Below are 56988 nucleotides of genomic sequence, written 5' to 3' on the forward strand. Positions count from 1 at the left end.
GGGTCCCGCCGGAGAAGCGGGTCCAATTGGAGCCACGGGTCCAACCGGAGAAGCAGGTCCCGCCGGAGAAGTAGGTCCAACGGGAGCCACAGGCCCAGCTGGAGAAGCAGGTCCGATTGGAGCCACGGGTCCCGCTGGAGAAGCGGGCCCAATTGGAGCCACGGGTCCCGCCGGAGAAGCGGGCCCAATTGGAGCCACGGGTCCCGCCGGAGAAGCAGGCCCAATCGGAGCCACGGGTCCCGCGGGAGAAGCAGGCCCAATTGGAGCCACCGGTCCAACCGGAGAAGTGGGTCCAACGGGAGCAACCGGTCCCGCCGGAGAAGTAGGTCCAACGGGAGCCACGGGTCCCACTGGGGCTCCAGGGGCTGGATCCATATTAAACTTCACCCAATCATCAACACCCGTACCAATTACTCTTACACAGGGTGCGGAAACAGCTATATTGACTCTTCCTGTTACTGTGACAGCTCCTACTGCTAGACTGAAAATAGATACTTCGGCCCAAATTAATGCAGTTACAATGTCGGGAACCAAAGCACTTAGATTTTTTATTCGGCTCTACAGAAATACCACACTACTTGCAGCTTTCGAAGTGTCAAGGACATTCCAAGGTGGCGCAGGAACAGATATATATTTGCCGAATACAACATTTATAGATCAGCCTGGCGCAGCAGGAACATTTACGTATCAACTAAGAATTGCCCCTCAGACATTTACAAATATAACTTCATTAACAGCTGGAACCAGAGCAATGAATATAATATCCTTCTCATAAAATTTGATCTGCAGAGACCTTTAAACTTGTTTCAAGTTTAAAGGTTTTTTTCTATAGATTTACTTAGATTTTTTAAATGTTATCAAAATTAAAATCCCTTTAGGATCAAGAATATTTCAATTATAGGAGTTTTTCTTTTTAAAATAGCAAAAGTTAAGAAACGGATATCTTTTATTATTTTGCTTTAAAAGAGTAGTCGGTTTTTTGTATTCGCTTTCATTCAAAGAAAATTTGGAATAGCTGTTATTACGCTCTTTTTTATTTGCACATTACATGTCTTATTGCTAAAGTAAAGTGGGATTCATTCATTATGTATCATGTTAGAAGGGAAGATATAAAATATGGCAAAATCACAATTTGGTGTCATAGGTTTAGCTGTAATGGGAAAAAATCTCGCAATGAATATTGAAAGCAGAGGCTATACGGTTTCTGTTTATAATCGTTCATCAGAAAAAACAGATGAAATGCTGCGTGAAGTAGAGGGCAGACAGTTCACTGGTACATATTCAATGGAAGAATTTGTTGATTCTCTTGAAAAGCCTCGTAAAATTATGCTAATGGTTAAAGCTGGCGGACCAACAGATGCAACAATTGAACAATTAAAACCTCTTTTAGATAAAGGAGATATCCTAATCGATGGCGGAAACACATTTTTCGCAGATACACAGCGCCGTAATCAAGAGCTGAGCGAGCTCGGCATTCATTTTATCGGCACAGGTGTATCCGGCGGAGAAGAAGGAGCATTAAAAGGCCCTTCTATCATGCCAGGCGGTCAAAAGGAAGCGTATGAACTTGTGGCTCCTATTTTCAAGGATATCTCTGCTAAAGTGAACGGAGAGCCTTGTACAACTTATATTGGTCCAGACGGTGCCGGACACTATGTGAAAATGGTCCATAATGGGATTGAATATGGAGATATGCAGTTAATTTCTGAAGCATATTTCCTTTTGAAAAATGTCCTCGGTTTAAATGCAGATGAACTGCATGAAGTATTTGCTGATTGGAATAAAGGCGAGCTAGATAGCTATTTAATCGAAATTACAGCTGACATTTTTACGAAAAAAGATGAAGATACTGGCAAGCCGCTAGTTGATGTTATTTTAGATACAGCTGGTCAAAAGGGAACAGGAAAATGGACAAGCCAAAGTGCTCTCGACCTTGGTGTGCCGCTTCCAATCATCACTGAGTCTGTATTTGCCCGTTTCATTTCTGCAATGAAAGAGGAACGTGTACATGCAAGCAAAATCCTTTCGGGCCCTGAACAACAGGAATTTAAAGGTGATAAAAAAGCGTTCATTGAAGCAGTCAGAAAAGCACTTTATATGAGCAAAATCTGTTCATATGCTCAAGGGTTTGCCCAAATGCGTGCAGCTTCTGAAGAATATAATTGGGATTTACAATATGGTGATATCGCGATGATCTTCCGCGGAGGCTGTATTATTCGAGCTCAATTCCTGCAAAAAATTAAGGATGCTTATGATCGTGATGCTGGCTTGAAAAATCTTCTTCTTGATCCTTATTTCAAGGAAATTGTGGAAGGCTATCAATCAGCAACTCGTGAAATTATTGGTGTTGCAATCCAAAATGGTATTCCAGTGCCAAGCTTCTCTGCAGCTCTAGCTTATTACGATAGCTACCGCACAGAGACATTGCCTGCCAACCTGCTTCAAGCGCAGCGTGACTACTTTGGTGCACACACGTATCAGCGTGTTGACAAAGAAGGAGTTTTCCATACAAATTGGATGGAATAATCATTCAGACTCCCGGTGGTGAACAATTATGTTCATCACCGGGAGTTTTTGTCTTTTAAGACAGAGTGTGTATTTCTTGGGTAACAAAAAAGATACGCAAACCAATCTGCGTATCTTTTTTAGGTGTCTATATTATGATAACTTCGCTAAAATCTCGCGAATGAAAGCGGGTTCATCTTTAGGTGTACGTGATGTTACGAAATTTTCGCTAACGACTACTTCTTCGTCTCTGTATTCTGCTCCGGCAAGTTTTACATCATCGCGAATTCCTATGTAACATGTTGCAGCTTTGCCTTTTAGAACATCCGCACTAATCATGACTTGTGGTCCATGACAAATGCCTGAAATTAACTTGCCTTGTCCATTCAGTTCTTTCACAAAACGAACAACATCCTCATCTACCCGCAATGCTTCTGGTGCTGACCCGCCTGGAATAACAACACCGTCAAAGTCACTTGCGTTCGCTTCTGAAGAAGATAATTCAGCAGTGTAGGAAACTGTGCCTTTTTTTCCATCACAAACAGCGCCTTTTTCCAGCCCGATAAACGTTGTTTCATGACCTGCTTCTTTGATTGCTTCATAAGGATTTTTCATTTCGGAATCTTCAAAACCGCCGGCTAAAAGAAATGCTACCTTTGCCATATGGATAATCCCTCCAAAAATGAATTTTTACAATGTAACTATAATAGACTCTTCTCTTTTATTTCAAATGGTTTGCTTGGGGAAAAGAAAACACAAAAAACAGCACGCTTCAGTAAATAAGCGTGCTGTCCCCATTATGCAGATAAAAATTTAACAATTCTCCACATCTAAATCCGTCACTGGCCACCAGAAGAACCCATCTTTTTCAAGAAGAAGATCTGCTCCGCGCGGGCCCATTGTTCCAGAATCATAATTCGGGAAGTTTTCTGCTTTCGTGTTTTCCCAAACATCTGAAATATTATCAACGAAGCTCCATGAAAGGGCAACCTCGTTCCAGTGAGTGAAGTTAGTTGCATCTCCGCGCATGCAATCATAAAGCAGGCGTTCATATGCTTCAGGTGTGTTCATGCCTGCAGGCCCTTTGTTCGCAAAGTTAAGCTTAACAGGTGTTGCTTCCATGTTCTGACCTGATTTTTGTGCATTTAGATATAAGGTAATGCCTTCTTCAGGTTGAATATGGATGACAAGTAAATTTGGATTTAATGTTTGTTCTGTACCATAGTACAAATTCATCGGTATATCCTTGAACTGGATGACAATTTTCGTTGATTTTGCAGCCATTCTTTTTCCTGTTCGGATATAAAATGGGACGCCAGCCCAGCGGAAGTTATCAATTAAGAGCTTGCCTGCTACAAATGTTTCTGTGTTAGACTCTGGGTTTACCATCGTCTCTTCGCGGTATGCTGGGACAGATTTCCCAGCCATTTCTCCAGCTCCGTATTGTCCGCGCACAAATGAATCCTTGACTTCGTCGCCCTTAATGGTGCGCATGGCTCTAAGAACCTTTACCTTTTCAGAACGGATTTCATCTGTATTAAGGCGAATGGGCGGCTCCATTGCCAGTAAGGCAACCATTTGCAGCATATGATTTTGCACCATATCGCGCAGCGCTCCGCTTGTTTCATAATATCTGCCGCGTTCTTCCACTCCAAGCACTTCACTTGATGTTACCTGGATATTGGAAATATAGCGGTTATTCCAGAGCGGTTCAAAGATGGCGTTAGCAAATCGGATAACTTCAATATTTTGAACCATTTCTTTGCCTAAATAATGGTCAATTCGATAGATCTCGTCCTCAGAGAATGCTTTTCGAATACGCTCATTAAGCTCTTTCGCTGATTCCAAATCATGACCAAATGGTTTTTCGATAACCAGTCTCTTAAATCCAGAAACGTCTGTTAAGCCATCTGTTTTTAAGTGCTCAGCAATTGTTCCGAAAAATTCAGGTGCCATTGCCAAGTAAAAAATCCGGTTCCCTTCTAACGAATAATGGCGATCTAAATCAGATGCGATCCCTTTTAATGTCTGGTAGGAACTTGAATCTGTTACATCATGGGAATGGTAATAAAAATGAGAGACAAAGTCCTGGAGGTCTTTGTGATCTTCAATGGCATTCTCAACGGATGTTTTTACGCTTGCTTGAAACTCCTCGTTCGTAAGCGGCCGGCGAGCAACACCAACGACCGCGAATTGATTGGAGAGTTTTCCTTTTTTATATAGCCTGTATAGTGAAGGAAACAGCTTTCGTTTGGCTAAGTCACCTGTTGCCCCAAAAATCATAATTAACCCGGCTGGTTTTTCCGTATGTTTCATTTAGGCCGTACCTCTTTTCATTAAAATTGGCTGTGGTATATGTATGACAATTTATTAGCCTAAAATAATGTACCCACTCAAGTATAAAATTTTAGCCTTTTCTTGCAAAAACAGCAACCATTATGATCTTAGTTTTTGCATAATCTAATGAACTATCCGTGACACTGCCGTGAAATGCCTTTGTAATTATAGTATGATGATTATAGAGAAAGGTACAAGGGAGGAGTTTTAGTTGGACATTTTTTTCTTAGGTACAGGAGCAGGAGTCCCGGCAAAGCCTCGAAATGTGACGGCAATTGCCTTAAAACTTCTCGAGGAAAGGGGAGCCATTTGGCTTTTTGACTGTGGAGAAGCGACACAGCATCAAATCTTACATACGAGCATAAAGCCTAGGAGAATTGAGAAAATTTTCATCACTCATCTGCATGGTGATCATATATATGGCCTTCCTGGTCTTCTCTCAAGCAGATCTTTTCAAGGCGGAGAATCGGAAGTCGTTGTATATGGTCCTAAGGGTTTGAAGGAATACATACAAATTTCGCTTGCAATCAGTCAAACCTATCTGAAATATCCGCTTTCCATCGTTGAAATCGAACAGGGAACAGTATTCGAAGACGATGAGTTTAAAGTGGAAGCAGAGTTATTGGAGCATGGAATCCCTTCCTACGGTTACCGGGTAACGGAAAAAGATCGCCCGGGCACTTTGCTGGCCGATAAACTGTTAGAGGACGGAATAAAGCCAGGTCCAATTTATAAAAAAATTAAAGAAAAAGAGCCAGTTGAACTTGAGGATGGCCGCATTATAGACCCGCATCATTATATTGGTCCTGATCAAAAGGGAAGGGTGCTGGCTATTCTTGGAGATACAAGAAAATGTGAAGCGGCAGTTCGGCTAGCAGATAATGCAGATCTATTAATTCATGAAGCAACGTTTTCTGCCGGAGAAGAGCAGCTGGCATATGACTATTTTCATTCAACCACCACACAGGCAGCCGAAATCGCCGCGCGGGCTAATGTCTCAATGTTATGCTTAACTCATATTAGTTCCCGTTATGATCGAAGCGACTGGAGAACACTTGAAAAAGAAGCGAAGGAACTCTTCCCAAACACGGTCATTTCTGAAGATTTTAAAGAAATCCATATCGAAGCGAAAAAGGAGCAGATCCATTGAAAACCATTTATGTTGTAAGACATGCAAAGGCAGATGGTCAAGATTTTGAAGCAAAGCTTACAGATAGCGGTAAGGAACAGGCTCATTTGCTTAAGACCTTTTTCAAAGATAAGCAGATTGAAGTCATTTACAGCAGTCCTTTTATTCGTGCAATCGAAACGATTAAACCTCTTGCACAAGAACGCGGATTGCAAATTGTAGAGGATGCGAGGCTGGGGGAGCGGGTCCTTAGTTCAGAAATGTTTCCGGATTGGCAGGACAAATTACAGAAGAGTTTTGATGATTTCGACCTTGTGTATGAAGGGGGAGAATCACAAGCCTCTGGCATGAATAGAGCTCAAGAGATGATTCAGCATATCTTACAACTGGAAGTAAACAATATTGTACTTGTCAGTCATGGCAATCTAACCACTTTGCTGCTTCGTTATTTTGATCAGAAGATTGGTTTTAAAGAGCATATGGAGATGAGCAATCCAGATGTATTTGAAATTACTGTAGAGAATGAGCAAGCGGCACTGCGCAGACTGTGGGAGAAATAGCTGTAGTCAATAGGTTGTGCTGCATAAATATGATAGTTACGGGAGGGATCTTGATTTATGGCAGAAATGAATACAATTATGGCTTGGACCTTTCATGAAGAAGTACCGGTGCCTGAAGACGTTCAGCAATTATTGGTTGATGGTGAATATGCGGAAACAGCATATAAAACAATTCGCGATGTTGCCGTCATTACAAACAAACGGCTGATGATTGCGGATCGCCAAGGAATCACAGGCAAGAAAACAGAGGTTTATACAATTCCTTTTAAATCAATTGTGATGTATTCCACCGAAAACGCTGGCAGGCTCGACTTTAATGCAGAGCTTGAGCTGTGGACTAGAGCGGGGCATTTTAAATTGAATCTAAACAAAAAAGTAGATATCCGCAGGCTGGATAAGCTGATTGCCAAATATATTTTGTAAAACATGATTCTGAAATAATTCTTTTATTGTATCTATTTATATAAATGGGCAACAAGTCTGGCATGTATTTTTATTAATAGAATCGAATATTTTCAAAATTTTATCATTGACTCTTACTGCACTCCATACTATAATCACACTTATACTTTAAAACCTCATATGATTTAAGCGATGATAAGAATCCTATTAAGTCTTATTTCCCTGTTATAGAGAGCCGGCGTTTGGTGAGAGTTCGGCACATAAATAAGATGAATTTCACTCTTTGAGCTTTCCTTGTCTATACGAGCGTGTTATTTTTAGACAAGGCGGTTTATGAACCGTTATATTTTTCGAGTGGAAAGTCACATGCTTTCAAAAAGGGTGGTACCGCGTGCAATTTATGCACGTCCCTTTCAGGAATCATGTGGCTTTTTTGTGTTTTCAAAAGTATAAATTAGAAATTAGCAGCACGAAATTAGGTTGCTAATTTAGAAGAATGATAAGTACAACTAGGCCTTTGGCTTCACCTTTGCAGGCTAGTCAATCGGCAAGCGTGAAAAAGTGTGTCTTTATTTTAAGAAGAGGCTTATGACTGATATAGGGAAAATTAAGGAGGAAAATACATGCAGCAGAATGAGCAATGGTCATCAAGAATTGGGTTTATTTTAGCTTCTGCAGGTTCAGCCATCGGGCTTGGAGCGATTTGGAAGCTTCCATATGTAACGGGAATGAGCGGTGGAGGCGCATTTATTCTTTTATTTATCTTGTTTTCTGTATTAATTGGTTTGCCGCTATTGCTTGCAGAATTTATCGTGGGACGAAGCACTGGCAAAGAAGCCATTTCAGCATATAAACAAATTGCACCCAATACGAAATGGCATTGGATTGGCTATTTAGGGGTATTTGCCTGTTTCCTTTTATTGTCTTTTTATAGTGTGATTGGCGGCTGGATTATTCAGTATTTGTATTATGCAGTGACCGGAGTGGGGAGCAGTTATGAGAATGGTTATGAGGAATTGTTTAATCAAGCTGTTTCAAATCCATACACAGCGATCGGAGCTCAAGCTCTTTTTCTAATATTAACCGTTCTTGTTATATCAAGAGGAGTGAAAAATGGAATCGAGAAAATGAATAAAGTTTTTATGCCTGCTTTATTTATTTTATTTGTAATTTTGATTGTACGCTCTTTAACATTGGAGAATGCAATGGAAGGTGTGTCTTTCTTTTTAAAGCCAGACTTTTCAAGTATTACTTCTGAAAGTGTTCTTTATGCAATGGGTCAATCGTTCTTCTCTTTAAGTGTTGGGGTATCGGTGATGGTCACCTACAGTTCGTATTTATCGAAAAAAGAGAGCCTTGTGCAGCCGGCTGTTTCTGTTGTAGGAATGAATTTATTTATTTCACTTCTATCTGGTTTAGCGATATTTCCAGCGGTCTTCTCGCTAGGATTTGAACCTGAACAAGGTCCAGGACTATTGTTCATTGTTTTGCCATCTGTCTTTAATGAACTTATGTTTGGGCAAGTATTTTTACTTTTATTCCTTCTATTGTTCTTGTTTGCTACGCTTACCTCTGCGTTTTCAATGCTGGAGATTGTAGTTGCGGCTATAACAAGCAAGAATGCTGGCAAGGCGAGAGGGAAAATGGCCTGGCTGATGGGAGCCGCGATATTTGTTGTCGGTATTCCGTCGGCACTATCGTATAGTGTTTTATCAGACTTTATGATTTTTGGAAAAACCATTTTTGACAGTGCTGATTTCCTTGTCAGCAATATACTCATGCCAATTGGTGCTTTCCTTATCTCTATTTTTGTATCCTTTAAAATGAAAAAGGATCTTTTGACAAGCGAAGTCGTTCAAGGTTCAAAATCATTACATGGCCTGTTTAAGGTTTGGTTTATCCTTATTCGTTATGTTGTTCCACTCGTTATTATTGTTGTATTTTTGGATGTGCTAGGAGTCATTTAAAATTTTAACCTGAAGGCGTACCGATTCTGTAGAATTGGTGCGTTTTTTGATTTATTTGGTTTCCTGGTACCGAATAATTGAAATTTAAAGCAACAAAGTTTACAAAAAAGAAATAATATTTTAAAGGATATTTGATTTGTTTGGAGAAACAAACTGCGATAGTCAAAATAAGGAGGCCTATTATGAGCAAATACAGTTTGTTTGGCAAGTTTACTGTAAAAGAAGGCGAACGTGACACAATGGTGGAAATATTGCTGGAAGCAGCAGAGTCCATGAGGGATTTGGATGATTGCGAAATCTACCTAGTGAACACGGCTGACAGCGAACCGGATTGTGTATACGTGTATGAAGTGTGGAGCAGCGAAAACGCTCATCAAGCGTCTCTAAAGCTTGAAGCAACTCAAACGTTAATAAGCAGAGCTAAACCAATTATTGCTGGAATGGAGAGAATCAGCACGCTAAAAACAATGGGCGGTAAAGGGATCTAAATTTAGATGGCTTTTACAGATTTTTTTCGGCTGAGCTGCTTCTCCAAATAACTTCTTTTATAAGAAGAACATTTAGCATTACACCTGTTGAGGGAATAAAGGAGATCATTGAATGTTAGACAAAATAATCAGCCAATTTGGTTTGCAGCTATTGTCTGTTAATGAGGTTGCTGATTCTTTTAGTTCGACCGTATATAAGTGTACACTTCTTAATGGAGAGAATATTTTTATAAAAATTCCCTATAGCCAATTGAAATTTCAGCGGGAATTGGAGGCCTATGAAATTCTGAAAGGTCAAGTTGCTATTCCAGAAATGCTTGATTATTGGCCTGGAGATGAGGAATGTCCTGGCGCTTTTTTATTATCACAACTAAAGGGAAGTGTATTAACTGCGGAAGCTTCACCTCAAGTTGCCTTTCAGGTGGGAGTCATTCATGCCAAAATGCATTCCGTGCAGCCTCCTCCTGGAAAAGTGCTGACTGGTTTGAAAAATGAATTTCCAGACTGGCCGCTTTTTATTGAAAAGCAATTTAATAGTTTTGCTGAGGATGTAAGAGAAGTGCTGGATAATGATTTATACAATAAAGCCAGCGCAAGGTTTCTGAAAATGAAGCAGGATCTTCCTTCACCAGATGGACCAAGCTTCATACATATGGACTTTCGCCCAGCTAATATTATCGTAAATGATGATAAGGTTTCAGGCATACTTGATTTTGAAAGTGTACGATTTGGTTCCACTGAAATTGATTTCACTAAACTATACCGTGATTTTTTAAGTTTGGACTCTGCGAAATACAAAGCATATAAAGACGGCTACAATAGTGTTAGAACATTGATTAATCTAAAGACGGTATTGCCTTTTTATCGATTTACAGATGCGTTTAATAGCATCGGCTGGTGTAAACGGCGCGGGATGAAGGAGAATGCTGCCTTTTATGAGGAAAATCTAGAAATCTTAAAGAAGCTACTGTAATACAATTTCTGTGAGATAAGATAAACGCACAGTTATATTCATACTGTGCGTTTATCTATGCAATCATCTAGTTAGTTGCTTATAAATTATTTTACAGCCAGCCTCGCTCATATTGCTTTGGCGATTCAATCTCTGCGCCGAGTTCTTTGGCTGCTGTACGCGGCCAATAGGGATCACGAAGTAATTCACGTGCGATAAAAATCATGTCTGCGCGGTCGTTTTGCAGGATTTCTTCTGCTTGGATGCCAGTTGTGATAAGGCCGACCGCTCCAGTTGCAATGTTTGCACCATTTTTCACTGTTTCAGAAAATTTTACCTGATAACCTGGATAGCTATGTATCCTTGCAGGAACCACTGCACCTGAGCTGACATCAATTAGATCAGCGCCTTGCTCCTTCAGCCATGTACTAAACGTGACATAGTCTTCAGGTGTCAGCCCTTCCTCATGATAATCAGAAGCGGAAATACGGACGAAGAGAGGTCCATCCCAGACTGTATTTACAGCCTCCATAATTTCTTTCAGGAATCGGTAGCGATTTTCAGCACTCCCGCCATATTCATCTGTTCTTTTGTTGGATAGAGGAGAAAGAAACTGGTTAATTAAATATCCATGTGCTGCATGAATTTCAATCACATCAAAGCCAGCTTGCTTGGCGCGCTCTGCACCCTTGCGGAACGCATCAACAGTCTCAACAATATCTGCTTTTGACATTTCAAGCGGCTGCTTCATTTGATCATTAAAGGCAAGCGGTGATGGAGCGATAATATCCCCCTCAATGACAGCTTTTCTGCCTGCATGTGCTAGCTGAATGCCTGAAACAGCACCGTTTTCCTTCATTAATGAAGTTAGCTCCCGCAATCCTTCGACCTGTTCATCATTCCAAATGCCTAAATCCTGCGGAGAAATTCTGCCTTGAGCTGTTACGGCTGTTGCTTCAATAATGATTAAGCCAACACCGCCGACTGCTCTGCTTGTATAGTGAGTACGGTGCCAGTTTTCTACCTTGCCGTCTTCATTATGGCTTGAATACATACACATTGGTGCCATGACAATGCGGTTTTTCATCGTGATATTTTTAATTGTAATTGGTGAAAAGAGCTTTGTACTCATTGCTTTGCCTCCTTTTTCATTCAATAATCCCAGTATAGCAGGAGGCTGTGCAATTGGAAAAAATTCAGCTCTGCCGTCTACACTTTTACTTTGCTGCTAAAGTTTTCACCAAGCTGCTTTGACCGCTCTGCTGCTGTTTTAATACAATCAATCACTGCTTGCTGCACTTCATTTGCTTCGAGCACCTGTATCCCAGCTTCTGTTGTGCCTCCTGGACTTGTAACGGCTTTGCGCAATTCTTCTGGTGTTTTGTGCGACTTTGCCAGCATTTCAGCTGCACCGATCAGCGTTTGGATAATGAGTCCTTTTGCCATTTCAGCATCAAGTCCGATTTCATTTGCGCTTTTTTCCATGGCCTCAGCCAGATAATAAACATACGCGGGACCACTTCCTGATAACCCCGTTACAGCATCAAGCTGTTTTTCTTCCACAATCGCAGTGAAGCCAATGGTTTCAAAGATTTTTTTGCACTTTTGCATTTGCTGTTCTGATACCCGTTCATTGATGGCCAATGCGCTTGCTGATTTTCCGATCGCAGCGGATGTGTTTGGCATGGTTCTTACAACCGCAAGTTCTTTCTCGGCCAGCTGCTCGATGCTGCTGATGGATACACCTGCTAGAACAGAGATAATAAGCGTATCAGAGGTTAAATGATCTTTAATCGCACGAATTGCCTCTGCCGCATCCTTTGGTTTCATCGCTAACATGATGGTGTCAGCATCTTTAAAGATCTGCTGCATGTCATACCCTGTCTTTACTTGATAGTTTGAACTCAATTCTTCTAACTTTTCCTGATTGCATTTATTCGTCACATAGATTTGCGAACTCTGTAAAAGGTTACTTTCCAAAATGCCTGCAATAATGGCTTCTGCCATTGATCCAGCACCTACAACCGCAAGTTTTTTCATGTTTTTTGCTCCTTTCGTTTCCTTGATAAAAATAAAAAGCCCCTTCATCCTGTAAAGGACGAAAGGACTGATCTTCCGTGGTACCACCTTCATTTGCTTTTTTACCCTGCAGCATGTAAAAAGCATCTCAATTTCGTTAACGCCGAATCACGGTAGCAGGTTTCCCTGACAGCTCATAAGCAGGTTCAATGGTCAAGGGGGCAATGAAGCCTTTCAGCCGATGGGCTTCACTCTCTTTTGCACTTTTCCATTTACTAGTCTTATTCATTGCTTTTTTTATTTAGTTTTAGGGTGTTAGTGTATTCTGCAAGTATTCCGTTTAGAAGTTCTTCAGAAATGTTTTATATGGATTCTAGTTTGGAGTGTTCAATTTTTATAATATTGTGGATTTTTACAGTGATTATCTAAGAAACCACTTAAGTTGTCAAGGGATAAATGGTTAATTAAATGTAAATGCTTACTTCTTACCTTTTATTATTATGTGAAAATAATGACAATTGTTCCGAAGAAAGGTAAACTTATTTCATAAATGTAATTTACAGGTGAAACACGGAAGAATAAATATTTTCAGTAGACTTCCCGAGGGATGCAAATTATATAACCATAATAAAGGGTGATGATCGTGATTGAATGGAAAGATGGAATAGCTAAACTTACAGTGCCAACGCCTTTTCCTGTTGGTGATGTTCATGTTTATGCTATTAGGGGAGAGAGGATGACTTTAGTTGATGCCGGCCCAAAGACAGAAGAGGCATGGCAGGTTTTGAAAAGCCAGCTTTGGGAGCTGGGTCTTACACCAGATGATATTGAACAAGTAATTTTGACACATCATCATCCAGACCATGCGGGGATGCTTGATTTTTTCCCTAAGGATCTCCCAGTGTATGGGCACTTCTTAAATGAAAGATGGCTTAATCGTACAGAAGAATTTCTGCAGGCACATGATGATTTTTATTTTAAATTATTTGCAGAGTTTGGGATTCCTGAGAACTATAAAATGATGATTCCTTTGTTAAAGAGATCATTGCGTTTTGCATGCAGCCGTTCTTTAACAGGCATGCTGAAAGAGGGAGACTCCGTCCCGGGACTTGAAGGCTGGACTGTCATTGAAACACCTGGCCATGCACAAAGCCATATTGGCTTTATCCGCGAAAAGGATGGAATCTTTATTGGCGGTGACCACTTGCTTGCACATATTTCAGCCAATCCATTATTAGAGCCTCCGCTCCCGGGCAGTGATGAACGTCCCAAGCCTCAGCTGCAGTTTAATACATCTCTTGAAAAAATAAAGAAGCTGCCGATTTCTTTGGTATATCCTGGTCACGGTGAAAATATTGAAAATGTAAATGAATTGGCTGATAAGCGTTTAAAGCGTCAGCATGAGCGTGCCATGACGGTAAAAGCATGGCTTGAAGAGGAAACGCTTACGGTTTTTCAAGTGTGCAAACGTCTTTTTCCCTCTGTTTATGAAAAAGAGCTTGCTCTAACCCTTTCCGAAACCATTGCCCAGCTTGACTATTTGCAGGCATTAGGGGAAATTAGTATTAATAAAGAGGAATCAGCATTTCTTTATACTTGTGTGAAAGGATAATTTAGCTGCACAAGGAGAAAAATCAGAGCGTTGGCTAACTAGGCCTGTGCTTGCTGGCTTGTTTCTTTACTATGCTAATTGAGGTGATTTATTTTTGAGCTTAAAACATAAACATATTGTCATAACTGGGGCTTCTGGCGGGATTGGCGCTAAAATGGCTGAGCTATGTGCAGAGCAGGGAGCCCGTCTGGTTTTACTTGCCCGAACTGTCAGCAAGCTTGAGCAAATGAAGGCAGATTGGGAAGCGGAATATGGTGCAGCTATATCTGTTTTTGCTTTAGATGTTTCCGATACAGATCAAGTTCAGGCTGTTTTTGAGCAAATACATAAGGAAATTGGTCATGTAGACATTCTTGTAAACAACGCTGGATTTGGCGTTTTTCGCCATGCGCATGAAGTGCCGATGGACGAAGTAAAGAGCATGTTTGCTGTAAATGTCTTTGGACTTATATCTTGCACAAACGCAGTGCTGCCTGGCATGCGGGCAAGGAGAAGCGGGCATATTGTCAATATTGCATCACAGGCCGGCAAAATTGCGACACCAAAATCCAGTGTTTATTCTGCAACGAAACACGCAGTCTTAGGATTTACAAACAGTCTGCGGATGGAATTAGCGGACGCTGGCATCCATGTCACCGCAGTTAATCCTGGACCCATCGCAACTGACTTTTTTACAACAGCCGATACAGAGGGCACGTATGTAAAAAATGTTCAGAGGTATATGCTGAAGCCTGATTATGTTGCACAAAGAATCGTGGCCGCAATGGATCGGCCTGTCCGTGAAATTAATTTGCCAGGCTGGATGAATCTTGGCAGTAAAATATTTGCGCTCTTTCCTGGACTGTTCGAAAAAGCTGGCAAACGTGCCTTTAATAAAAAGTAATGCATCTGTATGAACTTCTCCAATCAGGATACATTAAAAATGAATTCCAATAAGGGGGACTTTCACATGGATAACACACATGAATTCGTTGAAAAACTGCACGAAAGACAAGAGAAAGCTAAGAAAAACGAAGAACGTCAAGGAAAGAAGCACGCTAGCGAAAAGCTTCCAAACAAGCAGCACTAATCATGAAGTTAAACAAGATATCATAGACTTCACCTGAAAAGGCCGCATTTATATGTGGTCTTTTTACATTTAAAATTTATTTTTATATAGTGGGAAATTTGGTATTTATAGTAAACTTATTGTAAGGATTTTGATAATTTATATGGAACATATAAGAGGTGAACTTGTGAAGAAAAAGGTGTTTTTTAGGAAGTGTATTGCTTATTTTGCTTCTCGTTATTTTCTCAAATGTCTTTCAGATTATTTCACGCAATGCAAATTCAGAATTATTGTCTGATTTAGAAGGTACGCTCTACTTTACCGAAAGAGTAGATGGTGTATTAACATTATTTAAATCGGATGCCTCTTTACAAAATAAAACGTTAGTATATAGCCATAGAGGGAATGGAAATGATGGCTACGGAGATTTTAATCATAATATTATCGATTTTCATTATGATCGTGCAAGTGAAACTTTTACTTTTATTGCAATGAATAACGGCTCTTGGAGCTTGTTTTCCCTAAAAGAAGGAGAAAACAATCCGACTGTACTCCAAGCAGATGTAATGGAGATGGACACGGACTATCTGCAGAACGAGAATCAGGATCTTTCTGTTACTTCCAAAAAAGGCTCCCTTTACCTTTCTGAGAACGGAAACGAAAGCGTATTAAAGAAATTTAACGGAATTTATGATGAAAAATTTACAGGCTATGACTCTATTGGATTTTCACCAAATAGAAACTATTTAGTCTATCGTTCGATGGAACATTTTACGCCAATCGGGACCATTTTAGAAGGGATCGTTGCTGACTCTGTGGGAAATACTTATATACTGGATCTGTCGACAAAAGAGAGTACTAAATTTATAGATTCTCACAAAATTCAATGGGTTATGGATGAATGAAGAGTATAATTTGTAAAGAGGCTGGGACATAAGTATTTAGCACGATCATAGAACCGAGTGGTTAGGAGTTCATCTTTCCAATCATTCGGTTTTTTGTTTGTTATTTTAAAATATATCTTTTTAACATGAGTGAAATGGAGCGGGAGGCCACTCGACTTCTGTGGGCAATAGAGGAAAGAGTGAGATCCCGCAGGACTTTGCTGCGAGGAGGCTAAGCTTCTGATCCCACGAAAAAACGGGGTCAGAAGCGCAGGTGGAACGGGCTTGTTTAAACAATCAAACCACGGCATTGAATTTTCGTGTTGTAGAAATATTATTTTAGTATTGTCTCAGTCGCTATTTTGTTAAAAACCCACGTTAAAATGCAGCAGATTTTAAAAATACGGCGAACCCGTCACATATCCATACACAATATCGCTGACAATATCATACAAATCCGTTTCAGGCTCCTCTTGTTTTACTATCATTACCTTCTCATAAATTTCCGTAAATTCTGTGCTCTCGCAGGAAATTGAATCCTTCTCCCAGTTATATTGTCCAAGGCAGCTTTGCACCATTTTATATACATACCGTCTCTCCATTTTCATGTCACCTCTTGTCTATTATAACGGCTTTCTGTCTGGCAGCAGAGGGGGATATAAGAAATTCGTCGTAAAATTTCCATTGAAAACGAACGTATATTCGCTTATCATAATGGGTATATATAAACAGAACGAATGTTCGTTTCGGCGATATATTGTAAGTGTAAGCAAGGTGGAGGGACCTCTATGGTGGATTATCGTTCATTGCCGCAAGGGCAAATCTTATGCATTGATATGAAGAGCTTTTATGCAAGCTGTACGGCTGTCATGCTGGGGCTTGACCCGCTGAACTGCTATCTCGTCATTGCCGGCAACCATGAGCGCAAGGGAAGTGTTGTACTTGCAGCATCTCCAAAGGTCAAGAAGGAATTCGGCATCAAGACGGGTTCGAGACTTTTTGAAGTTCCGAACGATCCGCGCATCAGGATTGAAGAGCCGAAGATGGCAACGTACCTGCGGGTTTCGACTGAAATTACGCGTGTATTTAACCGTTATGTCCCAAAGGAGGACATTCATACGTACAGTGTGGATGAAAGCTTTTTAAAAGTTGACAGTGCATTGCATCTATGGGGAGATGCAATGACGATTGCCAAAAAGATCAAGGATGACATTGAACGGGAATTTCAGCTACCATCGGCGATAGGCATTGGTCCCAACATGCTGATGGCAAAGCTATGCCTTGATCTCGAAGCAAAAGGCAAAGGCATAGCAGAGTGGACATACGATGATGTGCAAACGAAGCTTTGGAATGTTTCTCCTTTAAGAGAGATGTGGGGAATTGGCCGTCAAGTAGAAAAAACACTGAACAGCATGGGGATTTTTTCGGTTGGACAGCTGGCTCGCTATGATCTGAAAAAGCTTGAGAAGAAATTTGGGATTATGGGCAATCAGCTTTATTTCCATGCATGGGGTGTGGATTTGTCTGAGATTGGGGCTCCGATTATGGAAGGGCAGATTAGCTTTGGCAAAGGTCAAATTTTATTAAGAGATTATAAAGAAGAGCATGAAATTAAAAATGTGATACTGGAAATGTGCGAAGAAGTAACAAGGCGGGCGCGCGCACACCATAAAACAGCCCGGACGATCAGCTTTGGGCTTAGCTATAGCAAGGATGAACTGGGAGGAGGCTTTTATCGTTCAAAAACGATTGAGCGGCCGACAAATATCACGATGGATGTTTATCATGTTTGTCTGGAGTTATTTCAGCAGTTTTATGAAGGGAAAACGGTGCGGAAGATTACGATGTCACTAAGCAATATTGAGGATGATCATGAGCTGCAGCTGAGCTTATTTGATTTGGATGAATGGCGCAGAAAAAAGCTTGGCTACACAATGGATGGGATCCGCAGGCGCTTTGGATCGGCTTCTCTTCTTCGGGCGGTTTCCTATACAGAGGCTGGCACAGCAAGGCATCGCGCCAAACTCGTAGGCGGGCATAAAATGTAACAAGGACAAGGGGTGTTTGACATGATTCGGGATCGGGGAAGAATTAAATGGACAGCCATGATGCTGCCAGAACATGTGAAGATGCTGCGTGACTGGGCAGAAGAGGATCAATACGAACAAAAGAAAGAGCTTGATGAACAGGAAGTGGAAAGGCTGAATGAAGTGCTGGCGGAAGCGATGGAATTTCACAGCTGCGTGGTCATCACGCATTATTGTCGCCAAAAGTATGAGCTGACGATGGGAACCATCCACTTTTGGGATGAAATGAACAAACGCCTTCACATTGCTGACCGGTTTCATGAAATTCACCGCATCGATTTAGGCAGTGTAGTAGATGTGCGACTAGCTTAAGACAATATATTAGCTGCCTGTCGTATGAAAAAATGAAAAATGCATATGCCATCAGGAAGAATACTGAAAACATATGCATGTGGAATCTTATTCTTCGGAACTCTCTGGCTTTGGCGCCCGAACGACAGATTCAAATTTACCTTTATGGCTTCCGTCACAAAACGGAGCTTTTGCGCTTAACCCGCAGCGGCAAAGCGAAAATGCTGGCTTTGTTTCAAACGGATTTCCTTCTGCATCAATTAGCTCGACATCACCAGAAATGCGAAGTGATCCATTATCATTTACTTTAATTTGTACTTTTGACATGCTCTCAATCCCCCTCGTGACTATGGTATAAGGAAGAGAGCTAGAAAGCAACAGGCAAAAGCAAAATAGCAGAAGAAGCGGCAAGAAATATGTTAAAATAACATACTAAGCCATGAAAGGAGAGAAGTATTCATGGAAATAAAGATTACAGAAGCAGCAGCTGTTAAATTAAACGAACGGCTACAGGGAAAAGAAGGATATTTGAAACTGAAATATGATACAGAGGGATGCGGCTGTGTTGTCAGCGGTGTGGCAGCATTATGGCTTGTAGACGAACTCGATAGTGATGATCTTGAGGTTGTAACTTCTTCAGGCAGTATATATATAGAAAAGTCTAAAATCGTCTTTCTTGATGAAAAGCTCATTATTGACTTTTCTGAAGCAGCGAACTGTTTTCAGCTAAAAAGTCCTAATCAGTATTTAAACCCGCGCATGAGTCTGATTGATCAAACGAAAAAAGCAAGTGTATAAAGAAACGGCATGAAGAGCTTGTATGATAAGTGTCTTCATGCCGTTTTTTTCAACTTAGAGCAGTACCTAGATCCAGGGCTTTTTATATATTGAGCTAAGAGCTGCTGGGCACTGGTTCCACATGCTCATTTTTTGCATCAACATACTCATCCAAAAATTCATCAATGACACGCTCATAGTCTTCCTTATTCTCATTGTACGATTGAGCATGAATGCCGTTTGTCGCCAAATAGAGCTTTTTTGGACCTTGTTTGCGCTGAAAAAGTTCTTCGGTCATTGTTGGCAGGATAAAATCATCCAATTGGCTGTGTATAAAAAGAATGGGCTTTTGAATATTTTCAATTACCGATATTGGAGATACAGCTTTTATTGAATAACGCTGGCGCACTCGAATGAATAGGTCAGCGAGCGGGATGAGCAATTTCGGCGGCAGCAGCTTCATTTCCGTTTTCAGTCTATGAGAAAGCTGTTCCTCAAAGTCAGAAAAAGGGCAATCAGCGATATAAAAGTCCGCCCCATCCTCAAGCATCCCCGCATATAGCAGCATGGTCGCAGCTCCCATCGATTCACCATGAATGCCAATTTGAACCTCTGCACCTTTTTCCGCTTTCAGCCACTGCACAACAGCCTGAAGATCGAACTTTTCATAATGCCCATAGCTCGTTGTTTTTCCTCCTGATTCACCGTGGCGGCGATGATCATAAATGACCGCATTATAGCCGCGCTTCAGAAAGATATTCATATACTTAACCGAGTTCATTTTGTTTTCGGTTACTCCGTGCGCAATAATAATGTATTTATTCTGGTCATGAGGTTCCGCAATAATCGTTTTTAGAGGATATCCAAAAGGAGAGGGAATGGAAACTTCTCTTTTAGGAAGATTTTCGAAAGCAAGGGGATCGAATCGGCCAGCCTCTTTTTCGCGATTTAAAATAAAGGCGTCATCCTTCTTCTTCATATACATCAGGCGATTAGAAAAATAAACCCCTAGAGTAGTCAAAAAGAGAATGAAAGAAAGTAAAAAACGGAGAAGTCTTCTCATGTTCATTTCTCCTTTAATGTTTTTTCTTTTATTTTACCATTAACGGAAAAAAATAAACTATCAGTTAGCCTAAAAATGTAAAATTACACAATTTATCTAATTGAAAAACGTATGTGATCTCTTCACATATAGTCTTATGCAGAGGGAAAACAGATATGTAGAAGAGGAAAAAACTTAACATAAATTTATGCTTGATCGGAAGAAAGGAACGTTTGATAGGAAAGCGGTTTTATTTGATAGGAAAATGAAAATTTTTGATAGGAAAGCGGTTTTATTTGATAGGAAAATGAAAATTTTTGATAGGAAAGCGGTTTTATTTGATAGAAAAACGAAAAATTTTGATAGGAACCAGGCTGAATAACTGGGGAGGAACTGGAGAAGTACATAGTAGTACCATTTTAAGTGAGGTGTAGAAGCAAGGGTAGCATCATAAATGATAAAAAAGCCGTCTGCTAAAGCAGCGGCCCTAACTTGTTAAAGAACAAATCACTGTTGTGAATTTTGTCTTTTGGTGGGATGAATTGCCTTTTCTAATTCTTCAGCGGCTATTGTGTTATTGACTGTATCGCTGTTTGGTTTTCCTTTTTGGCTGTTTCCTTTATCGCGCTTTTGGCTCATTTCACAAGCTCCTTCCTAAAAATAAGATCACTTTTAAGATGGATCAAATAGGAATGAGCTATTCACAAAAGAAAAAGTTAATACGACTGCAATTGATAATACATGCTTTCAATCGGCCGTGACAGATAGGGCTTGACGGCATCAACAGCATGAAGCAGCTTATTCAAATCAATATGGGTTTGAATGCCCATTCGCTCGAGCATGTAGACAACATCTTCAGTGGCTGCATTTCCAGAAGCACCAGGTGCAAACGGGCAGCCGCCAAGACCGCCGGCAGATGTATCGAAGCGGCTGATGCCTGCCTGCAGGGCAGCGTAAATATTAGCGAGAGCCATTTTGCGGGTATCATGGAAATGAGCGGTCAATAATGTATTCGGAAACTCCTTGATCAGCATAGAAAAAAGCTGATAGGATTCTGAAGGAACGGCCATGCCAATTGTATCTGCCACACTAAGTTCATCAGCGCCAGCTTCAGCAAATTGGCGGCAAAGTTTTAGCGTGTCCTCTGGGGCAATTTTCCCCTCATATGGACAATAAAAGGCAGTAGAAATACAGGCGCGCACAAAATAGCCCTTTTCCTTTAATTCAGCGATCAGCGGAACAAGTTCGGACATGCTTTGTTCTGTTGTTTTGTTTATGTTTTTTTGATTAAACGAATTGCTGACCCCGACAAATACAGCAGCAGCCTTGCAGGATGTTTGATAGAGCCTGAGGATTCCCTTTGTATTTGGGACAAGGATGATCTCCCGCGTATGGTCTGTCAGACAGGAGAAGGCAATGTCATCAGCATCCTGCATTTGCGGCACCCACTTTGGAGAGACAAATGAAGTGATCTCCATTTCTGTAATGCCAGCCTCTTTTAATCTAGCAATAAATTCTTTTTTGACGTCTGTTGGAACAAACTCCTTTTCATTTTGTAAACCGTCCCGCGGGCCAACTTCAATAATTGTTACTTCGGCAGGAAGACTGTCCGTCATGTTTTCATCTCCTTTTTCATAAAGTAAAAAAGTAGTAAGTTTTTAGCATTGTTTATAGCGCATTTCTGCACTTATTAAGAAAGCGTTTTCTTTATTGTATGGCAGGCTTTTAATGAAATGCAAGAATAATAGGAATTTTGACAAAATAAGAGGATTATTGCAGTTTTTAACGAATTAATTAATGGATAAGGCTCTGCGCTAATTAAGAGAAGAAACAAAATGTAAGCGTTTACCCAATTGGAGAGAAAGGAGCAGAACTATGAAAAATATCTATAGCTCATTTAGTGATGCAGTAAAAGACATATATGACGGCGCCACCATTATGGTTGGAGGCTTCGGCTTATGCGGAATACCAGAAAATCTAATTCTTGCATTAATGGAGAAGGGTGTAAAAGATTTAACAGTAATCTCTAACAATTGCGGAGTTGATGATTGGGGACTTGGGCTGCTGTTAAAAAACAATCAAATCAAAAAGATGATCGGTTCCTATGTGGGAGAAAACAAAGAGTTTGAAAGACAGGTGCTGTCTGGGGAATTGCAGGTAGAATTGCTGCCGCAAGGGACGCTTGCTGAAAAAATCAGAGCAGGAGGAGCAGGCATTCCTGCTTTTTACACACCGGCAGGCGTTGGCACACCGATAGCAGAAGGAAAAGAAACAAAGGTCTTTAATGGCAAAGAATATTTACTTGAAGAGGCATTGAAAGCAGATTTCAGTTTAGTGCGGGCGTGGCACGGAGATAAAATGGGCAACTTGATCTATCGGAAAACGGCGCGCAACTTTAACCCTATGATTGCTGCCGCAGGGACAGTAACCATTGCGGAAGTGGAAGAGTTAAAGGAAATCGGTGAGCTGGATCCGAATAGCATTCACACACCAAGTATTTATGTACAGGGAATGATCCAAGGTACCCAAGAAAAACGGATTGAGCGTTTGACGGTAAGCAAATAAAGTGAAAGGAGTTGTACATATGAAGAACGATAAAGCAGCCATCCGTGAAAAAATTGCAAGAAGGGCAGAAAAGGAAATTAAAGACGGCTATTATGTAAACTTAGGGATTGGAATGCCGACATTAGTGGCAAATTATATCGGAGAAAATAAACAAGTGGTTCTTCAATCCGAGAACGGTTTACTTGGAATCGGGCCATATCCGCAAGCAGGCGGAGAGGATGCGGATTTAATCAATGCAGGGAAAGAAACCGTCACTGCAATCCCTGGTTCTTCTTATTTTGACAGTGCCGAATCATTTGCGATGATCCGCGGCGGACATGTCGATATTGCCATACTCGGCGGAATGGAGGTATCACAGGAAGGCGATCTTGCCAATTGGATGATCCCCGGAAAAATGATTAAAGGCATGGGTGGTGCAATGGATTTAGTGCATGGAGCCAATAACATCATTGTCATAATGGATCATGTGAATAAAAACGGAGAATCGAAAATCCTGAAAAAATGCACGCTGCCGCTGACGGGAAAGCAGGTCGTCAACCGAATTATCACCGAAATGGCTGTTATTGATGTGACAGAAACAGGCTTAAAGCTCGCCGAAGTGGCAAATGGCTATACAATTGAAGAGGTTGTGCAGGCAACAGAAGCGGAGTTACATGTAGATGACTCTGTTAAAACTGAAGCTTTTTAATTCAGATTTTAACATCGCCAAGAGACAAGTTTTTTGCTATAATGAGCAAAAAATTAAGCGGAGGATTCAAGCAATGAAGAGAAAACAGCAGCCGGCCCGTAAACAAGAAGATAAGCCCGTTACGCTCGGAGACATGTTAAACGAAAGCTTAATGGATCAGCTGAAAAATAAAAAGCAGGAACTTAAAGCAGAAGCCGATCAAAAGCGGGAAGAAGAAGAGCGCCGCAAGAAAGAAGAACGTAAACAGCGCGAAAAGAATAAAAGCTTTGAGGAGCTGCTTGGAGAAAGCAATATGAATTGGCGTGAATATAAGTAAAAAGCTTACAGAAAAGGTCACCTTATCAACATAAGATGACCTTTTTTCTATTACCTGTGTTCCGAATATCCGGTACTGCTTGTTAGTTGTTGAATCACTTTCAATTCTTCCAGTGATAGGGCAGGTTTGCGGACTGCGGCAGCATTTTGCTGAACTTGTTCAACCGAGCTTGCTCCGGCGATGACAGACGCGACCGCAGTCTGTGCTAAATTAAACTGCATAGCGATTTCACCTGGAGAGCGATCGCCAAGCTTCTCTTCAAGGCTCGGGATTAGCTGCTGTAAATCTTCATAGCTGTAGCTTAGATAGCCGTTTTTTTGTGCTTTGGCGAGGTTGCCGTTTAAGATTCCTTTTGCAAGTGGACCGCGTGTAACAACGCTTATTTTTTTCTGCTCTAAAAGGGGAAACGCCTGCTCCTCTGGACGGCGGTCAAGCATGCTGTATTGCATCATAACCGAGACGATATTTGATTTTTCCGCATATTCGCGAATCACATTTGGGCGAATGGAAGAGATGCCATAATAGCGGATGTAGCCTTCCGTTACAAGCTCCTCGAATGCTTCAATCGTTTCCTCTATATTGTCTTCGATTGTGCCGCCATGCAGCTGATACAAATCAATATAATCTGTCTGGAGCCTCTGCAGACTATGTTTGACTGCTTCCTTTATGTGTTTTTTGGAAGGATCCCAGCTCCAGCCATCTTTGTTTTCATTCCAGCGGTTCCCTGCTTTTGTCGCAATGATCACTTTATCGCGAACCGACTTTAAAGCTTGGCCGACAATCTTTTCATTTTCGCCAAAATCATATAAATCTGCTGTATCAACATAATTAATGCCGGCATCCAGAGCTGCTTCAATAATATTTTTCCCTTTGCTCAGATCTGTACCAAGCGACATGCAGCCTAAACCCAAAACGCTTGCATGAAGCTCAGAAGTGCCAATTTGTCTCTTCTCCATCATTCCACCACCAGTTTTTTCTTTTATTTTAACGGAGACAACCAAAGACGCCAAATCATAACACTTAACAAGAAAAGCGGAGGCGGCTCGCTCAGCTGCGACAAGCATAAGGCGAGCCAGCCGGAAGGTTGTTCTTTAACCTTTTGGCTGGATTGACTTATGACCTCGAGCAGCTAGCCGCCGGAGCTAGACAACAAGAAAAGCGGAAGGCGCTTGCCCAGGGACGACAAGCTTAAGACAAGATGGCTAGAAGGTTGTTCTTTAACCTTCTGGACAGATTGGCTTAAGACCTCGAGTCCCTAGCGCCTGTAGCTAGACAAAAAGAAAAGCGGAAGGCGCTTGCCCAGGGACGACAAGCTTAAGACAAGATGGCTAGAAGGTTGTTCTTTAACCTTCTGGACAGATTGGCTTAAGATCTCGAGTCCCTAGCGCCTGTAGCTAGACAAAAAGAAAAGCGGAAGGCGCTTGCCCAGGGACGACAAGCTTAAGACAAGATGACTAGAAGGTTGTTCTTTAACCTTCTGGACAGATTGGCTTAAGACCTCGATTCCCTAGCGCCTGTAGCTGGACAACAAGAAAAGCGGAAGGCGGCTCGCCCTTAAAAGTAACGCAGTCTTCGCCACGTCCTATGGGCAAGCTTAAAGCGAAATGAGCCACACGTCGAAACTTTCTGCTGCGTTACTCATTCATACTTTCTGATAGTATAAAAAAATGGGTATGATAAAATAGAGCAGGTAATGTACATACAAGGGAGTGTCAGGGAATGAGCAGTCTTGAAGAAAAAACAATAAAAACAGAATCTATTTTTAAAGGGAGAATCATTAGTCTGCAAGTTGATGATGTAGAACTTCCTAATGGCAAGCATGCAAAAAGAGAACTAATTAAGCACCCTGGTGCGGTTGCTGTTTTAGCAGTGACAGATGAACAGAAAATCATCATGGTTGAGCAATATCGTAAAGCACTTGAAAAAACGATTGTAGAAATCCCGGCAGGCAAGCTTGAACAGGGAGAAGATCCACAAGAATGCGCGAAAAGAGAACTGGAGGAAGAAACAGGGTATGAAGCGGCGGAATGGTCCCTATTAACCTCTTTCTATACTTCACCGGGATTTGCGGATGAAATTGTTCATTTATACATAGCGAAAGGTCTTACCCAAAAAGAAAACAGTGCAGAACTAGATGAAGATGAATTTGTGAATCTAATGGAATTAACACTGGCCGAAGCAGAGCAGCTTGTGAATGAGCAGAGAATCTATGATGCCAAGACGGCTTATGCTGTATTATATTTAAAGCTTCAAGAGGCCCTGAAAGCATCGAAATGAGAAATTATTATGCCGACTTGCATATTCACATCGGAAGAACCTATACAGGGAAGCCGGTCAAAATTACAGGCTCAAAATCGCTGACCTTTTCAAATATTATTGATCATGCCCGTGATGAAAAAGGGTTACATATGATCGGTATTATTGATTGTCATTCACCGGAAGTGATTCAAGAGATGGAGATGCTGATTGCTGCTGGGGAGATGGCTGAAACAAAAGAAGGCGGATTAGATTATGGTGATTTAACGATTATTCCTGGCTCTGAGATCGAAATTTATGATGAAAACTGTAAAGGCCCTATTCATGTTCTATGTTATTTTCCTGGAATAATGGAAATGAAGAGTTTTTCGCATTGGTTATCACAGCATTTAAAGAATATTACACTCAGCTCCCAGCGAATTTATGCTGACGGAAAAGTACTGCAGCAAAAAGTAAAGGACCTTGGTGGCTTATTTGTGCCAGCCCATGTGTTTACCCCTTTTAAAAGCCTGTTTGGAAAAGGAGTTCACAAAAGCTTAACAGAAGTATTTGATCCGAATTTAATAGATGGAATTGAATTGGGTTTGAGTTCAAATACGCAAATGGCAGACCAAATAGAAGAACTGCATCGTTACTCTTTTTTAACGAATTCTGATGCTCATTCATTAAGTAAAATTGCACGCGAGTATCAAACCCTTTATCTGCAGCATCCATCGTTTCAAGAATTGAAAAAGGCTCTCCATAGGGAGGAAGGGCGGAAAATTGCCGCTAATTACGGCTTGGATCCATTACTTGGAAAGTATCATGAAACCGTATGTGCTTCCTGTTCAACACGGTGGCAAAGCGCACAGGATACTTGTTCGAATTGCGGACACCATGCATTTGTAAAAGGTGTGGCCGAGCGGATCCTAGAACTGAAAACAGCCGAAGCGGGTATAGCAGACAGACCACCATATATTCATCAGATCCCGCTTGAGTTTGTACCAGGCTTGGGGCCGAAAATGCTTGAAAAACTTTTAAATCATTTCGGAACAGAAATGAATGTGCTGCATCATGTTTCAGAGGAGCAGCTGGGACAAGTCATCCCGGAAAAAATAGCAAATCTGATCGCAAAGGCACGGATTGGAAAGCTGTCGCTTGCTGCAGGCGGCGGCGGAAAATACGGGAAAATCTCAGAATGAAAATTCCGGCGCGGAGAGCAGCCGGAATTTTTTTGTTTTATTCATGTAAACTATTATTCCTCGCAACCTCGCAGTCTTCTACTCTTTTACCTTCGCAAACACACATGTATTACGCAATTGTGTCCCATCTGCACTCAGCGAATCCTTGCGGAGAATGCCTTCAAGCTTAAAGCCGAGCCGTTCAGGAATCTTCCTGCTGGCTATGTTAAGTGTGTCGCAGCGAATTTCCACTCGATTCGCGTTAAGCTCCTCAAACGCAAAAGCGGTGAGTCCTTTTACAGCTTCAGTCAAATAACCTCTCTTTGTCCAGCGCGTATCGCACCAATAGCCAATTTCAAATTTCCTCACTTCCCATGATATGCGGTGTAATCCTATTGAACCAATGAATGTTTGATCTTCTTTTCTAAAAATATGGAGCCTAATATCCTCTTTCCTAATAAATTGAGCATAAGATTTGCGTATATTTTCCTCTGTTTCTTCAAGCGTTTGCTGTTTTTGAGCGAATGGAAACCAAGGTTTGAACTCCTCTAATGAATGCTGAATAGCTTCATAGGTTACTTGCCCATCTCCAGGCAGACACGGACGAATCAGCAGCCGTTCAGTTTCAATTTTTTCCGGAAAATCAAATAATATTGGATTCATGGAGTATCCCTCCCAAGTAAATTGATAATATTATAGGCGCAATTCGGCTGATCTTCAATAACTTTCTGGAAATTAAATGAAATAGTTCTGACTCCATTTGGACAGGCATACAATGGAGTAACTGAATATGTACAGGAGGATTAGCAATGAAGAAAAAAATGTACCAGAACGTCGCCGCAACCCATTTTCGTGAGCATTCCTCGATCTATTTATTTGTGATTGTCTTGTTTTTTATGGGCGTTATTTTTGGAGCTATTGTTGTGAATAGCTTAAGCTTTACTCAAAAGGAAGATTTATTTTATTACTTATCGCAATTTTTCGGGCAAGTATCAACCGAAGAAGTTGCTTCTTCTAATGATTTGTTTAAACAAAGCTTGCTTCATAATGCTAAATATATAGGACTGATTTGGCTTTTAGGCATTTCGATTATCGGCTTGCCTGTTATTCTAATTATGTTATTTATAAAAGGAATGGTTGTAGGCTTTACTGTTGGATTTCTAGTTAATCAGATGGCATGGGATGGGTTCCTCTTGTCGTTTGTTTCCATCCTGCCGCAAAACTTAGTCATTATTCCGGTGTTCATTATTGCTGCCACACTTGCCGTTGCCTTTTCGTTAAAGATGATCAAAAAGCAATTTATGAAAAGGATGGGCGACCCTATGCTTCCTTTATTCGGACGTTATGTCGCAGCGTTTGCCATCGCTTTAATCTTCATAGCAGCTGCAGCTGGCGTTGAAGCATTTATATCACCGCCATTAATGAAATCCGTTATACAGTCGATCCAATAAAATAATGGAAGGTGAAAACCAAGGTACGATCGTAATCTTGGTTTTTTCCTTATCAGTGCCTAAGGGAAGCTCTGACCTGCTGGTCGATCATTCTCATTTTGTTCACACATATTACATAATAATCATTCTAAAAAGTTATTTGTAATTATTTTATTTTGACACGATGTGGTGATCTGTTATAATGAGAATGTTAGCGGCAAGGGAGGGACTTTCGGTATGGAAAGCAGAATTGATAGAATAAAAAAACAGTTGCATTCATCCAGCTACAAGCTTACTCCGCAGCGTGAGGCTACTGTAAGTGTACTGCTGGAACATGAAGAGGATCATTTAAGCGCGGAAGATGTCTACCTCCTTGTAAAAGAGAAGTCGCCTGAAATTGGTTTAGCAACTGTATATAGAACACTTGAATTACTAACAGAATTAAAAATAGTGGACAAAATTAATTTTGGTGATGGCGTATCCAGATATGATCTACGTCAAGAAGGCGCTGCGCATTTCCATCACCATTTAGTATGTATAGAATGTGGTGCGGTCGATGAAATTCAAGAGGACCTTCTTGAAGATGTAGAAGAAGTGGTCGAGAGACGCTGGAACTTTAAAATTAAAGATCATCGTTTAACCTTCCATGGAATTTGCTACCGATGCCAGGATAAAGACAACGAGGAAGAAACGAAAACTGAAGAGTAACACTTTAACCTTTTCTTATTAAAAGAAAGGGTTTTTTTGTGTCTTTCATCACCGAATTATCTGATCTCACTCTCCAAATTTATAGGAACTGAGACTAACCGTTTAAATATCCAAACGGAATTTTCATCTTAGGTATATTTCTTGTCCAATTTGGCATATCTTTTACTAATATGCAACAGGCTTGGAGGATTTATATATGAGATCGGGAATGAAAATGATTTTTCAGACAACAAAAGTATTTGTGCTGTTTACAGGCTGCACAATTCTTTTCTATTACGGAATTATGTGGTTAAATGAAGAATATCAGGACTATCATCGCTATGATGAGCCCGATGGAGCGGCTGTCAAAGTCTCATCAAGCGGGGAGGAGCATGACAGCAATTTCTTGGATAGGTTATTTCTTTTCTATCTAAATGGGGAGTAATGAAAGAATGGAAGATCAGTTAAAGGACTTTGTGCACTATTTGGTAGTGGAGAAGGGGCTTGCACAAAATACGATTGTATCATATGAAAGAGACTTAAAGTTTTATATTCGCTTTTTAAGAGAAGACGAGAAAGCGGCATCTTGGCATGATGTGCAGCGTGCGCAAATTATTCAGTTTTTAGGATCTCTGAAAAAAGAAGGGAAATCGTCTAAAACATTAGCGAGACATATCGCCTCGATTCGCGCATTTCATCAATTTTTATTGCGTGAGCGAGTTGCAGAGCATGATCCGTCCGTTCATATTGAATCGCCGCAGCAGGAAAAATCATTGCCGAAGGTGTTAAATATGGCAGATGTAGAAACACTATTGGATTCGCCAAAATCAAACAATCATTATGGATTGCGGGATAAAGCCATGCTTGAACTTTTATATGCAACTGGAATCCGTGTCAGTGAATTAATTGGGCTAAATCAGGAAGATGTTCATTTAACAATGGGATTTGTCAGATGCATCGGAAAAGGAAATAAAGAGAGGATTATTCCGCTTGGGCGCACAGCGGCTAAAGCACTTGATGATTACCTCCAAAAGGGAAGACCCGTGTTTGTATCCAAAAAACACCGAGATGATGCCTTATTTTTAAATCACCATGGCAAGAGGCTGTCAAGGCAGGGATTCTGGAAGATCCTAAAAGGATTGGCACGAGAGGCAGGAATTCAAAAAGACTTGACGCCGCACACGCTCCGGCATTCGTTTGCAACCCATCTTTTAGAAAATGGAGCGGATCTTAGAGCTGTTCAGGAAATGCTTGGGCATGCAGATATATCAACAACGCAAATCTATACACATGTAACCAAAACCAGATTGAAGGATGTCTATAGCCAGTTTCATCCGAGAGCTTAATAAATTTTTTACAATGCTGCCTGGAAAAATAGGCAGCTTTTTCTTGTTTTTTTATGATTATTCGTTACAATAGAGATGTCAGACTTCTGACGTATGAATATGTGTATTCAAAGTTGATAAGGGTAATATAAGATTAAGATATTTTTTGCACTTTAAGAAATTAGCAGCACTGCTGCACCAGTTACTTTACAATAGGGTGCAACTAAGCGACTGGCTTTTAAGGCGTTATTTAAATAGGATGTTTTTGTAAGGGGATTCAATTTTAAAGGAGGAACATTTATGACAAATCATACATATAAAAGAATTTTCCTGGTTGTAATGGATTCAGTTGGCATTGGCGAAGCACCTGATGCAGAAAGGTTTGGCGATAAAGGCTCAGATACATTAGGTCATATTGCTGAAAAGATGGACGGCTTAAATATGCCAAACATGGGGAAATTAGGATTGAGCAATATCCGTAATATCAAGGGGATTGAAAAAGCAGAAAAACCGCTCGCTTTTTATACGAAAATGCAAGAAGCATCGAATGGAAAAGATACGATGACAGGGCACTGGGAAATCATGGGCTTGAATATTCAAACCCCTTTCAAAGTGTTTCCAGACGGCTTTCCGCCTGAGCTTATTGATGAACTCGAAGACCGAACTGGCAGAAAAGTAATTGGCAACAAACCGGCTAGCGGAACAGAAATATTGGACGAACTTGGCGAAGAACATATGAAAACGGGTGCACTTATTGTCTATACTTCAGCAGATTCTGTCCTGCAAATTGCTGCGCATGAAGAAATCATACCTATTGAGGAACAATACAATATCTGTGAAATCGCAAGAGAATTAACATTAGATGAAAAATATATGGTTGGACGTGTGATTGCACGCCCATTTATCGGTGAGCCAGGTGCATTTAAGCGAACGTCTAACCGTCATGATTATGCACTAAAGCCATTTGACCGAACAGTTATGAATGAGCTAAAAGACGGTGGATATGATGTCATTGCCATTGGAAAAATCTCAGATATTTATGATGGCGAAGGTGTTACAGAATCATTAAGAACCGTTTCCAACATGGATGGAATGGATAAACTTGTTCAAACATTGGACATGGATTTTACGGGCCTAAGCTTCTTGAATCTAGTTGATTTTGATGCATTATTTGGACATAGAAGAGATCCAATTGGCTATGGAGAAGCTTTAGAGGAATATGATGCTCGTTTAGATGAAGTATTTGCTAAGTTAAAAGAAGATGATCTTCTTATTGTGACAGCTGATCATGGAAATGATCCAGTACATCCCGGCACAGATCATACGAGAGAATATGTGCCATTGCTTGTATACTCAAAAGGAATGACAGCGGGAAAAGAACTGGAGATCAGAGAAACATTTGCTGATATCGGTGCGACTGTTGCGGAAAATTTCAATGTGAAACTTCCGGCATTCGGGAAAAGTTTTCTGCAGGAATTAAAGTAAAGCCCGAATGAATAGAGAGACTACCAAATATTGGAGGGGGAAGAATCCTCTGCAAAACAATGAGAAGGAGATTAAATCATGGATGTAAACAAAATTGTAAACGCAGCTTCATTTTTAAAAGGAAAATACTCAAAGGCACCTAAAATAGGACTAATTTTAGGCTCTGGCTTAGGGGTATTGGCAAACGAAATTTCTGAACCAGTAAAAATTCCTTATAACGAAATTCCGGATTTTCCTGTGTCGACGGTTGAAGGTCATGCCGGACAGCTTGTATTTGGCGATTTAAATGGTGTGGATGTTGTTGCTATGCAAGGGCGCTTCCACTATTATGAAGGCTACTCTTTTGAAAAAGTTACTTTTCCTGTACGCGTGATGAAGGAGCTTGGGGTTGAAATTCTCATCGTTACAAATGCAGCTGGTGGCGTAAACGAATCCTTTACACCAGGCGATTTAATGCTGATTTCAGATCATATTAATAATATGGGAAGTAACCCGCTGATCGGACCAAATGATTCGAAGCTTGGCGTCAGGTTCCCTGATATGTCAGAAGCATATGCAAAAGATCTTCGTAAAGCAGCAAAAGAGATTGCACAGCAGCTGAATATAGATATAAAAGAAGGAGTTTACGTCGGCAATACTGGCCCTACATATGAAACGCCTGCAGAGGTTAGAATGCTACGTGTATTAGGCGGAGATGCAGTAGGTATGTCAACAGTGCCAGAGGTTATTGTTGCTCGCCATGCAGGATTAAAGGTACTCGGCATTTCCTGCATCAGCAACATGGCTGCAGGGATCTTAGATCAGCCGCTTAACCATGAAGAAGTAATTGAAACAACAGAAAAAGTGAAAAAAGATTTCCTTCAATATGTAAAAGCTTTAGTTAAGAATATGGCGTAAGCAAAGCAGCTTAAGCAGCGCTATAGACAGAACTTGCAGAGAGAATAGAAGGGCGGATTCACACTATGAGAATGGTTGACATAATTGAAAAAAAGCGTGACGGGATTGAATTAACAAAAGAAGAAATTCAATTCTTTGTAAATGGGTATACCGATGGATCAATTCCTGACTATCAAGTGAGTGCTTTAACAATGGCGATTTTCTTCAAAGGAATGACAGAAAACGAACGTGCTGACTTAACAATGGCTATGGTTGAATCAGGGGATCAAATTGACCTCAAAAAAATTGAAGGCATTAAAGTAGATAAGCACTCAACGGGCGGTGTTGGTGATACAACGACACTTGTTTTAGGACCGCTTGTAGCGGCAGTTGGGGTGCCTGTTGCCAAAATGTCCGGACGCGGATTAGGCCATACAGGCGGCACCATTGATAAATTGGAAGCTGTTGAAGGCTTCCATGTGGAAATTGAAAATGAAGAATTTATAAAGTTAGTAAATGAAAATAAAATTGCTGTAATTGGCCAAAGTGGAAACTTAACACCAGCAGATAAAAAGCTGTATGCATTACGCGACGTTACGGCTACTGTTGATAGCATACCGCTCATTGCCAGCAGCATTATGAGCAAAAAAATTGCGGCTGGAGCAGATGCAATTGTTCTTGATGTGAAAACGGGCGCTGGTGCCTTTATGAAAACGTTAGAGGATTCTAAAGAATTAGCGAGCGCAATGGTCCGCATTGGAAACAATGTTGGTCGAAATACAATGGCTGTCATTTCAGACATGAGCCAGCCTCTTGGTTTTGCCATCGGAAATGCGCTTGAAGTGAAAGAAGCGATTGATACGCTTAAAGGAGAAGGTCCGGAAGATTTAACAGAGCTATGCTTAACACTAGGCAGCCATATGGTTGTATTGGCGAAAAAAGCTGAAACTGTAGAGGAAGCACGTGAAAAGCTGCAGCAGGTGATAAATGACGGCAGTGCACTTGAAACCTTTAAAACATTCTTAAGCTCTCAAGGCGGAGATTCGACTGTTGTGGATCAGCCAGAGAAATTGCCTCAAGCAAAATATCAATTTGAACTTGAAGCAAAAGAGGATGGCTATGTATCAGAAATAGTGGCTGATGAAATTGGAACAGCTGCCATGCTTCTAGGAGCAGGGCGTGCAACAAAAGAATCAACCATCGATCTTGCTGTTGGATTAATGCTACGCAAAAAAATAGGTGATGAAGTGAAAAAAGGTGATTCACTCGTAACCATCTATAGCAATTTTGAAGATGTCAGCGAAGTAAAAGAAAAATTATATGCCAATATCCTGCTGACGAGCGAAAAAGTAAGTGCTCCTGTGTTAATACATGGTGAAATAACGAATTAAAAAGTAAATTAATATATACGAAAGAGCTGCCGGGATATATGGCAGCTTTTTTTAATTAATTATATCTTCAATACTTTTGAAACTGGCTGCTGGGGAAAGTGGACAGGTCTTGAAGCCCTTTTTACAGGGGATATATGGTAATTTAAGCGTGTTTCAGAGCTAAACACGACCGTTAAATCCTATATTTGGAAATCAGAGTCGTGATTCTGCACTACACCAGTAGACACTGCACTTATAGTCTTTGCCCCTACCCCTAAAGCCTCAAAACACAGCTGCTCTGCCACTAACTTAGTCTCTTTTTCCCCTTTATAGCCTCTGTCTTTTCCTATCAAGGTTTCTCATTCCTGTTCTTCCTCCTAATGAACATTTTCTTCTCTAAATGGTATAGATTTTTATTTTATGGAAATGATGGTAGCTATAAAACGAAACGACCATCAGTCTATTCTGGTGTCATAATTTGGAGGGGTTTATAGGATGAAAAAAATTGTCTCGTTACTGATGCTTTCTTTTTTTATGTTCACAAGCTTCTTACCTGCAGCTTCTGCAGAAGAGAAAAAAGCAGAATTGGCTGAAGGAGTAAAATCAGCGATCTTAATAGAGAGAGATACAGGAACGGTTTTATATGAAAATAATAGTAAAGAACAGCTGCCGCCAGCCAGCATGACAAAAGTAATGACGATGCTTCTCATAATGGAAGCCATCGATGAGGGAAAGCTTACCTGGGATGAGAAAATTCGGACTAGTGAATATGCTGCTTCCATGGGAGGTTCACAAATTTTCCTTGAGCCTGGTGAAGAAATGACGACAAAGGAAATGCTTCAGGGCATCGCGATTGGTTCTGGTAATGATGCCTCTGTAGCAATGGCAGAACGTCTTGCCGGTTCAGAGGATGAATTTGTTGAAATGATGAACAGCAAAGCTAAGGAGCTTGGTCTAAAGGATACCTTCTTTAAAAATCCAACAGGCTTGCCGGAAGAAGGGCATTACAGTACAGCACATGATATGTCACTCATGGCAAAAGAACTGCTGAAATATGAAGATATAACGAGTTTTACGGGAACTTATGAATCCTACTTGCGTGAAGGAACGGATAAGAAGTTCTGGTTAGTTAATACCAATAAACTTGTTCGTTTTTACCCCGGTGTTGATGGACTGAAAACAGGGTTTACCAACGAAGCAAAATATTGTTTAACGGCAACAGCAGAAATAGATGGAATGCGTGTCATTGCGGTTGTATTTGGTGCTCCAACATCTAAGGACCGCAACGCACAAGTTACGAAAATGTTGGATTATGCTTTTAGTCAATATAAAACACACTCAGTGTTTGAAAGAGAACATACGCTAGGAAAAGTTAAGGTTAGCAAAGGCGAGCAAAAATTTGTTGATGCAGTGACGAGTGAGCCTATTTCTCTGTTAACGAAAAAGGGAGAAAATATTGATAATGTTAAGCAAAAGATTGTGCTGTCGGAGGATGTTAAGGCTCCTGTGAAAAAAGGAGATGAAGTCGGCAAGATCACTTTTGAGAAGGATGGCAAAACGATTGTAGAAAGCAAGCTTGTTGCCAAAGAGGATAATTCGGATGCAAGCTGGTGGACACTATTTAAACGTTCGATGGGCATGTTTACAAAATCAGGTGAATGAAGGCAGAAGATGTCGAAGGGACTATTCATGACTACTAATTTTGGCGAATGCACACTAGTTTTGTCTTCTTGAAGGATATCGGAATAGAAATATAGAAATTGACTCACTAAAGGGTGATAAAGGAGCCTGCTTCATTGGAAAAAGCACTTCCTGCATCCGAATGCTGCTATTGGTCCTTTAGCAGCTTCATACCACATAAGGAGGCTATGAATAGTGAGTCTTAACATTAACTTGGAAGTGAAAAATGAAATTTTATGTATTCGATTAAGCGGGGAGCTTGATCACCATTCTGCAGACGAACTGCGTGAGCAAGCTTCAGCCGCAATTGAGCAATTTCATATCCGTCATATCATTCTAAACCTCGAGCATCTATCATTTATGGATAGTTCAGGGTTAGGAGTCATACTTGGAAGATACAAACAGATTAAACAAGTACATGGCGAAATGGTTGTTTGTGCCATCTCCCCTTCAGTGCAAAGGTTATTCGATATGTCCGGTTTATTTAAAATCATCCGTCTTGAACCGACAGAAGAATATGCATTGCAAAGATTGGGGGTTGCTTAACAATGAAAAATGAAATGCACATTCAATTCAGTGCTTTAAGTCAAAACGAATCGTTTGCTCGAGTAACAGTTGCCGCGTTTATTGCTCAGCTTGATCCAACGATGGATGAGCTTACAGAAATTAAAACTGTTGTGTCAGAAGCAGTTACAAACTCCATTATTCATGGCTATGAAAACGACCCTAATGGGCTTGTATATATTTCTGTCACAATTGAAGATGGTTTGGTAGATCTATCTATTCGAGACGAAGGTCTAGGTATATCAGACGTCGATGAAGCGAGACAGCCGCTTTATACAACCAAGCCAGAGCTTGAGCGGTCTGGCATGGGCTTTACGATTATGGAAAACTTTATGGATGAAATAGCGGTTGTATCACACCCAGGGGAAGGCACAGAAATCCGCTTAAAAAAGCATTTATCAAATAGTAAAATGCTATGTAATTAAGGGAGTCTTGCTATGGATGTGGAAGTAAAATCAGGTAAAGGCCAAACGTATTTAAAGGATCATGAGGTCAAGGAGTTAATTCAGCAAAGCCAGAGCGGTGATCAAAGTGCCCGGGATACAATTGTTCAGAAGAATATGAGGCTCGTCTGGTCTGTCGTGCAGCGTTTCTTAAATCGGGGCTATGAACCTGATGATTTATTCCAAATCGGGTGCATTGGATTGCTTAAATCTGTTGATAAATTTGATTTGAGCTATGATGTAAAGTTTTCTACTTATGCTGTTCCTATGATTATTGGGGAAATTCAGCGGTTTATTCGTGATGATGGAACTGTGAAAGTTAGCCGATCCTTAAAAGAGCTCGGCAATAAAATTCGAAAAGCGAAAGATGAACTTTCTAAAACATTAGGACGAATCCCAACCGTATCTGAAATTTCAGAGTACCTGGATATTCCATCAGAAGACGTTATTCTTGCACAAGAAGCAGGTAGAATGCCTTCCTCTATTCACGAAACAGTGTACGAAAATGATGGAGATCCAATTACACTGCTTGACCAAATAGATGATGGCAATGAAGGCAAATGGTTCGACAAAATTGCTCTAAAAGAAGCGATTAGAGAGTTGAATGAACGCGAAAGATTGATCGTGTATCTTCGTTATTATAAAGATCAGACTCAATCTGAAGTAGCAGAAAGACTCGGAATATCCCAAGTTCAAGTCTCCAGGCTGGAGAAAAAAATATTACAGCAAATGAAGGACCGTATGGATATGTAAATCCATACGGTTTTTTTGTACTTTGAATCAGCATGGAGTTTTGCGGATCTATCAAATTAACGGACGGCAAACATGATTAATTTTACACTGAAAAAAAACCATAGGATATTTTCACAGTCGGATTTCGAAAATGTCAAATGGCAAAACATGAAATTATTGCCTTTCATGAAGTAAATATATGCAAGTCATACTATATGTAAGGAAATCACTACCGTGGGAAGTGAAGAGAGTGGAACACACAGTGTATATTCGTTTGCGCCATCGGCTTCAGGTCAGACCGAATACGGCAATCCATTTAGAGGACATCGCACAAATTATTGCAGATGAAGAGTTTCTTCCCGTATTAAGCAGCTTGAAAATGCATCAGGTGATTGAAGAAGATAATAACATCATTATTATTGACGTAATGAAGGTCATCAACCTTATAAAAAACAAATACCACATGCTTGAGATCCAAACAATAGGCCCTGCACAGGTCATTGTAGAAGTGGCCAGGAAAAAAAGAAAAACGTCAATGTCGTTATTTGTCTTAGTGTGGCTGCTATTGTTTTTTGGAGCTGCCCTAACAATCATGAATTTTCACGAGGATGTAAGTATGAGAGAAGTTCATTTGAAGATCTTCACTGTCATTACTGGGATAACAGACGAAAAGCCGCTTGTATTCCAAATTCCTTATTCAATTGGTCTTGGAGCAGGAATGATCATCTTTTTTAATCATTTATTCAAAAAGCGCCTCAATGAAGAGCCAAGCCCGCTGGAAGTCGAGATGTTCAATTATCAGCTTGACTTAGATAACTATGTGGCTATGAATGAAAATAAGGAAAGCATGAAAAACATTGATGACAATTAAAATTATCGCAGTGATGTTCATTGGGCTCGCCAGCGGATTGGCTGTTGGCGCTGGGTTTGTTGCTTTTTTGACGGTGCTTGGTATCATTCCCCGGCTAACTCAGCTCACTAAAACAATGAAAATGATCCATTATTACGAATGGTCAGTGGTGTTAGGGGTTTTCGCAGGTTCGGCTGCAACCCTTTGGGAGTTTAATTTCCAATTTCCATCATGGTTTTTAATCCCCCTCGGTGCATCATCAGGTGTTTTTGTAGGCATGCTTGCAGCAGCCTTAACAGAGGTGTTGAACGTGCTTCCGATTCTTGCGAAAAGAATTGGCATTGACGGGCAAATCGTGATTCTCCTGATGGCCCTTGTTTTTGGCAAAATCGCCGGCAGCCTCTATCAATGGATGTATTTTGTAGGAAAGTAGGTAAAGGTTTGACTGACAATAGGAAGGATCGATTTGGCTTATGAGTGAAAAAAGAAATGTCATTCTAATAACAGATGGAGATGTCTATGCCCGTAAGGCGGTTGAACTGGCTGCACAGGAAATTGGCTGCAGATGTATTACTTCTTCACAAGGAAATCCGTCTGTATTGGACGGGCCTCAAATCGTTAAGCTCATTCATAAGGCGAAATGTGATCCTGTGCTTGTCATGTTTGATGATAGCGGATTTGTTGGTGAAGGGGCAGGGGAAAATGCAATGAAATATGTTGCTCACCATGAAAGCATCCATGTATTAGGTGCCATTGCCGTCGCATCAAAAACAAGGCATGAAGAATGGACACATGTAGATGTCTGTATTGATCGTTTCGGTGAACTCACACACTATGGTGTAGATAAATATGGCATACCTGAAATGGAGGAAGGCAGAATTACAGGAGATACTGTTTATTGTTTAGATGAATTGGATCTGCCTATAATCGTTGGCATTGGAGATATTGGGAAAATGGGAAAAATGGATCATTTTACAGTGGGATCGCCCATTACCATTAAAGCGATAAAGCTTATACTGGAAAGGAGCGGAATGTATGACAGCAGCAAAGAAGGATGAAATGAAGGCCATTCCTTTATCGGTAAATGAAATTGAAACATATATGAAAAAGAGAGTTGGTCTTGGTGAGAGCTTTGATCTAGGGGTCCGAAAATTAAAGGTTCTGCGAAAAGATGTACATTTTTACTATGTTAACGGGCTTACAGACACACAATTCATTATTGAAATTGTCGAAGAGCTAGTGGCCATTAATGATCATGAGAAGCTATCGTCCAACTTATTTAGCATCATTGAAAACCGCCTTGTCCATCAATCTGTTAATAAAATTAAAACACTTGATGAACTAGTTGATCAAGTTCTTTCCGGTCTCATTGTAGTAGTGATGGAAGGCGAAGACACAGCGCTTGTCGTCGATGTCAGAAGTTATCCTGGCCGTACACCGCAGGAACCAGATACCGAAAAGGTGGTTCGCGGTTCGAGGGATGGATATGTAGAAAATATTATTATTAATACAGCTTTAACAAGAAGAAGAATTCGAGATGAGCGGCTTCGTTTTGAGATACTTAAAGTAGGTGAACGATCAAAAACGGACGTAGCGATCGGATATATAAAAGATGTAGCAGATCAGGAACTAGTTGACATTATTAGAAAAGAAATTGAAGCAATAGACATTGATGGAATTACAATGGCAGATAAAACAATTGAAGAATTCTTATTAAAGCAAGGTTATAATCCATTCCCACTGGTCCGGTATACAGAACGTGCGGATGTATCTGCAACTCATTTGCTGGAAGGGCATGTTGTTATTTTTGTTGATACTTCACCAAGTGTGATCATTACGCCGACGACCTTTTTTCATCATCTCCAGCATGCTGAAGAGTATAGGCAATCTCCAGCAGTGGGGACGTTCGTCAAATGGATTCGTTTTTTAGGACTTCTATCCTCTCTTTTCTTATTGCCGCTCTGGTTCTTATTCGTTTTAGAACCTTCTCTTTTGCCTGAAGCGATTGCTTTTATAGGACCAAATGAGAAAACAAATATACCTGTCATTATTCAGCTGTTTATAGCAGATATCGGAATTGAGTTTTTAAGGATCGCGGCAATTCATACTCCGACACCTCTGTCCACAGCCATGGGTTTAATTGCAGCCGTTTTAATTGGCCAGATTGCCATTGATGTCGGATTATTTGTTCCGGAAGTTATTCTATACGTGGCATTAGCAGCGATTGGCACATTCGCAACACCGAGTTATGAGTTGAGTATTGCAAATAAGTTAGCCAGGCTGGGGATTCTAGTGCTCGTTGCCATTTTCCACACACCAGGATTAATCGTAGGAACGACTGCCTTTATCATTTGGCTTGCAAGTATTAAATCATTAAGTGTTCCATACTTATGGCCATTTATCCCATTTAATCCTGGTGCGTTTGTTCATATCCTAATACGAAGAGCAGTACCAGGTTCTAAAATTAGACCGAGTATTGTGCATGCCAAAAATCGTTATAAGCAGCCTATTAAATAGTCCTCCACCCAAGCTCCGTTGCGGGAATGATTGAATTGTGTTAAAGTATTTTCAACTGAATAAAGCATTAAAGGATACAGAATATTTATTTTGCTTATAAAGGCGGCAAGCCCTAGTGCGCATTGGATTTCCTTAAAATCATCCAACCTTTAATCAGAACAGATGAGGATGTTTTGCCGGGACCTGAGTGCAGTGCTTGCGCTTTTCTTTTGGGGGTAATGGGTGAATGTATTTTAATGGCACAGCACAAGTAAATGAAAAAGGACATTTGCAAATTGGCGGAGTCGATACACTTGACTTAGTGAGCCAATTTGGAACGCCGCTTTATGTATACGATGTAGCACTGATTAGGGATCGTGCAAGAGGATTTAAAGAGACATTTGAAAAATTAGGCATTAAAGCACAAGTGGCATATGCAAGTAAAGCCTTCTCTACCATTGCGATGGTTCAGCTTGTAGAAGAAGAGGGATTATCACTTGATGTTGTTTCAGCAGGTGAACTGTATACAGCACTGGCTGCAGACTTTCCAGTGGAACGCATCCACTTTCATGGCAATAATAAAAGCCGAGAAGAGCTGGAAATGGCTCTAGAACATCAGATCGGCTGTATTGTTGTTGATAATTTCTATGAACTCCAATTGTTAGAACGTATTTGCAAGGAGAAGAATCAAAAAGCGAACATCTTACTGAGGGTAACTCCTGGCATTGAAGCACATACGCATGATTATATATTGACAGGGCAGGAAGATTCGAAGTTTGGTTTTGATCTGCAAAATGGACAAGCAGAAGCAGCATTGCAAAGTGCTATAAAGTCTCAATCTTTTGAAGTGCTTGGCATCCATTGTCATATCGGTTCACAAATATTTGAAACAACCGGCTTTATTTTAGCTGCACAGAAAATCTTTGAGAAACTCAATGACTGGAAACAGCGCTTATCATTCGAACCTGCTGTATTAAATTTAGGCGGCGGTTTTGGCATACGCTATACAAGCGAGGACGAGCCGATTGCTGCCTCACAATATGTGGAAGATATTATTACAGAGGTTAAGAATCTCGCACTTCAGCATGAAATGAAAATGCCTGAGATTTGGATTGAACCAGGCCGTTCATTAGTTGGGGATGCAGGTACAACTCTTTATAAAATTGGCTCACGTAAAGAAGTTCCAGATGTAAGGAAATATTTAGCGGTTGATGGTGGGATGAGTGATAATATTCGCCCGGCCCTTTATCAGGCAAAATATGAAGCGGTCCTTGCAGGGAGGCCACTGGAAAAAGCAAATGAGGTTGTTTCAATTGCGGGAAAATGCTGTGAATCCGGAGATATGCTAATTTGGGATTTACCATTGCCGGAAACCGATGAAAATGATGTGCTTGCTGTTTTTTGTACAGGTGCGTACGGTTATTCCATGGCTAACAACTATAACCGCCTGCCGCGTCCGCCGGTTGTATTTGTAGAGAACGGAGAAGCACAGCTTGTTGTACGCCGTGAAACATTAGAAGACCTAATCCGTTTAGACTTATCCATTCAAACAAAGATCCAGAGTTAAACTACGTGTAACTGCGCAATTAGCATACGACACATGGGCTGCATGCTATGATAAAAAAGGATCATAGATTGCGGTAATAGATTTAATTCATAAAGGCTGCCAATATGGGCAGCTTTTGCTGTTTATGAATGATGCAGCCACCTGGTCAAAAAGCACATGGAAATATTCGACCAGATGGTGTACAATGAATCATAGTTTCCATTCACTACAGATTTTTCAGGAGCAGGGTGTATATGAAAAAAAGCAACTGGGTTCTTTTTATGATCATTTTGATGTTAGGTCTGCTTTGGGGTTTATATTATTGGTTTTTTATCGCCCTTGGCTAAATAGGCCCGTCTAATGAAAAAAGAGTGCACAAGAAACATTCAGACGATCTTACATATAATGGTGCAAACAGTTTATAATGCTGTTCAGATGGGGAAAATAGTATAATGGGTTTCATCCTAGTACGTATAATGCGTTCTCCACTTGACTGATCAAGCCCGACTTTAATCAAATTTAATGAGGGATAATTATGTTAATTCGATATAAGAAAACATTTGAAAAAATTGCAATGGGTCTTTTGTCTTTTATGCCAAATGAAAAAGACTTAAAAAAATTGCAGCAAACCATGAAGGTTTATGAATCAGAGCGGCATAAGCAGCTTTTTTTGTGGAAGGAAGAAGAGGACATTATTGGCCTTGTTGGTGTATCCTTTACTGAAGATACGATGGAACTGCTCCATGTGTCTGTTAATCCTTCACATAGACAGCAAGGAATTGGAAAAGCCATGATAAATGCTCTTCAGGACATGTTTCCGGAGAAAGTTATGACATCAGTCGAAGAAACAGAAGCGTTTTTACACAGATGCCAATTTAATGAGACAGTAAAAGGCAGTGATTAATCACTGCCTTTTATATATTGTTTTAATAAATCCGCTCTTCAGAAGATTGGAGAAAACAGATATCAGCGATTTTTTTGCATTGCAGCAAGTCTCTCTGCAATAACACCGCTGCGGTCTCTTCTAGAGTGGCGGTGAATTAAATCCTCATTTGCAATATCACTTACACAGCACCACTTTAAACCTAATGCAGAACACGTCTCCATTGCTCTTTCAAGAAGAACTGGATCTTCTATAGGCATATTATAGCTTTTATACGGCTTCCTGTTTACAATCTCAGTATACTTCTTCTGGAGATCTGCAAGAAAGGTATTAGCATGAAGACCAAGGTTATTTATAGATTCTTTCCTATTATAAAAAATCTTAAGCGCTTTTAGTAAGGTTCTTTCCGCTCCTCGGTAATTTAAGCGGCGATGATGATAACAGGAGACAGCAAACAAAATAAACCCCACCCATATAGAGTTTTTGTGATACTCCTCGGTTTGTTTCCAATATTCCTCTAAAATCTCATGACATTCGAAATAGTCTCGATCTCCATGAAAGTGAACAATAAACTTTATATATTCGAGTGGATACATCTTTTCACTCCTTATTAATACTGTAGGTCTGCTCAAAAACGTGATTACATATTATTTGAACTATTTTATCATAAAAATACAAATACATGCCTAATTTTAGCATTGGATAAAGGCTATGAATCATTTATACTTATTAAGAAAATCTGTTTTCAGTTCTTAGCTTCTGCAGCGATAACGGTTGCGATACATATTCGCTCAGTAGTTTGAAGAGATAAATATACCCATTGGCACACGCATATGGCATAATGGATATTCATGCAAAAATAATTTGATTTTCGATTCTGGAAGAAATTTTGGTGGTACAAATGATGCAATATAATGTAAAAATAGATGCTTTTGAAGGCCCTTTGGACTTACTGCTCCATTTAATCAATCGATTGGAAATTGATATATATGATATTCCGGTGTCAAAGATAACGGAACAATATTTATTATATATTCACACAATGAAGGAACTGCAGCTTGATGTGGCCAGTGAATATTTAGTAATGGCTGCGACACTGCTGGCGATTAAGAGCAAAATGCTCCTGCCAAAACATGAAGAAGATGAGCTTGAGGACGAATTCGGGCTGGAAATGGAAGAAGATCCGCGGGATGAACTCGTTGAAAGATTAATAGAATATAAAAAGTATAAAGAAGCTGCTGAAGAGTTAAAAGAGATGGAGCAGGAAAGAGGCATGATCTACACAAAGCCTCCGAGTGACCTGGCTGTATATGCAGAAAGCGAGCAGAATGATTTAAAAGATTTAAACGTCTCCTTGTATGATATGCTTGGTGCATTTCAAAAACTGCTGCGCAGAAAAAAACTGCAGAAACCGCTTTCGACAAAGATTACGCGTCAGGAAATACCCATTGAAACAAGAATGGAAGAAATCGTTACATTCATTAAAAAATCGCATGGCCGTACAACCTTCTATAGCTTATTCCCAAAAGAGGACAAGGAGCATCTGGTCGTTACTTTCTTAGCAGTACTCGAGCTAATGAAAAGGCAAGAGATTGCTGTGAGTCAAGTGGGAAATTTTTCTGAAATTTATATAGAAGCAACGGAAGGAGTAGCAGTAAATGGAATTAATTAATTGGGGTGGCATCTTAGAAAGTCTTCTTTTCGCTGCAGGTGATGAAGGTTTATCCATCAAGCAAATTATGAATGTGCTTGAGATTGATGAATTGCAGGCGATTGATATCGTTGAAAATCTCAAACATGAATATGATCAGAATAGTTCAAGGGGCATCATGCTAATTGAAATGGCAGGAACGTTTCAGCTTGCAACAAAAAAGGAAAATGCAGTGTATCTAAAGAAATTAGTAGAGTCTCCTTCAACAGCCTCTCTCTCTCAGGCTGCTTTAGAAACTTTAGCGATTATTGCGTACAAACAGCCTATAACAAGAGCTGAAATTGAAGAGATTCGAGGAGTTAAAACAGAACGTCCCCTGCAAACACTTACCTCTAAAGCATTAATTAGAGAGGTCGGCAGAGCTGAAGGAACCGGACGTGCCTATTTATATGGAACAACGAAAGAGTTCTTAGATTATTTTGGATTAAATCATATCGAGGAGCTTCCGCAGCTGCCAGATCATACAGAAGATGAGACAATATTAGATGATGCAGATTTATTTTTTGAGAAGTTCCAGGAAACAATCGATAATTGATTTTTCTGAAACATTTAAAGCTTGTTTGTGGTAAAATTAAATAGAATGTTGGATCCTTCAGAGTGAGATTAGGAGGGACGATTCTAACTTCAATAAAGGACGAGCATGAAAATCTCATCACGAAATTGTTCAGGACAATCACCTGTCCAAAAAATGAAATTGGTCATAAGCTATTATAAAAAGATTACTGCTGTTTTATTAACTGGAGGTGTAAGTATTGGGAAATGCCATTGTAAAGACGCAAATGGAGGACGTTAAAAATTTCCTAGGGAATACTGTATCTGTATTTGAAAATTTTCTGAACGAAACTACAGTATCTGGATTATTATCTGAAGAACAAGGAAACAAGGAATATTATAAACAAGTGTTATCTAATATAAGAAAGCTGCTCGTTTATTGTGAAGAAGGCTTGGATGCTTGTAATGTCATCATTCTAGGTGAACCGTTTCAAAAGGGAGCAGCTGAAAAAACGCTATATCGCATTTATCATCAATGTGTAGAAGAGTTCTTCTCTCCTAAAAATGATACATGGTTTGAAAATAGCCGTTCTGCCTATACAGGTAAAAACTCGATCCGATTCCATGAGAGCGTACCTCAGAGTGTAAAGGATCTTTTCAAAGGTTTAGAAGCTGATTTTCAGCATATTAGAGAAGAACTGGAATATTATGAAACGGATTACAGAACCAAAATGATTCAATCAAGATAACGTACAATCCATATTATAGAAGCCGAAACAATGTTGAAAAATTGCTTTCGGCTTTTTTTCTGCCTGAAAGTTCCTTTGACACATAAAAATTTGGAGTAAGAGGTGCGCTCTATGCGGGTTAGGAAAATAATCATTATGTGAGTAGCTATAAGTAGAGCTGTTTTGGAGTTTTCTATTATCAATACACTGGTTAGATTCATGATTTTTTCTATAGCTTAGTAGAAGAATTTTTCATTCTAGCGGCCAAGCAATGGTTCATACCATTGTAGGAGGTCAGAGAAAAAGGAAGGAAGGTTCATATGAGCAAGATGAATGATTATGTACAGGATGTTTTTAAATGGAATAGTGAAATGAAGAAGTTTCTTGAATCTGAAAATGTTGACCGTAATAATGAACTGTGGAAGAAAATGGAAAATTTTACTGAAATAATGAATATGTTAAATCAGCCGTTAAATGCTCAAGAAATCAATCATATTCATGAACAGGTAGAAGATTTGCATGAAGATATGGAAAATTATTTTCGGGAACGATCAAGCTTAGGAAGCATCTTTTCTATTCAAGAACCCTTTATTTCACCTGGTAAACATGTATTGCCTCCACTTCCTTATCATTATAATAGCCTTGAACCTTATATTTCAGAAGAAATCATGAAATTGCATCATGACAAGCATCACCAATCATATGTGGATGGCTTAAACAAAGCAGAAAATGAATTAGAAAAGGCTAGGAAAAAGAATGATTTTTCCCTTATAAAGCATTGGTCGAGGGAATTAGCCTTTCATGGATCCGGTCATTATTTGCATACAATATTCTGGAATAACATGTCTCCTAACGGAGGCGGAAAGCCTGCTGGAGCCCTATTAAAAGAAATAGAAAAATACTTTGGCAGCTTTGATCACTTCAAAAAGCAGTTTTCTGAAGCGGCAAAACAGGTTGAAGGCGTAGGCTGGGCAATCCTGGTTTGGTCGCCAAGATCGCGGCATTTAGAAATTCTTCAATCTGAAAGGCATATGATCTTAACACAATGGGATACCATCCCGCTGCTTGCCTTGGACGTCTGGGAACATGCTTATTATTTGCAGTACAAAAATAAGAAAGCAGATTATGTTGATCAGTGGTGGAACGTAGTGAACTGGAAAGACGTTGAAGACCGATACTTAAAAGCATCAGAATTGAAGTGGAAGCCATATTAATAAAAAAGGCTCTTTTCTGAAACATTCTCATTTTAATATCACTTTTTAAAGGAGCATTTTAGTCATATCTCTGTTGAATGAAGCGAAATAGTGGGATACTCCTGCACATGCGAGTACTCTGAAGCTTCGTACATGATTATAAAGACAACAAAGTTTGCAAAACAGACATAAAAAATAAGCAGGGCACGAGGAATGGATACTTGCTATCCAATTTCTTGTGCTTTTTTTAAAAGTAAATGTATGACCTCTTATATTAGTTTCAAGTCATAACTCTATTTCGCTTGCATAAACTTGTACAAACAATAATGTGAAACGGGGATTGGCAATGAAACTCTTTAAAAAGCTCATCATTTTAATGATTACTTTGACATTTCTTTTGATGAATGTCCCGCATAAAGCAGCAGCTGCCATTTCAGTCAGTGCGAGCAGCGCGATTTTAATGGAGCAAGACTCTGGAAGGGTATTATACGGAAAAGAGGCTAATACGAAAAGAAGAATTGCCAGTATTACCAAGATTATGACGGCAATTCTTGCGGTCGAGTCTGACAAGCTTGATGAAATGGTTAAAGTAAGCGGGAATGCGATTAGGGCAGAGGGATCTTCCATCTACCTCCAGGAAGGTGAAAAAATAAAGCTTGAAGATTTAGTTTATGGATTAATGCTGAGATCTGGAAACGATGCAGCAGTAGCGATTGCAGAGCATATTGGAGGCAGTTTAGAAGGCTTTGTCTTTTTAATGAATCAGAAGGCAGAGGAAATTGGTATGATCAATACTCATTTTGAAAATCCACATGGATTGGATGACCATGAGAATCACCATTCAACCGCATATGATATGGCGATTTTAACTCGATACGCTATGGAAAATGAGATGTATCAAAAGATTTCGGGAACAAAAGTACATAAAGCTCCAAATCCTAACGAAAGCTGGGACAGGGTCTGGAATAATAAGAACCGACTGCTAACTCAACTGTATGATCATACAACCGGGGGCAAAACGGGCTATACCAAAAGAGCGAAGCGCACTTTAGTAACAACCGCTGAAAAGGATGGACTAGAGCTAATCGCTGTAACACTGAACGGTCCAGATGACTGGAATGATCATATCCAGATGTATGAAACAGCCTTCAAAACCTATGAGTCTGTAAAGGTCCTATCAGAAGGGATCATAAAAGAGACGGATGAAAAACAATATAAAAATAAAATTTATCTTAAAAGTGATTATAACTACCCGGTAACAGCTGAAGAGAAAGAAAATTTTAAAGTAGAGTATCAATTAACCAAGCCTAAGGAAAATTGGGGAAATCCTGAAAATATACCTGATGTTGTCGGGAAAGCGATTGTCTATTTGAACAATGAACAAATAAAAACGATGCCTATTTATTATGAAAAAGAGGAAGAACTCGAAGAAAAAACGTTCTTTGACAAGTTCCGCAGTTTATTTTCATTTATTGTTGGTGTAAAGCAAGATGGTTAATATCATATGGGTGCTATTGACCGTGATCGGGATTGTTTTTGCCATGTTCAATGGAACAATGAGTGAAGTGAATGAGGCTGTCTTTAATGGAGCAAAAGAGGCAGTCACGTTATGTATAGGATTAATCAGTATTCTCGTTTTCTGGCTTGGCATGATGAGAATTGCAGAGGATGCTGGCTTATTGAAAAAACTAGCCAGCTTGTTTAGGCCGATTGTCAAAAGGCTTTTTCCGGAAGTGCCAAACGACCATCCTGCAATGGGGTATATCCTTTCCAATATGATGGCTAATTTATTTGGATTAGGCAACGCGGCGACACCACTTGGCATTAAAGCGATGGAAGAACTAAAAAATTTAAATGGCGGAAAGGATTATGCAAGCCGCTCTATGATAACTTTCCTGGCAATCAATACTTCGAGCATTACCCTCATCCCAACAACTGTTATTGCCATTCGCATGAATTATGATTCCGCCAATCCGACGGATATTGTCGGACCGACGCTAATTGCAACCTTTTGCTCTGCTCTTGGTGCTATCTTAATTGACCGCTATTTTTATTACAGAAGAACTCGAAAAGGATGAGGTTGTATGCAAATTGTTTCTCTTATATCTTTGTGGTTTATCCCCGTTTTAATTGGCATCATACTGATCTACGGTACGATGAAAAAAGTACCTACCTATGAAAGCTTTACTGAGGGCGGGAAAGAAGGCATTAAAATTGCGGTATCGATTATTCCATTTCTTGTTGGAATGCTTGTGGCCATTTCGGTTTTCAGGGCATCAGGAGCACTTGAGTATATGATGGGATTCATCAAACCCGCGTTAGAGGCGATCGGAATTCCAGCTGAAATTGTCCCGCTTGCAATCATCCGCCCCATTTCAGGAACAGCAGCACTGGGGATGACGAGTGACTTGATCGCTTCCTATGGACCAGATTCTTTTATTGGAAGACTGGCTTCCGTGCTCCAGGGAAGTACAGATACTACCTTTTATGTGCTGACTGTCTATTTTGGAGCTGTAGGCATTAAGAAAATGGGGGATGCATTAAAAGTTGGCCTGCTGGCTGACCTTGTCGGCATCGCTGCAGCCATCATCGTCGTAACACTTCTTTTTGCTTAAAACAATATATTTAATGATTATAAAAGCCTTGGGGAGGAAACCTAAGTGCTTTTTTTTTGTCTATTTTTATCTTAATAAGCTAAATTCCTGCGAGTTTTTACAGTTTATCGTATAGCTTACTTTGAAAAGATGCTGGAATATGGCATAATTCATAAGGATAGAAAATGTATTGTCGAAATATATGAGGTGACATAATGGAAAGATTGCAAAAAGTAATAGCCCATGCCGGCATTGCGTCAAGACGCAAAGCGGAACAATTAATAAGCGAGGGGCATGTAAAAGTAAATGGTCAAGTCGTCAAAGAATTGGGAGTGAAAGTTGGCTCTAATGATAAAGTAGAAGTTGATGGCATTCCGATTGAACGGGAGCAGCCTGTTTATTTCTTATTTTACAAACCAAGAGGAGTTCTCTCCGCAGTATCAGATGATAAAGGCAGAAAAGTAGTAACTGATTATTTTCAGCAAATTGAACAGCGTATTTATCCTGTTGGCAGATTAGATTATGAAACTTCCGGCTTGCTGCTTTTAACAAATGATGGGGAATTCGCTAACCTATTAATGCATCCAAGAAGTGAAATTGAAAAGGTCTATGTTGCAAAAGTGAAAGGCATTCCATCAAAAGAAAGCCTAAAAAGCCTGCAGAAAGGCATCCGTCTTGAAGATGGAAAAACAGCACCAGCGAAATCAAAGCTTTTATCTATGGATAAGAAAAAACAAACAGCAATCGTTGAATTAATTATTCATGAGGGGAAGAACCGTCAAGTGCGCCGAATGTTTGAAGCCATTGGACACAATGTTCTTAAATTGAAAAGAGAGAGATATGCAACACTAACATTAGAGGGGCTTTCTCCTGGTGATGGAAGAGAATTGACTGCTCATGAAGTGAAGCAGCTGAGAACAATAGCAACACAAGGAAAAAAATAGAACAACAGGAAATATTTTCGCATAAATGTCACATTTACTTCACATAGTTAACAACGTCTTTATGCTAATAAATGATATAATTATGTACAAACTGCTTCTAAGAAGCAAAGTGACAAAATACACAATGTTTCCTTAACACTCTTGCCTTTTGTTTGAATGGGGAGGTATTCGATGAAGAAAAAACGGCTTCTTATACGGACGGTGATTTTAATCCTGCTCGGAGCTGCCGTAGCGTATACATTATATGCTAATTTCAGCAGTGATGATATTAGAAAAGTGGCAATCAATGAGAAAGCACCTGATTTTGTCTTAACAGATATGGAAGGAAATAAGCATCAGCTTTCCGATTATGAGGGACAAGGGGTATTCCTCAACTTCTGGGGAACATGGTGCAAGCCTTGCGAAAAAGAAATGCCTTATATGAACAATCAATATAAGCAATTCAAGGAACAAGGGGTACAAGTGCTTGCAGTGAATATTAACGAATCTGAATTTGCAGTCGATAAATTCACTTCAAGGTATAACCTGGATTTTCCAATTGTGATTGACAAAGGGGAAGTAATGGAAGCATATGGAATAGGTCCTCTCCCTACAACGTTTTTAGTTGATAAGGATGGAATCGTTGTCAAACGTCTTGAAAGCGGAATGACGGAAGCAATGATAAAAGGGTACATGGAAGAGATTAAACCATAAGGGTGTATGGGGAGTTTTTACAATGAAAGAAGTAATTTGTGAATGCGGTCACCACAATCCGCATGGTACCGTTTTATGTGAATCATGCGGAAAAGTTTTAATTGAAAAAGAAAAAGATAAAAAGCTGCTTGATATGCGGTATGAGGGAAGTGCAAGGCGTTCTCAAACATACAATAAGACCATTATAGATAAAATCTGGAACTTCTTTTCTTCTGTAAAGGTTGGCGTTTGGCTAATTGTCATCACATTGATTGCTTCTGCACTTGGTACGATCTTTCCGCAGGAGATGTACATACCACCTGTGATGCCTGCATCGGAGTATTACGAAGATCAATACGGCTGGCTGGGGCAACTATATTATACACTGGGCTTTCATAATTTATACAGTTCATGGTGGTATCTGCTCTTAATTGCATCAATTGGGATTTCCATCATTATTGCCAGCTTGGATAGAGGGATTCCTCTATACAGATCTTTAAAGACTCAGCGAGTAACAAGACACGAAGGGTTTCTAAAGAGACAGCGACTGTTTAGTGTGTCAGAGGTAGAAAAAGAAGACCAAGCGTTTGAAACAGTTAAAGAAAAGCTAAAGGCAAAACGTTATCGAATTCGGGAAGAGAATGGAAATATCCTGGCTGAAAAAGGAAGATTTTCGCGTTGGGGTCCGTATGTAAACCATGTGGGTCTGATTATTTTCTTAATTGGCGGTATGCTCAGGTTTGTACCAGGCATGTATGTAGATGAAATTCTCTGGGTAAGAGAAGGCGAAACAAAAGTCATTCCTGAAACAGAAGGCCAATATTATCTTGAAAACCACGAATTTATTCTTGAGACGTACGATAAAGAAAATTCAAAAGAAGAATTTTCTGCTGCTATTGAAGACAAAGGAATGGTGGCGAAGAATTTCCAATCGAATGTCACATTGTATAAAACAAAGGGTGAAACCGTTCATGGTGAAACACCCCAACTGGAAAAAGTAAGAGATGAGAGCATTCGAGTCAATCATCCGCTTAAATTCGAAGACTTAGCCCTTTACCAAGTAGATTATAAGCTTGATGAGTTGAATAAAATGACATTTGCTTTATCCAACAAACAAACAAGTGAGGAGTACGGAGATTTAACGATTGACTTGTATGATCCTCGGGATTCCTATGATCTTGGTAATGGATATCAAGTAGAAATAGTCAGCTATTTCCCGGACTTTGAATTTGATGAAAACTCAGAGCCTATAACAAAGTCACGGATTCCAAACAATCCAGCATTTGTATTCAAAATGTTTACACCGGATAAGCCAGATGGTGAAGTTAGCTTTGTCGCTATACAGCAAACGATTGAACCTTTTACAGATAATGAGTACAAAATGTCCTTTAAAGCGGTGGAAACGAAAGATGTAACAGCTTTAACTGTCAGAAAAGATTTAACACTATGGGTACTTGCATTAGGCGGATTCATTTTTATGATTGGTGTTGCACAAGGCTCCTATTGGAACCATCGCCGCGTCTGGCTGCGAAAAGTGGATGGTGAAGTTTGGGTGGCAGGGCATACAAATAAAAACTGGCATGGTCTTAAACGTGATATAGCGGCTGTTCTTGATGGAACAAGCCTAAACGAACCGGCAGATCAGCTTGACAAGAAAGAGTAAACATAGGGGGGAACTTAGGTGGATTTAGTTAGTTTGAGCGGCAATCTTCTTTTTATTGCCTTTCTGCTCTACTTAGTAGGTACGGTATTTTTTGCCGGCTCTATAAAAGATAAACGCGCCAAGGAGAGAGAGAAAGGTAAGGGTCCAAATAAATGGGCCAAAACGGGCATTGCGATTACAATTGCCGGTTTTATTTCACAGTTAGGTTACTTTATTTTAAGATGGATTGCTGCAGGCCACGCTCCTGTTAGTAATTTATTTGAATTTACTACCTTTTTCGGTATGTCATTAGTAGGTGCATTTATTGTTATCTACTTTATTTACAAAACAGCAGTCTTAGGTTTATTTACACTTCCAATTGCAATGCTGCTGATTGGTTATGCGGCAATGTTTCCTAGAGATATCTCGCCGCTGGTTCCTTCATTGCAAAGTCATTGGCTGCATATTCACGTAACAACAGCAGCGATGGGACAAGCTATTTTAGCAATTAGTTTTGCTGCCGGTCTTCTTTATTTAGTAAAAGTGATTGATCATACGAAAAAAACGAAAGAGAGCTTCTGGCTTGAAGCTGTTATGTTTGGTCTTGTTTGTACATTAGGATTTATTTTAATTTCTACAGGCTTTTCAGCTTCTGGGTATAAGGCTGATTTTAACTGGGTAGATAAAAATAATGTAGAGTCAGTTGCTGAATATCAGCTGCCTCCGCTCGTTGGTCCTAATGAAGGGGTAAGCTTGACAGAAGGTGCTATGGAGCCTCTAGTTGAGATGCCGGGAATTATTAATGCAAAAAAATTAAATACGGTCATTTGGTCAATACTAGCAGGAATTGTTTTATATCTTTTATTACGATTGATTTTGCGTAAACGGATTTCAGCAGCTCTTCAGCCTCTGACATCTAAGGTTAACGCAGATTTAGTTGACGAGATTGGGTATCGTTCCGTTTTAATTGGATTTCCTGTATTTACGCTAGGTGCATTAGTGTTTGCAATGATCTGGGCACAAATTGCTTGGACGCGTTTTTGGGGCTGGGATCCGAAAGAGGTATGGGCTCTTATCACATTCTTATTCTATGCTGCCTATTTGCATCTTCGTCTTTCAAAAGGCTGGCATGGAAAAAAATCAGCATGGCTAGGTGTGATTGGTTTTATCATCATTATGTTTAATCTTATTGTGGTGAACTTAGTTATAGCTGGTTTGCATTCATATGCAGGGTCATAAAGTATGCTTGCCTGCATTTCTAAGGATGTAGAAATGTTGATCATATAAATCTTATAGCCTTCACTATTAAACAGTGAAGGCTTTCTTTAAAAAGGTTCTTATCAGTTCGGTTATTGCTTTTATATCATTGGGCTTTTCTAGCTCTATGCCTTATAAAACATTCGTACTTTTAATAAGGAGATGAAGGATATGGATCAAAATGCAAAAATTTTAGTTGTAGATGACGAGGAAAGAATTCGCCGCTTATTAAAGATGTACCTGGAAAGAGAAGATTACATCATTGAAGAAGCTGAAGATGGAAATGAAGCATTGGAAAAGGCGCTTCATCAAGAATACGATGTCATTCTTTTGGACTTAATGATGCCAGGAAAAGATGGACTTGAAGTGTGCCGTGAAATAAGAGAAAAAAAGGCAACTCCCATTATCATGCTGACAGCCAAGGGAGAAGAGGTAAATCGTGTACAAGGTTTTGAAGTAGGAACAGATGATTACATTGTAAAACCATTCAGTCCTAGAGAAGTTGTTCTGCGCGTAAAAGCATTGCTCCGCCGTTCTTCAGCATCAACGTTTGTGCAGGCGGAACCTTCAGCTAAAGATGTGATTGTATTCCAGCATTTAACCATTGATAATGATGCGCATAGAGTGTTAGCGGATGGAAAAGAAGTAAGTTTAACTCCTAAGGAATATGAGCTGCTTTATTTTCTGGCAAAGACTCCAGATAAAGTGTTTGATCGTGAACAGCTGCTCAAAGAGGTTTGGCATTATGAGTTTTTCGGCGATCTTAGAACTGTTGACACCCATGTCAAGCGCTTGCGGGAAAAGCTGAATAAAGTTTCAGAGCAGGCAGCAAGAATGATTGTTACCGTCTGGGGGGTAGGCTATAAATTTGAGGTTATTAATGAATGATGCTTTGGCGAAGTGTAGTAGGTAAGCTTTGGATTACCATTATCCTGCTCGTTTCCTTTGTTCTTTTCATTTTAACTGTAATGCTACTTGAGTTTTTTGAAAATTATCATATAGATGAAACAGATAAAGGACTAGAAGCTACAGCAATAAAGATTTCGAGAATTTTAGAAGAACATGATCAAGACGTGGGGCTTGAGATAGCGTGGGAATTGATTGATGATGTTACAAAAGTCATCATTATCAAAGATGATCATGAGTACTATTATTCTCCCAATCACCTGAATGATTCGGAAAAGCTGCCGATTTCTTATTTAAGAGATGATGATGAATTAAACGAAGTCTTTACGAAAGACCAAACGGTAAGGAAGATTTCTTCTTACTTCTCAGCCAATCCGGAAGATGAAGATGAAGCAAGAGCTCTAATCATTGGTGTTCCGCTTCCGCCTGATGAAAATCAAGATGGTGCAGTCTTTATTTATCAATCGATTGAAGTAATGCAGGAAACAACCAAAACGACAACAAAGTTTATTCTGCTTGCTGCTGGTGTAGCGATTATTTTAACCACCATTTTTGCATTCTTCTTGTCAACCAGAATAACTGCTCCGCTTCGAAAAATGCGGGAAGCTGTTTCGGAAGCAGCTAAAGGGAAGTTTGATACAAAGGTACCGTTTTTGTCTTATGATGAAATCGGTGAATTGGCAACTGCCTTTAATCAAATGGGACGACAGCTTAAATTCAATATGGACGCACTTAGTCAGGAAAAAGAACAGCTTGCAAGCATCTTAAGCGGAATGGCAGATGGTGTTATTACTTTTAATCGCGATGGGACAATATTGATTACGAACCCTCCTGCAGAGCGATTTTTGCAAAGCTGGTATTTTGAAAAAGGCAGTGAAGGCGGTCCTTCAGAAGTGGTTCCATCAAAGGTAAACGAGCTGTTTCAGCTTGCGGTCAGTACGGAAATGGAACAGGTTGGTGAACTTTCCATACAAGGTCGTTCATGGGTAATGATTATTAGTCCGCTTTATAATCAAAAGAATATACGCGGTGCAGTCGCTGTTATTCGGGATATGACAGAAGAGCGACAGCTTGATAAACTGCGGAAAGATTTTATTGCCAACGTTTCACATGAGTTAAGAACACCAATTGCAATGATGCAAGGTTATAGTGAAGCTATTGTTGACAATATAGCGTCTTCTGAAGAAGAAAAGAATGAGATGATTAAAGTCATCCATGATGAATCGCTGCGGATGGGCCGCCTTGTCAATGAATTACTTGATCTTGCGCGAATGGAAGCAGGGCATATTCAACTAACTAAGGAGCAGGTAGACGTAACTCCTTTTATCCAAAAAATCATACGCAAATTTCAAGGACTTGCAAAAGATAAAGGAATCTCTTTAGGGGAAGACTTACAG

The 56988-nt window shown here is 40.0% G+C and carries 61 protein-coding genes, 1 pseudogene and 2 other annotated features (1 of these 64 cut by a window edge); of the genes and pseudogenes, 50 read left to right on the top strand and 12 right to left on the bottom strand.

Annotated elements, in window-relative coordinates:
* Together B7E07_RS24905 and gndA are read left to right on the top strand one after the other, a co-directional pair.
* Positions 1–775, top strand: a pseudogene (locus tag B7E07_RS24905) (NTTRR-F1 domain); the annotation flags it as partial.
* Positions 776–1116: 341 nt separating this feature from the next.
* Positions 1117–2526: an NADP-dependent phosphogluconate dehydrogenase gene (gene gndA, locus B7E07_RS07925; RefSeq protein ID WP_080845306.1), complete on the top strand. Its 1410-nt coding sequence runs from the start codon at positions 1117–1119 to the stop codon at positions 2524–2526.
* 132 nt (positions 2527–2658) lie between these two features.
* Here the strand turns inward: gndA and B7E07_RS07930 are convergent, their stop codons facing one another.
* Entirely contained in the window at positions 2659–3168 is a 510-nt protein-coding gene (locus B7E07_RS07930) for a type 1 glutamine amidotransferase domain-containing protein (protein WP_080845307.1), read from the bottom strand.
* A 150-nt stretch (positions 3169–3318) separates the two neighbouring features.
* The gene (gene zwf, locus B7E07_RS07935) at positions 3319–4821 is read right to left on the bottom strand and encodes a glucose-6-phosphate dehydrogenase (protein ID WP_080845309.1); all 1503 of its coding nucleotides are present in this window, start codon (positions 4819–4821) and stop codon (positions 3319–3321) included.
* A 232-nt stretch (positions 4822–5053) separates the two neighbouring features.
* On the opposite strand from zwf, the gene rnz reads away from it, so the two are divergent.
* From rnz to B7E07_RS07965, 6 genes are all read left to right on the top strand, one after another.
* Positions 5054–5992: a ribonuclease Z gene (rnz, locus tag B7E07_RS07940; RefSeq protein WP_080845311.1), complete on the top strand. Its 939-nt coding sequence runs from the start codon at positions 5054–5056 to the stop codon at positions 5990–5992.
* Positions 5989–6531, top strand: a complete 543-nt coding sequence (locus B7E07_RS07945) for a histidine phosphatase family protein (protein WP_080845313.1) — start codon at positions 5989–5991, stop codon at positions 6529–6531. Before rnz ends, B7E07_RS07945 begins: the two co-directional genes overlap by 4 nt.
* A 57-nt stretch (positions 6532–6588) precedes the next feature.
* Complete coding sequence (locus B7E07_RS07950; RefSeq protein WP_080845315.1) at positions 6589–6954, top strand: PH domain-containing protein; 366 nt, start codon at positions 6589–6591, stop codon at positions 6952–6954.
* A 162-nt stretch (positions 6955–7116) separates the two neighbouring features.
* Positions 7117–7348: a binding site (T-box leader), on the top strand.
* 208 nt (positions 7349–7556) lie between these two features.
* Positions 7557–8900: a sodium-dependent transporter gene (locus B7E07_RS07955; RefSeq protein ID WP_080845316.1), complete on the top strand. Its 1344-nt coding sequence runs from the start codon at positions 7557–7559 to the stop codon at positions 8898–8900.
* 182 nt (positions 8901–9082) lie between these two features.
* Positions 9083–9388, top strand: coding sequence for a putative quinol monooxygenase (locus tag B7E07_RS07960; RefSeq protein WP_080845318.1), 306 nt, complete (start codon positions 9083–9085; stop codon positions 9386–9388).
* A gap of 112 nt (positions 9389–9500) precedes the next feature.
* A complete protein-coding gene (locus B7E07_RS07965) occupies positions 9501–10361 on the top strand; it encodes an aminoglycoside phosphotransferase family protein (RefSeq protein WP_080845320.1) in 861 nt (286 codons plus the stop codon).
* Positions 10362–10452: 91 nt separating this feature from the next.
* On the opposite strand, the gene namA is transcribed toward B7E07_RS07965, so the two are convergent.
* Both namA and proC read right to left on the bottom strand, forming a co-directional pair.
* Entirely contained in the window at positions 10453–11472 is a 1020-nt protein-coding gene (namA, locus tag B7E07_RS07970; protein ID WP_080845321.1) for an NADPH dehydrogenase NamA, read from the bottom strand.
* A 77-nt stretch (positions 11473–11549) separates the two neighbouring features.
* Entirely contained in the window at positions 11550–12380 is an 831-nt protein-coding gene (gene proC, locus B7E07_RS07975; RefSeq protein ID WP_080849142.1) for a pyrroline-5-carboxylate reductase, read from the bottom strand.
* A 51-nt stretch (positions 12381–12431) separates the two neighbouring features.
* Positions 12432–12657: a binding site (T-box leader), on the bottom strand.
* Between the two features lie 345 nt (positions 12658–13002).
* On the opposite strand from proC, the gene B7E07_RS07980 reads away from it, so the two are divergent.
* The 4 genes from B7E07_RS07980 (at position 13003) to B7E07_RS07995 (ending at position 15924) form a co-directional block, all read left to right on the top strand.
* Positions 13003–13971, top strand: a complete 969-nt coding sequence (locus B7E07_RS07980) for an MBL fold metallo-hydrolase (protein WP_139785593.1) — start codon at positions 13003–13005, stop codon at positions 13969–13971.
* 94 nt (positions 13972–14065) lie between these two features.
* Positions 14066–14854, top strand: a complete 789-nt coding sequence (locus tag B7E07_RS07985; RefSeq protein ID WP_080845325.1) for an SDR family NAD(P)-dependent oxidoreductase — start codon at positions 14066–14068, stop codon at positions 14852–14854.
* A gap of 66 nt (positions 14855–14920) precedes the next feature.
* On the top strand, positions 14921–15040 hold the full coding sequence (locus B7E07_RS07990; RefSeq protein WP_066443905.1) for a DUF4023 domain-containing protein: 120 nt from the start codon (positions 14921–14923) through the stop codon (positions 15038–15040).
* 197 nt (positions 15041–15237) lie between these two features.
* Complete coding sequence (locus tag B7E07_RS07995) at positions 15238–15924, top strand: hypothetical protein (protein ID WP_080845327.1); 687 nt, start codon at positions 15238–15240, stop codon at positions 15922–15924.
* A 374-nt stretch (positions 15925–16298) separates the two neighbouring features.
* On the opposite strand, the gene B7E07_RS08000 is transcribed toward B7E07_RS07995, so the two are convergent.
* A complete protein-coding gene (locus B7E07_RS08000; protein WP_080845330.1) occupies positions 16299–16505 on the bottom strand; it encodes a YqzH family protein in 207 nt (68 codons plus the stop codon).
* Between the two features lie 186 nt (positions 16506–16691).
* On the opposite strand from B7E07_RS08000, the gene B7E07_RS08005 reads away from it, so the two are divergent.
* Together B7E07_RS08005 and B7E07_RS08010 are read left to right on the top strand one after the other, a co-directional pair.
* Positions 16692–17951, top strand: a complete 1260-nt coding sequence (locus B7E07_RS08005; protein WP_080845334.1) for a Y-family DNA polymerase — start codon at positions 16692–16694, stop codon at positions 17949–17951.
* 21 nt (positions 17952–17972) lie between these two features.
* The gene (locus B7E07_RS08010; RefSeq protein ID WP_080845336.1) at positions 17973–18302 is read left to right on the top strand and encodes a YolD-like family protein; all 330 of its coding nucleotides are present in this window, start codon (positions 17973–17975) and stop codon (positions 18300–18302) included.
* 87 nt (positions 18303–18389) lie between these two features.
* Here B7E07_RS08010 and B7E07_RS08015 read toward each other — a convergent pair whose 3' ends face one another.
* The gene (locus B7E07_RS08015) at positions 18390–18608 is read right to left on the bottom strand and encodes a CDGSH iron-sulfur domain-containing protein (protein ID WP_080845337.1); all 219 of its coding nucleotides are present in this window, start codon (positions 18606–18608) and stop codon (positions 18390–18392) included.
* 132 nt (positions 18609–18740) lie between these two features.
* Here B7E07_RS08015 and B7E07_RS08020 point away from each other — a divergent pair, with 132 nt between their 5' ends.
* Entirely contained in the window at positions 18741–19079 is a 339-nt protein-coding gene (locus B7E07_RS08020; RefSeq protein WP_080845338.1) for an iron-sulfur cluster biosynthesis family protein, read from the top strand.
* A gap of 94 nt (positions 19080–19173) precedes the next feature.
* Here the strand turns inward: B7E07_RS08020 and B7E07_RS08025 are convergent, their stop codons facing one another.
* From B7E07_RS08025 to B7E07_RS08030, 3 genes are all read right to left on the bottom strand, one after another.
* Positions 19174–20121, bottom strand: a complete 948-nt coding sequence (locus B7E07_RS08025; RefSeq protein ID WP_080845340.1) for an alpha/beta hydrolase — start codon at positions 20119–20121, stop codon at positions 19174–19176.
* A gap of 486 nt (positions 20122–20607) precedes the next feature.
* Positions 20608–20739, bottom strand: coding sequence for a hypothetical protein (locus tag B7E07_RS24410; protein ID WP_257297433.1), 132 nt, complete (start codon positions 20737–20739; stop codon positions 20608–20610).
* A gap of 77 nt (positions 20740–20816) precedes the next feature.
* Positions 20817–21716: a hydroxymethylglutaryl-CoA lyase gene (locus tag B7E07_RS08030; protein ID WP_080845341.1), complete on the bottom strand. Its 900-nt coding sequence runs from the start codon at positions 21714–21716 to the stop codon at positions 20817–20819.
* A 259-nt stretch (positions 21717–21975) separates the two neighbouring features.
* Between B7E07_RS08030 and B7E07_RS08035 the strand changes: the two genes are divergently transcribed.
* The 3 genes from B7E07_RS08035 (at position 21976) to B7E07_RS08045 (ending at position 23669) form a co-directional block, all read left to right on the top strand.
* A complete protein-coding gene (locus B7E07_RS08035) occupies positions 21976–22665 on the top strand; it encodes a CoA transferase subunit A (RefSeq protein ID WP_080845343.1) in 690 nt (229 codons plus the stop codon).
* Between the two features lie 19 nt (positions 22666–22684).
* Positions 22685–23353: a CoA transferase subunit B gene (locus tag B7E07_RS08040; protein WP_080845344.1), complete on the top strand. Its 669-nt coding sequence runs from the start codon at positions 22685–22687 to the stop codon at positions 23351–23353.
* 73 nt (positions 23354–23426) lie between these two features.
* Complete coding sequence (locus tag B7E07_RS08045; protein WP_066451526.1) at positions 23427–23669, top strand: YqkE family protein; 243 nt, start codon at positions 23427–23429, stop codon at positions 23667–23669.
* Between the two features lie 50 nt (positions 23670–23719).
* Here B7E07_RS08045 and B7E07_RS08050 read toward each other — a convergent pair whose 3' ends face one another.
* The gene (locus tag B7E07_RS08050) at positions 23720–24625 is read right to left on the bottom strand and encodes an aldo/keto reductase (protein WP_080849143.1); all 906 of its coding nucleotides are present in this window, start codon (positions 24623–24625) and stop codon (positions 23720–23722) included.
* 763 nt (positions 24626–25388) lie between these two features.
* Here B7E07_RS08050 and B7E07_RS08055 point away from each other — a divergent pair.
* Together B7E07_RS08055 and B7E07_RS23575 are read left to right on the top strand one after the other, a co-directional pair.
* A complete protein-coding gene (locus B7E07_RS08055) occupies positions 25389–25946 on the top strand; it encodes an NUDIX domain-containing protein (protein WP_080845346.1) in 558 nt (185 codons plus the stop codon).
* Positions 25943–27106, top strand: coding sequence for an endonuclease Q family protein (locus tag B7E07_RS23575; RefSeq protein ID WP_080845350.1), 1164 nt, complete (start codon positions 25943–25945; stop codon positions 27104–27106). The genes B7E07_RS08055 and B7E07_RS23575 overlap by 4 nt, the downstream gene beginning before the upstream one ends.
* Before the next feature lie 78 nt (positions 27107–27184).
* On the opposite strand, the gene B7E07_RS08065 is transcribed toward B7E07_RS23575, so the two are convergent.
* Complete coding sequence (locus tag B7E07_RS08065) at positions 27185–27748, bottom strand: GNAT family N-acetyltransferase (RefSeq protein WP_080845354.1); 564 nt, start codon at positions 27746–27748, stop codon at positions 27185–27187.
* Between the two features lie 146 nt (positions 27749–27894).
* Between B7E07_RS08065 and spoIIM the strand changes: the two genes are divergently transcribed.
* The 17 genes from spoIIM to B7E07_RS08150 all read left to right on the top strand — a co-directional run bounded on the left by spoIIM (position 27895) and on the right by B7E07_RS08150 (position 43473).
* The gene (gene spoIIM, locus B7E07_RS08070) at positions 27895–28536 is read left to right on the top strand and encodes a stage II sporulation protein M (protein WP_080845357.1); all 642 of its coding nucleotides are present in this window, start codon (positions 27895–27897) and stop codon (positions 28534–28536) included.
* A gap of 216 nt (positions 28537–28752) precedes the next feature.
* A complete protein-coding gene (gene fur, locus B7E07_RS08075; RefSeq protein WP_080845359.1) occupies positions 28753–29223 on the top strand; it encodes a ferric iron uptake transcriptional regulator in 471 nt (156 codons plus the stop codon).
* A gap of 196 nt (positions 29224–29419) precedes the next feature.
* Complete coding sequence (locus B7E07_RS08080) at positions 29420–29647, top strand: YqzK family protein (RefSeq protein ID WP_080845363.1); 228 nt, start codon at positions 29420–29422, stop codon at positions 29645–29647.
* Between the two features lie 7 nt (positions 29648–29654).
* Positions 29655–30548 carry a site-specific tyrosine recombinase XerD gene (gene xerD / locus B7E07_RS08085; RefSeq protein ID WP_080845367.1) on the top strand — a complete coding sequence of 298 codons (894 nt, stop codon included), beginning with the start codon at positions 29655–29657 and terminating at the stop codon, positions 30546–30548.
* A 279-nt stretch (positions 30549–30827) separates the two neighbouring features.
* Positions 30828–32012, top strand: a complete 1185-nt coding sequence (gene deoB, locus B7E07_RS08090) for a phosphopentomutase (protein WP_080845371.1) — start codon at positions 30828–30830, stop codon at positions 32010–32012.
* A gap of 78 nt (positions 32013–32090) precedes the next feature.
* On the top strand, positions 32091–32909 hold the full coding sequence (locus B7E07_RS08095) for a purine-nucleoside phosphorylase (protein WP_080845375.1): 819 nt from the start codon (positions 32091–32093) through the stop codon (positions 32907–32909).
* 65 nt (positions 32910–32974) lie between these two features.
* The gene (locus tag B7E07_RS08100; RefSeq protein WP_080845378.1) at positions 32975–34279 is read left to right on the top strand and encodes a pyrimidine-nucleoside phosphorylase; all 1305 of its coding nucleotides are present in this window, start codon (positions 32975–32977) and stop codon (positions 34277–34279) included.
* A gap of 474 nt (positions 34280–34753) precedes the next feature.
* Positions 34754–35920: a D-alanyl-D-alanine carboxypeptidase family protein gene (locus B7E07_RS08105; RefSeq protein ID WP_080845381.1), complete on the top strand. Its 1167-nt coding sequence runs from the start codon at positions 34754–34756 to the stop codon at positions 35918–35920.
* Between the two features lie 213 nt (positions 35921–36133).
* Complete coding sequence (gene spoIIAA / locus B7E07_RS08110) at positions 36134–36484, top strand: anti-sigma F factor antagonist (protein WP_080845383.1); 351 nt, start codon at positions 36134–36136, stop codon at positions 36482–36484.
* A gap of 2 nt (positions 36485–36486) precedes the next feature.
* Positions 36487–36927, top strand: coding sequence for an anti-sigma F factor (gene spoIIAB, locus B7E07_RS08115; protein WP_066443984.1), 441 nt, complete (start codon positions 36487–36489; stop codon positions 36925–36927).
* Between the two features lie 12 nt (positions 36928–36939).
* A complete protein-coding gene (gene sigF, locus B7E07_RS08120) occupies positions 36940–37698 on the top strand; it encodes an RNA polymerase sporulation sigma factor SigF (RefSeq protein WP_080845385.1) in 759 nt (252 codons plus the stop codon).
* Between the two features lie 229 nt (positions 37699–37927).
* The gene (locus B7E07_RS08125) at positions 37928–38548 is read left to right on the top strand and encodes a stage V sporulation protein AA (RefSeq protein ID WP_080845387.1); all 621 of its coding nucleotides are present in this window, start codon (positions 37928–37930) and stop codon (positions 38546–38548) included.
* A complete protein-coding gene (locus B7E07_RS08130) occupies positions 38538–38960 on the top strand; it encodes a stage V sporulation protein AB (protein WP_080845389.1) in 423 nt (140 codons plus the stop codon). Before B7E07_RS08125 ends, B7E07_RS08130 begins: the two co-directional genes overlap by 11 nt.
* 40 nt (positions 38961–39000) lie before the next feature.
* Entirely contained in the window at positions 39001–39585 is a 585-nt protein-coding gene (locus tag B7E07_RS08135; RefSeq protein WP_080845390.1) for a stage V sporulation protein SpoVABEA, read from the top strand.
* Positions 39563–41044: a spore germination protein gene (locus B7E07_RS08140; protein WP_080845391.1), complete on the top strand. Its 1482-nt coding sequence runs from the start codon at positions 39563–39565 to the stop codon at positions 41042–41044. Before B7E07_RS08135 ends, B7E07_RS08140 begins: the two co-directional genes overlap by 23 nt.
* 226 nt (positions 41045–41270) lie before the next feature.
* Positions 41271–42590, top strand: coding sequence for a diaminopimelate decarboxylase (gene lysA, locus B7E07_RS08145; protein WP_080845392.1), 1320 nt, complete (start codon positions 41271–41273; stop codon positions 42588–42590).
* A gap of 514 nt (positions 42591–43104) precedes the next feature.
* Positions 43105–43473, top strand: coding sequence for a GNAT family N-acetyltransferase (locus B7E07_RS08150; protein WP_080845393.1), 369 nt, complete (start codon positions 43105–43107; stop codon positions 43471–43473).
* Between the two features lie 62 nt (positions 43474–43535).
* Here the strand turns inward: B7E07_RS08150 and B7E07_RS08155 are convergent, their stop codons facing one another.
* A complete protein-coding gene (locus B7E07_RS08155; RefSeq protein WP_080845394.1) occupies positions 43536–44048 on the bottom strand; it encodes a DUF309 domain-containing protein in 513 nt (170 codons plus the stop codon).
* 308 nt (positions 44049–44356) lie between these two features.
* Between B7E07_RS08155 and B7E07_RS08160 the strand changes: the two genes are divergently transcribed.
* The 13 genes from B7E07_RS08160 to B7E07_RS08220 form a co-directional block, all read left to right on the top strand.
* Positions 44357–45124 (top strand): segregation/condensation protein A, encoded by a 768-nt coding sequence (locus B7E07_RS08160; protein ID WP_080845395.1) that lies wholly within the window; start codon positions 44357–44359, stop codon positions 45122–45124.
* Positions 45111–45698 (top strand): SMC-Scp complex subunit ScpB, encoded by a 588-nt coding sequence (gene scpB, locus B7E07_RS08165; RefSeq protein ID WP_080845396.1) that lies wholly within the window; start codon positions 45111–45113, stop codon positions 45696–45698. The genes B7E07_RS08160 and scpB overlap by 14 nt, the downstream gene beginning before the upstream one ends.
* Before the next feature lie 217 nt (positions 45699–45915).
* Positions 45916–46404 carry a YpuI family protein gene (locus B7E07_RS08170; RefSeq protein WP_080845397.1) on the top strand — a complete coding sequence of 163 codons (489 nt, stop codon included), beginning with the start codon at positions 45916–45918 and terminating at the stop codon, positions 46402–46404.
* Positions 46405–46703: 299 nt separating this feature from the next.
* The gene (locus B7E07_RS08175; protein ID WP_080845398.1) at positions 46704–47597 is read left to right on the top strand and encodes a superoxide dismutase; all 894 of its coding nucleotides are present in this window, start codon (positions 46704–46706) and stop codon (positions 47595–47597) included.
* Between the two features lie 325 nt (positions 47598–47922).
* Positions 47923–49074 carry a D-alanyl-D-alanine carboxypeptidase family protein gene (locus B7E07_RS08180; RefSeq protein WP_080845399.1) on the top strand — a complete coding sequence of 384 codons (1152 nt, stop codon included), beginning with the start codon at positions 47923–47925 and terminating at the stop codon, positions 49072–49074.
* On the top strand, positions 49067–49654 hold the full coding sequence (locus tag B7E07_RS08185; RefSeq protein WP_080845400.1) for a nucleoside recognition domain-containing protein: 588 nt from the start codon (positions 49067–49069) through the stop codon (positions 49652–49654). Before B7E07_RS08180 ends, B7E07_RS08185 begins: the two co-directional genes overlap by 8 nt.
* 6 nt (positions 49655–49660) lie before the next feature.
* Positions 49661–50191 carry a spore maturation protein gene (locus B7E07_RS08190; RefSeq protein ID WP_080845401.1) on the top strand — a complete coding sequence of 177 codons (531 nt, stop codon included), beginning with the start codon at positions 49661–49663 and terminating at the stop codon, positions 50189–50191.
* Positions 50192–50385: 194 nt separating this feature from the next.
* On the top strand, positions 50386–51114 hold the full coding sequence (gene rluB / locus B7E07_RS08195) for a 23S rRNA pseudouridine(2605) synthase RluB (protein ID WP_080845402.1): 729 nt from the start codon (positions 50386–50388) through the stop codon (positions 51112–51114).
* Positions 51115–51285: 171 nt separating this feature from the next.
* Positions 51286–51807, top strand: coding sequence for a thiol-disulfide oxidoreductase ResA (gene resA, locus B7E07_RS08200; protein ID WP_080845403.1), 522 nt, complete (start codon positions 51286–51288; stop codon positions 51805–51807).
* 22 nt (positions 51808–51829) lie between these two features.
* Positions 51830–53449, top strand: coding sequence for a cytochrome c biogenesis protein ResB (gene resB, locus B7E07_RS08205; protein WP_080845404.1), 1620 nt, complete (start codon positions 51830–51832; stop codon positions 53447–53449).
* An 18-nt stretch (positions 53450–53467) separates the two neighbouring features.
* Entirely contained in the window at positions 53468–54667 is a 1200-nt protein-coding gene (ccsB, locus tag B7E07_RS08210; protein ID WP_080845405.1) for a c-type cytochrome biogenesis protein CcsB, read from the top strand.
* Positions 54668–54856: 189 nt separating this feature from the next.
* Positions 54857–55573 carry a response regulator transcription factor gene (locus B7E07_RS08215; protein WP_080845406.1) on the top strand — a complete coding sequence of 239 codons (717 nt, stop codon included), beginning with the start codon at positions 54857–54859 and terminating at the stop codon, positions 55571–55573.
* Positions 55570–56988 carry the 5' portion of an ATP-binding protein gene (locus B7E07_RS08220; RefSeq protein WP_080845407.1) on the top strand. The gene runs 363 nt beyond the window's last position, so only the first 1419 of its 1782 coding nucleotides appear in the window; it begins with the start codon at positions 55570–55572; its stop codon lies off the right edge, out of view. The genes B7E07_RS08215 and B7E07_RS08220 overlap by 4 nt, the downstream gene beginning before the upstream one ends.

This window comes from Cytobacillus gottheilii (assembly GCF_900166665.1).
In the GTDB taxonomy this organism is placed as follows: domain Bacteria; phylum Bacillota; class Bacilli; order Bacillales; family Cytobacillaceae; genus Cytobacillus; species Cytobacillus gottheilii_A.

Excerpts from the sequence above, each read along its gene's own strand:
- B7E07_RS08100 (WP_080845378.1), top strand. The coding sequence starts at position 32,975 with ATGAGAATGGTTGACATAATTGAAAAAAAGCGTGACGGGATTGAATTA.
- gndA (WP_080845306.1), top strand. The coding sequence starts at position 1,117 with ATGGCAAAATCACAATTTGGTGTCATAGGTTTAGCTGTAATGGGAAAA.
- proC (WP_080849142.1), bottom strand. The coding sequence starts at position 12,380 with ATGAAAAAACTTGCGGTTGTAGGTGCTGGATCAATGGCAGAAGCCATT.
- B7E07_RS08050 (WP_080849143.1), bottom strand. The coding sequence starts at position 24,625 with ATGGAGAAGAGACAAATTGGCACTTCTGAGCTTCATGCAAGCGTTTTG.
- lysA (WP_080845392.1), top strand. The coding sequence starts at position 41,271 with ATGTATTTTAATGGCACAGCACAAGTAAATGAAAAAGGACATTTGCAA.
- xerD (WP_080845367.1), top strand. The coding sequence starts at position 29,655 with ATGGAAGATCAGTTAAAGGACTTTGTGCACTATTTGGTAGTGGAGAAG.
- sigF (WP_080845385.1), top strand. The coding sequence starts at position 36,940 with ATGGATGTGGAAGTAAAATCAGGTAAAGGCCAAACGTATTTAAAGGAT.
- B7E07_RS08080 (WP_080845363.1), top strand. The coding sequence starts at position 29,420 with ATGAGATCGGGAATGAAAATGATTTTTCAGACAACAAAAGTATTTGTG.
- B7E07_RS08055 (WP_080845346.1), top strand. The coding sequence starts at position 25,389 with ATGAGCAGTCTTGAAGAAAAAACAATAAAAACAGAATCTATTTTTAAA.
- B7E07_RS08045 (WP_066451526.1), top strand. The coding sequence starts at position 23,427 with ATGAAGAGAAAACAGCAGCCGGCCCGTAAACAAGAAGATAAGCCCGTT.
- B7E07_RS24410 (WP_257297433.1), bottom strand. The coding sequence starts at position 20,739 with ATGAGCCAAAAGCGCGATAAAGGAAACAGCCAAAAAGGAAAACCAAAC.
- fur (WP_080845359.1), top strand. The coding sequence starts at position 28,753 with ATGGAAAGCAGAATTGATAGAATAAAAAAACAGTTGCATTCATCCAGC.
- B7E07_RS08025 (WP_080845340.1), bottom strand. The coding sequence starts at position 20,121 with ATGAGAAGACTTCTCCGTTTTTTACTTTCTTTCATTCTCTTTTTGACT.
- B7E07_RS08135 (WP_080845390.1), top strand. The coding sequence starts at position 39,001 with ATGAGTGAAAAAAGAAATGTCATTCTAATAACAGATGGAGATGTCTAT.
- B7E07_RS08215 (WP_080845406.1), top strand. The coding sequence starts at position 54,857 with ATGGATCAAAATGCAAAAATTTTAGTTGTAGATGACGAGGAAAGAATT.
- B7E07_RS23575 (WP_080845350.1), top strand. The coding sequence starts at position 25,943 with ATGAGAAATTATTATGCCGACTTGCATATTCACATCGGAAGAACCTAT.
- B7E07_RS08095 (WP_080845375.1), top strand. The coding sequence starts at position 32,091 with ATGGATGTAAACAAAATTGTAAACGCAGCTTCATTTTTAAAAGGAAAA.
- namA (WP_080845321.1), bottom strand. The coding sequence starts at position 11,472 with ATGAGTACAAAGCTCTTTTCACCAATTACAATTAAAAATATCACGATG.
- B7E07_RS08005 (WP_080845334.1), top strand. The coding sequence starts at position 16,692 with ATGGTGGATTATCGTTCATTGCCGCAAGGGCAAATCTTATGCATTGAT.
- resA (WP_080845403.1), top strand. The coding sequence starts at position 51,286 with ATGAAGAAAAAACGGCTTCTTATACGGACGGTGATTTTAATCCTGCTC.
- B7E07_RS08065 (WP_080845354.1), bottom strand. The coding sequence starts at position 27,748 with ATGAATCCAATATTATTTGATTTTCCGGAAAAAATTGAAACTGAACGG.
- B7E07_RS08040 (WP_080845344.1), top strand. The coding sequence starts at position 22,685 with ATGAAGAACGATAAAGCAGCCATCCGTGAAAAAATTGCAAGAAGGGCA.
- scpB (WP_080845396.1), top strand. The coding sequence starts at position 45,111 with ATGGAATTAATTAATTGGGGTGGCATCTTAGAAAGTCTTCTTTTCGCT.
- B7E07_RS08030 (WP_080845341.1), bottom strand. The coding sequence starts at position 21,716 with ATGACGGACAGTCTTCCTGCCGAAGTAACAATTATTGAAGTTGGCCCG.
- B7E07_RS08150 (WP_080845393.1), top strand. The coding sequence starts at position 43,105 with ATGTTAATTCGATATAAGAAAACATTTGAAAAAATTGCAATGGGTCTT.
- B7E07_RS08160 (WP_080845395.1), top strand. The coding sequence starts at position 44,357 with ATGCAATATAATGTAAAAATAGATGCTTTTGAAGGCCCTTTGGACTTA.
- spoIIM (WP_080845357.1), top strand. The coding sequence starts at position 27,895 with ATGAAGAAAAAAATGTACCAGAACGTCGCCGCAACCCATTTTCGTGAG.
- B7E07_RS08105 (WP_080845381.1), top strand. The coding sequence starts at position 34,754 with ATGAAAAAAATTGTCTCGTTACTGATGCTTTCTTTTTTTATGTTCACA.
- B7E07_RS08155 (WP_080845394.1), bottom strand. The coding sequence starts at position 44,048 with ATGTATCCACTCGAATATATAAAGTTTATTGTTCACTTTCATGGAGAT.
- B7E07_RS07950 (WP_080845315.1), top strand. The coding sequence starts at position 6,589 with ATGGCAGAAATGAATACAATTATGGCTTGGACCTTTCATGAAGAAGTA.
- spoIIAB (WP_066443984.1), top strand. The coding sequence starts at position 36,487 with ATGAAAAATGAAATGCACATTCAATTCAGTGCTTTAAGTCAAAACGAA.
- B7E07_RS08180 (WP_080845399.1), top strand. The coding sequence starts at position 47,923 with ATGAAACTCTTTAAAAAGCTCATCATTTTAATGATTACTTTGACATTT.
- B7E07_RS08140 (WP_080845391.1), top strand. The coding sequence starts at position 39,563 with ATGACAGCAGCAAAGAAGGATGAAATGAAGGCCATTCCTTTATCGGTA.
- B7E07_RS07955 (WP_080845316.1), top strand. The coding sequence starts at position 7,557 with ATGCAGCAGAATGAGCAATGGTCATCAAGAATTGGGTTTATTTTAGCT.
- B7E07_RS07990 (WP_066443905.1), top strand. The coding sequence starts at position 14,921 with ATGGATAACACACATGAATTCGTTGAAAAACTGCACGAAAGACAAGAG.
- B7E07_RS08185 (WP_080845400.1), top strand. The coding sequence starts at position 49,067 with ATGGTTAATATCATATGGGTGCTATTGACCGTGATCGGGATTGTTTTT.
- rluB (WP_080845402.1), top strand. The coding sequence starts at position 50,386 with ATGGAAAGATTGCAAAAAGTAATAGCCCATGCCGGCATTGCGTCAAGA.
- B7E07_RS08035 (WP_080845343.1), top strand. The coding sequence starts at position 21,976 with ATGAAAAATATCTATAGCTCATTTAGTGATGCAGTAAAAGACATATAT.
- B7E07_RS07965 (WP_080845320.1), top strand. The coding sequence starts at position 9,501 with ATGTTAGACAAAATAATCAGCCAATTTGGTTTGCAGCTATTGTCTGTT.
- B7E07_RS08015 (WP_080845337.1), bottom strand. The coding sequence starts at position 18,608 with ATGTCAAAAGTACAAATTAAAGTAAATGATAATGGATCACTTCGCATT.
- deoB (WP_080845371.1), top strand. The coding sequence starts at position 30,828 with ATGACAAATCATACATATAAAAGAATTTTCCTGGTTGTAATGGATTCA.
- B7E07_RS08010 (WP_080845336.1), top strand. The coding sequence starts at position 17,973 with ATGATTCGGGATCGGGGAAGAATTAAATGGACAGCCATGATGCTGCCA.
- B7E07_RS08130 (WP_080845389.1), top strand. The coding sequence starts at position 38,538 with ATGACAATTAAAATTATCGCAGTGATGTTCATTGGGCTCGCCAGCGGA.
- B7E07_RS08000 (WP_080845330.1), bottom strand. The coding sequence starts at position 16,505 with ATGGAGAGACGGTATGTATATAAAATGGTGCAAAGCTGCCTTGGACAA.
- resB (WP_080845404.1), top strand. The coding sequence starts at position 51,830 with ATGAAAGAAGTAATTTGTGAATGCGGTCACCACAATCCGCATGGTACC.
- B7E07_RS07930 (WP_080845307.1), bottom strand. The coding sequence starts at position 3,168 with ATGGCAAAGGTAGCATTTCTTTTAGCCGGCGGTTTTGAAGATTCCGAA.
- B7E07_RS08175 (WP_080845398.1), top strand. The coding sequence starts at position 46,704 with ATGAGCAAGATGAATGATTATGTACAGGATGTTTTTAAATGGAATAGT.
- B7E07_RS08020 (WP_080845338.1), top strand. The coding sequence starts at position 18,741 with ATGGAAATAAAGATTACAGAAGCAGCAGCTGTTAAATTAAACGAACGG.
- zwf (WP_080845309.1), bottom strand. The coding sequence starts at position 4,821 with ATGAAACATACGGAAAAACCAGCCGGGTTAATTATGATTTTTGGGGCA.
- B7E07_RS08190 (WP_080845401.1), top strand. The coding sequence starts at position 49,661 with ATGCAAATTGTTTCTCTTATATCTTTGTGGTTTATCCCCGTTTTAATT.
- B7E07_RS07960 (WP_080845318.1), top strand. The coding sequence starts at position 9,083 with ATGAGCAAATACAGTTTGTTTGGCAAGTTTACTGTAAAAGAAGGCGAA.